Source organism: Parasphingorhabdus sp. (assembly GCF_036964675.1).
Lineage (GTDB): Bacteria > Pseudomonadota > Alphaproteobacteria > Sphingomonadales > Sphingomonadaceae > Parasphingorhabdus.
In genome coordinates, this window is record NZ_JBALTF010000002.1 from 41,039 (window position 1) to 84,860 (window position 43,822).

Here is a 43,822-nt window from a genome sequence, read left to right on the forward strand (position 1 = left end):
CGGCAATCCGACAATCATCGGTGATGACGTGCTGGTCGGCCATATGGTGATGCTCCATGGTGCGACGCTCGAAGACCGGGCCTTTGTTGGCCTGAGCAGCACGGTCATGGATGGCTGCGTGATCGAGGGCGATGCGATGCTCGCCGCCGGTGCGACCCTGACTCCGAATAAACGCATTCCCTCCGGCCAGCTCTGGGCAGGATCACCCGCAAAATTCATGCGTGATCTGCCGGAAGCCGCTATTGCCGGGATGCGCATGGGTGTTGCCCATTATGTCGAAAATGCCAAGGCCCACAAGGCGGCCATCGACGATCTGGGTTAGCCCAGCCGATTCTTCCCTAGCGCAGCCGATTCTTCATGGCTTCGATCTCGGACTGCTGCCGGTCGACTTGCGCCTTCACCCAGTCGCGCCGTTCGGCAATAATGGCGATTCCGCCGATTTGATCTGCTTCTGTCTCGCGTTCGAGCTGCTCCCGGTACAGGGCATCGATATCGGCCAGCGCCTCGACCGAAGGACTCCGCTGTATCTCAAGCGCCGCCAGTTCCATATGGGCGACGACCCATGATTCGCTCGACACCGCCGCATCGCGCGCCGCATCCACCCGCTGTTTGACGACCGGAAGCCTGGCTTGGAACTGATCATCCGCGGCCCCGCTGCTTGTCACGGCTGCGCTGAGTCTGCCTTGCAGATCAGCTGTCAGGGAGGAAATGACGGTAGCGGGGGCCGCCGCTGCGTCCATCACCGGTTCGCTTTCATAGGGACGCTTCAGAAGCGACGGAAAGTCGCCCTGCTGCATCGCACAACCGGACAGCGTAACCGTGATGATCGTCACCAAAGCGGAAAGTTTTTTCATTGCTCTGTCTTTAGGAGAGGCTTATCCGGTCTGCAACGGCGAATCTCCAAGGAAGAAGCGGAGCGTTGCCGGGTCGCCTCGAATAGCCGAAATTCGCCTTAAGCTGGTTGACAGCGCCAGTTCCATCGGTTAGCTGCCCACTCTTTCCAGCGTGAGCCGAAGGACTCGCGCCGACGGTCTTGTGCGCTGGAACCTTAAATTTGAAACGGAAACATAGCCATGTTCGCAATTGTGCGCACCGGCGGCAAACAATATCGGGTTGCCGCAGGAGATATTATCGCAGTCGAAAAACTAGCTGGTGAAGCTGGTGATTCGGTAACCCTCGACGACGTTCTGCTTGCCGGCGACGGTGGCGACATCAAGGACGTCAAGGGCCTGACCGTCTTGGCTGAGATACTCGGACAGGAAAAAGGCGAGAAGGTAATCATCTTCAAGAAACGCCGCCGGCATAATTATCGTCGTAAAAACGGCCATCGCCAGCAGCATACGGTATTGAAGATCAGCGCCATCGGCTCTGAAAAGGCACCAGCCAAGGCCGCTCCCAAGAAGGAAGCTGCTCCCGCCGAAGAAAAGCCAGCTGCGAAAGCAAAGGCTGCACCGGCTGAGAAGGCTCCGGCCGAGAAAGCACCAGCGAAAAAGGCTGCTGCGAAAACCGAAACAAAACCAGCTGCTGCCAAGAAGGCACCGGCGAAAAAGCCAGCAGCCAAGAAGCCGGCTGCGAAGAAAGAGGACTAAACCATGGCACATAAAAAAGCAGGTGGTTCATCCCGCAACGGACGCGACTCAGCAGGTCGTCGTCTGGGCGTCAAGAAATTTGGCAGCGAAGCCGTTGTCGCCGGTAATATCATCATCCGCCAGCGCGGCACGCAAACCCATGCGGGTCGTAATGTCGGCATGGGCAAGGACCACACGTTGTTCGCGCTCGTCGACGGCAAGGTGGAGTTCCACAAGGGCAAGCTCGGTCGCAAATATGTGTCTGTCGACCTGATGGCGGAAGCCGCCGAATAACCGGATAATCGATAAAGGGTTATCCACCAGAGGGATGACCCGGCCGGTTCGACAGAACCACCAATTTCAGGGAGAGGGTTATCCTCTCCCTTTTTTTGTCTCTCCCTGCTGTGACGTCACAGTCTTGTAATGGCAGCCTGCTAGCGGGCTTACCATTCAAGACAGGGGCGTCGCGCATTTGATGATGGAGAGTCCCGATGTTTGCCGTAACACCAAGATTGCTGCTGAGACCCGGCTGGCCGGAAGATGCCGGTGCATTATTCACCGCGATCAATGATGAAGCGATTATCCGCAATCTGGCGAGCCCGCACTGGCCCTATCGACTGGACCATGCCCGGCGGTTCCTGTCCTTGCCCACCGACCCTGCCACTCCCCGCTGGCTGATATTCAGCCGGACGGACGGCCCGCCGCAACTGGCAGGTTGCATCGGGATCGATTCGCAGGACCATGGCGATGTCGAACTCGGCTATTGGATCAGCCGTCAGCATTGGGGGCGCGGCTACGCCACTGAGGCTGGCCGGGCCGTGCTGCAGAACGCCCGGTCGCTCGGCCATAGCCGTCTGGTCGCAAGCCATTTTGTTGACAATCCTGCTTCGGGATCGGTTCTGCGCAAATTGGGATTCAAACCGACCGGTCAGACGGTCGGTGTTTTCAGCCGGGGCAGAAACAGGGAAGCGCAAGCGGTGGAATATTCCTGCCGGCTGGATGAAGCGCAGGACGGCCAGGTCATGCGACCACTAGCAGCATGATCAGGCTACTTTTTTAAGCCGCTCGACCTCGTGCCCGTCGGTGAGCGCGGGCAATTCGGATCCAGCCTAAACTTCGACCATGATCGCCGCTTCATACTCGCTCTCGGCAAGCCGGATGAGGGGGCGGTCGTCTATATCCCAGGGGTGGAAGCCCGGTTTGAAAAATTGCAGCAACGGCCACAAGGTCCGCCGGAAAGGCGCCTTGCCAACCAATGCATAATGGGCCAGCCCAAGCCATGCGCGCGGTCCTGAAATGCCATCCTGGCGCAGCAGGTCGAGCACGCCTTTGGCGCGGTTTTTGGTAAAGCCCAGTGCGATTTTGGCCATGAAGATGCTGCGAACACACCAGCGTTTCAGCGGATTCCAGTCCTTGGTCACATGCAGCCATGTGTCATAGGCGACACCCTTATGCTCAATTTCTTCCGAAGCATGCCATAGCCACAATTTGCGCTGCTGTTCGTCGGCATTTTCAAAATGCTTAGGGTTGGCAATCACTTCTGCCGCCAGAATCGCGGTAATATGCTCGATACACATGGTCGCCACGAGATGGGCGGTTTCCGGCTTCGCGCGAATGCCGTTCACCACATTGGAAATCGCCTGTTCCAGCCGGCTAATATCAAAATCACAATCTTTGAGATGTTCGTTGAAGCAATGATGCTCGCGGCTATGGATGGCTTCCTGCTGGATGAAGGCGCGGATTTCCTGCTGCAATTTGGTTGGCACGCGCGTGCGAAACTTTTTGATCGATTCGATGAAAAACGTCTCGCCCTTGGGAAAGGTTACGGAAAGGGCATTGAAAAAAGCCGAAGCAAAGGGATCGCCACCAACCCAGCGCCGCCGGTCGATCACGGCATCAGAAAAATGCCGGTTGCGGGGTCGAATATGAAGGTCAGCGGGTGTCGCGCTTTTATTCTGCGCATGAGATTCGGTCGCCGCATCAGCGATGCTCGGAGCAATGTCCATATCTGCCTGTGTACCTCCCAGTACTATTATAATCCTGCGCGACCGTTTTTTGGTTAAGCACTGGATAAACAAGGAAGGTTAAGGTTCAGCATCCTAGGATGCTTTACAAACATGGTTAAAAATTGGTGTATCTGGCCGAAACCCGGCGACTAGCCTGAGGTTCGAATATCAACGATTTTGATGCGCGATGGTTTATTTGCGCCGGTAGCGGAAATACCAGACATCATGACCTTGCCGACGTGCCTTGGCTTCGTAGCGCGTCTCCGGCCAGCCGCCGGGACGGATCGTCCAGTCTTTCGGGCTTTCGCACAGCCAGTCAAACTCGTCGCGCTGGTTCATGATCATGCAGGCCCATTGCAGATAGACCGGATGATCGGTGCCGAAACGAAATTCCCCGCCGGGTTTCAGCTTCGCGGCGATCAGGTCCACGGGCCCATGATTCATGAAGCGTCGTTTGGCGTGACGCGCCTTGGGCCAGGGATCGGGATGCAGCAGATAGACAAAGCTCAACGCGCCGTCCGGAATCCGTTCCAGCACGTCCAGCGCATTGTCCATATGCAGCCGGACATTCCCCAGACGCTGATTGCGGATATGCTGCAGCGCGCCGACCACACCATTGAGATAGGGCTCGCAGCCGATAAAGCCATGATCGGGAAGCATGTCGGCGCGGGCCGCCAGATGTTCGCCGGCGCCAAATCCGATTTCCAGATGCAGCGGACGGTCGCCGCCAAACAGCGACGTCGCTGTCACCGGGCCTTCCGTGGGAACGGCGATTTGCGGCAGCAGTTTTTCGACCAGCTCGACCTGCTGATCGCGCAACGCATGACCCTGACGCCGACCATATAGCTGACGAATGGTGGTAGGATCACCTTCTTTGGATGCGGTCATCGCCCGGGAACTTTTACTGGCAAGCTCGTTTTCAGAGAGCGGCTTTCAGCGCATCCACCAGATCGGTCTTCTCCCAGGTGAAGAGATCTCCCTCCGCCTTGCGGCCGAAATGGCCATAAGCGGCGGTCGGGCCATAGATCGGCTTGTTCAGGCCGAGATGGGTGCGAATGCCCTTGGGCGTCAGGCGCACCAGCTGCGGCAATAATTCTTCCAGTCTCTCTTCGGTGACCTTGCCGGTGCCGTGCAGGTCGACGTTGATCGACAGCGGTTCGGCAACACCAATTGCATAAGACAGCTGGATCGCGCAGCGCTTGGCGAGTCCCGCCGCGACGACATTCTTCGCCAGATAGCGGGTGATATAGGCGGCCGAGCGGTCAACCTTGGTCGGATCCTTGCCGGAAAAGGCACCGCCGCCATGAGGGCTGGCGCCGCCGTAGGTGTCGACGATGATCTTGCGTCCGGTCAGACCGGCGTCACCGTCCGGGCCGCCAATTTCAAACCGTCCGGTCGGGTTGACGTGAATCACCGTCTTGTCGGTGATAAAGCCTTCCGGCAGCACAGAATTGAATACGCCCATCACATAGTCGCGCAATTCCTGATAGAGCGCCGGATTGTCGCTGTCCTTGTAATAGCCGGGCGCGTGCTGCGTCGAGACCACCAGAGCAACCGCCTCGACCGGCACTTCATTGACATAGCGCAGGGTCACCTGGCTCTTGCTGTCGGGCTCGAGGAAGGGTGCCTTGCCGCTGTGGCGATCATTGGCCATCTGCTTCAATATCTCATGCGAAAATTGCAGCGTGGCCGGCATCAGTTCCGGCGTTTCGTCGCTGGCATAGCCGAACATGATGCCCTGATCACCGGCGCCTTCGTCCTTGTTGCCGCTTGCGTCCACGCCTTGCGCAATATGCGCCGATTGCGGGTGCAGATAATTTTCGAAGGTCAGATTCTGCCAGTGAAACCCGTCCTGCTCATAGCCGATCTTCCTCACCGTTTCGCGGACCGCGGTCTGGATTTCTTCCTGTGCACCAGGCGCCCAATTGCCGTCCGTGTCGATCATGCCCGCGCCGCGAACCTCGCCTGCCAGAATCACCCGGTCGGTGGTGGTCAGGGTTTCGCAAGCCACCCGGGCTTCCGGGTCTTTGGAAAGGAACAGATCGACAATGGCATCGGATATCTGGTCGGAGACCTTGTCAGGATGGCCCTCAGAGACTGATTCGGAGGTGAAGATAAATTCTGAACGCATGTTAGATTCCTGATTTTTGGTCAGAAAGAGGCTGACCGATGTGACATAAGGAAATGTTTATATGATCTTTAACGATCACGCGCACGGATGGCAATGGCAGATAGCAGCAAAATCAGCGCCAAACCGAGCGGCAGGACGTTGCCATATTGCGCGAACAGCGTAGGCGCCTTCGCCTGCGGCAGGCGGCTATTAATCCGGCCCGCTTGCCCCATCGGCACGCTGGCTCTGACCGTTCCGTTCGCGTCAATCACTGCGGAAATGCCGGTTGGGGTGGAACGGATCACCGGCAGCCCCTCTTCAATGGCCCTGAGGCGCGCCTGCGCCAGATGCTGCGGCGGTCCCCAGCTGCCGAACCAGGCGTCGTTCGACGGATTGAAAATGAAGTCCGGACGATTATCAGGGTCGACCACCTGTCCCGAGAAGATGATTTCATAGCAAACCTGAATGCCAGCCTTGCCAAATTTGCCGAGATCGATCGAACGCGCGCCGGGCCCCGGCCAGAAATCAAAATCGCCGGGGGCGAGGCGAGACAGGCCGATCGCCGACAAAAGCGGCCGCATCGGCAGATATTCGCCATAAGGCACCAGATGTGCCTTATCATAGCGCCCGAGCAATTCATGCTGTGCATCCATCGCAAAGACACTGTTGCGGGCGCCGACCGCGCGGTCGCCGGCTGCATCAAATTCCAGCTTGAGTGCACCCAGCACCAGCACATCGCCGGGCTTCATCAACGAAGCCAGCTGGCGTCTGACAAAGAACGGAGGACGACCGTAATAATAGCGCGCCGGATAGCCGGTCTCGAGATAATCGGGAATCGCGGCTTCCGGCCAGAAAATAATCCGGGGACTATCGTCTTTGCGGAGAGTCAGCTCTGCCAGTTTCTCCAGATTCTGCTCTTCATAACCGGCCTGCCATTTGTCCTGCTGGCCGATATTGGGCTGGACCACGGTGATCAGCGGCTGGTCCGCAGCAATCGGGCTTTTCTCGTGATGAGGCAATAGCGATAGGCTGCCGAAAACGAGAAACAGCGGCAATGCGGCTTGCCATTTTTTCTGAAACAGCAGCCACAGACCGCCAGCTCCGGCAAACAGGAACACCGACAGGCCATAGGATCCGATAAACATGCTGACATCCGCCAGCCGGCCAAGCGGCAGCGCAATCGTCCCCAGAGGACTCCAGATAAACCCGCTGAACACCCAGCTTCGCAGCCATTCGGTAATAATCCACATCCCGGCCAGAGCGGGAATCAGCACCATCGGCCTGTCCTTGCCGATCCACCAGCCTCCCAGGGCAGCCAGAGCGGGAAAAACGGCCAGATAGAGCGACAGCAAAACCACCGCCACATAGCCCAGCCATTCCGGCATCGCCGCCTGGAAGGTAAAGGCCTTGGCGATCCAGTTCAGGCCGATGATAAAATGGCCGACACCGAACAGCCAGCCGCTGAAAAACCCGGCTTTGCGGCTCTGCACCTGCATCAGGATCGCCATCCACAGCATCAGCATCAGCAGCGTCAGCGGCCACAGGTTCAGCGGCGCGAAGCCGGTTGCGCTCAAGCCGCCCGCAAGCAGCGAGATTCCGTAAGGATGGCGGACGATCATTTGCTGGATTTTTGACACCGGCGGCTTTTGCCGTGTTCGCGATCACCATTCAATTGTTAATTGCCCGAAGCGGCATTTGCTTGCTATTGCCGCTCCATGAATTTCATATCCCTCCTGATGCTCGCCCTGTCGCAACCGGCAGCCAGCCCACCCGCACCGCTCGACGAAATCCAGCAGCGCGACCTGTCCTGCGTTGCCGTTCTGGCAATCATCGCCTCGGAACAGGAACAGGGCGTGGCGCGCGCGCTCGACTATCCGCTGCTCACCGAACGCGGTGCGACCTATGCTGGTCTGGTTGGCCAACAGATCATGGACGATAGCGGCAGAACCAGAGAGCAGGTACGCGAAGACATATTGGCGGCGGTGGCAGCCCAGCAAGCGTTGGCGCAGGATGCCGCCGATCCGGATGAGGTGGTCAGACGCGAAATGGCGACCTGCCTACCCTTGCTCGATGCGGCGGTTCCGCCCAAGCCGAAGCCAGACCTGAACCAATGCGCCGGGATGCTGCAGCTGGCCTATGAAGAGGTCCACGACCGGGAAGGCCTGTCCAAGACCGCGCAGGATCTCAAGACGCTGGCCGCCGTGCTCGACAGCCGCGCCCGCGACAAGATGCGGGCCGAGGGGTTGAGCGGTCAGGAAAGCGACATATTATTGACGCTGAGCCGCGAAACAATGCTGGCCGACGCCAAAAAGCTCGAATCCAGGGGTCAGGGTTCCAATCTGGATTTCGACCATTGTTTTTTGCTTGCCGCTCCGGAAGATAAGGAGCCCCGCAATGAACATTGAACCCCTCGCCCCCTTGCGCCCCTTCCATCTCGCTTTCCCGGTGCATGATCTTGACGCGGCGCGCACTTTCTATGGTGACCTGCTGGGTTGCGATGAAGGCCGCAGCGACAGCCACTGGATCGACTTCAGCCTGTTCGGGCACCAGATTGTCGCGCATCTGGACGAGAATTTCGTTGCCCGGCCGCTGGCCAATCCGGTCGATGGCGAACAGGTTCCGGTGCCGCATTTCGGCGTCGTGCTGACGATGTCCGCATGGCAGGCTCTGGCAGACCGTCTATCCGCCGCCGCGATCGACTTTGTCATCGCGCCAACGATTCGCTTCGCGGGTCAGGTCGGTGAACAGGCGACGATGTTTTTCCATGATCCCAGCGGCAATGCGCTGGAGTTCAAGGCCTTTGCCAGCGATGATCAACTGTTCGCCAAGGATTGATTCGGCAAAACGTGTGGATGGCCGTTCGTCATTGCAATGAGCGAAGCGGCGCGGCAATCCAGAGTGGCATGACGGGCGCTAAACTGGTTTTCATCAGCTAGCTTCCGCTAGTGGTGAGCTTGTCGAACCACGCCTATCGACCGGGAAGCGTCCTTCGACAGGCCCAGGACTAACGGATTCCCCGATCAGCTATCGCTGTCGTCCTGCGACGCTGGCCTAAACGTCATTCTCGCTCTTCCAGCGTTCCAGAGCGTCTGCCAGTTGCCGTTCGGCCATGTCACGAGCGGAATCGCGGGGCAGGCCGAGCGAGTCGGACAGACGGTCGCCGATCAGCGCATCGCCCAGCGCCATCAGCACCAGAGCCAGCGTGTCTTCATGCTTTTCGCGGTTTTCATGGCCGCCTTCGCCAATATCATCGACCAGAGCATGAATGGAATCGACAATCGGGTCGAGCGCGTCTTCGTTGCCGGTCAGCATCATCCAGGACCAGAGCGCCGCGCCGCCCTGCTTGTCAAAGGCATCAAAAGTCAGGTCGACAATATCGCGCACACTGCCTTCCCCTGAGCGGGATTTCAGGATCGCTTGCGCGGTCTTGCCGCAGACTTCGTCGGACAGATAGGCGGCGAGCGCCTTTTGCAGGCCGGAAGCCGACCCGAAATGGTGCAGGAGATTGGCATGAGTGCGGCCAATCCGTCCAGCCACGGCCTTTAACGTAACCGACTGCGGACCCGTTTCCATCAGCAAGTCACGGGCTGCTGCCAGCGCCATGCCGCGGCTTTCTTCAGGGGAGAGACGACGCTTCGCTATTGACATTTATGTTAGTAACCTTATTATCAATCATGTCAGCTATAGGCTGCATTTCGCATAATGGAAACATCTGATGAATATGCCTAGCTCGGTCAGCACCGAACCGGAAACCATAATCACGCCGACGCCCGCTGACCATGAAATCACGCCCCGTGACCGCCGTTTCGGCCGGGAAGCAGGCTATGATCCTGTAAAATACTGGCAAAATGGCGATCCGGTCGCGACCGCCTTCTACAATTGCCTGTCGCTCACCTTTCCGCGCGGCGAGGCTTTCTTCATCGAAAGCGTGAAACAGTTTCGCGATCACACACCGCAGAAGCTGCAAAAGGAAATCCGCGCCTTCATCCAGCAGGAAGTGATTCACAGCCGCGAACATCTGGCGCTGAACCGCCGGGTCGAGGAAAATGGCTATGACACCAGCCGGATCGAGCAGCGCATCACCGAATCACTCGGCATGACCAAGGACCGGCCCAAGATCACCAATCTGGCGGCAACGATGATCCTCGAACATTTTACCGCGATCATGGCCCAGCAATTTCTCGCCAATCCCCGGCATTGGAAGGATTCCGATCCGGAAACCGCCGATCTGTGGCGCTGGCACGCATTGGAAGAGATTGAACATAAGGGCGTCGCTTACGACACATGGCTATACGCGACCCGGGACTGGAGCCGCTGGCAACGCTGGAAAGTGAAGGCGCTGATGATGCTGATCATCACCCGCAATTTCTGGGGTAACCGCTGGAATGACTCGCTCGACCTGCTGGCGCAGGACGGCATCACCGGATGGCGAGTAAAGCTCAAACTGCTGAAATTCCTGCTCATAGAGCCAGGCATTGCGCGGGCGATCATCATCCCGTGGTGCAAATTCTTCCTGCCCGGATTTCATCCGTGGAATGAAGATGACCGGCATCTGATCCAGCGGGCCGAAAGCGAATATGAAGCGGCGATGACCGGACGGCCAGCAACCGCCTAGGGTTTCTGTGCTTGGATTACAGCGGTCAATGCGCCGCTTTGCTCATGTCGACTTTTTCGACCCATTCCGGGAAAAAACTGGGTTCGCGGTTTGACCAGCCCGGCGCAGTCGCAGCGGCTTCGCTGATCGACTGCAGCAGGCCCTTGCGGGTTTTCGGGTGAAGATGCGGGAGTGCCGCCGCCGCGCAAAAGGCACCGGGCAACCAGGGCCGGGAATCCGGACCCAGCAGCCGCTCATAGAGAAAACGGAAGGCCGGAAAACTGTGGATGCGGCCCTGCCCCAGATCAAAGGCGGCCAGCGAAATCAGCGATGGCATGAACGATTCGATACTGTCGATCGCGCAATCCTGGGGAATGGCTTTGCGAATGTCGGCGAGCCGCCGGTACAAGGACATCTGGACCTTGATCCCGGCTTCTTCGACCTTGTCGCGCGACCAGGTTCCAATGGCATCGGAACGCTCGAGGCCGACATCCAGCGACCGGCGGATATAGCGCTGGGTCGCCGAACTGAAGCTCGCAAATTCCTTCATTTCAGCCAGCGTCAGGGCGCCGGGAACGGGGCGTATTTCCTTGGTCATGCTTTCGCAACTCCTCGTGGACTGATGCCACGAAGACATTTGAGCCAAACATGGTTAGCAATTGGTTAAATCGGTCCCTAATAATTGCGTGTCGCGCCTCGGAATTTGGAAAATTGCGCGTCAGACTTAGAAAGTTTCGACCAACCGCAAGCCTGTTTCGACCGGTCACGATTCCCCTAGAGACAATTGATACCATATTGTCCTAAGCTGACTCGAAATGGTGAATTGAACATATATGAGAAAATTTGAACTGGGAAATCACAAGCCGTCGGTCGGACATCAGGTCGCAATCCTGTCGATACTCGGATTCTGGCTTTTCTATGTAATCGTGCTGACACTGCGGGCGTCGATTGGCGATTGGCCGGCCCAGGGCGAAATGGCGATGCGACGCATTGTCGTAACGATTTTCGGCATCGGCATTACCTATTTGCTTTACCTGTTTCTCCGGCAGTTTGAGGACAAGGCGCTGTCCACCCGGATCATCACCGCCTTTGCTGCCGCGATTCCCTGCGCCATCATCATCGCCTGGTTCAACCATTATGTGTTCAATATATATTATCCGGAAAATCTGTGGGACGAAGCGCATGTCGAGGAAATGCGCAAATATATGGCGCAGGACAATTTCGCGCTCAAGGCGATTTCCGAAGATGCCACCTCCCGCTTTTTCTTCATCGTCAGCTGGGCCTCGCTCTATCTGACCCTGAGCTATGCCGGCGAGGTCCGCCAGGTGGAACGCAAGGCCGCTCGCTTCGCCCAGGCGGCCCAGGATGCTGAATTGCGGTCGCTGCGCTATCAGGTCAATCCGCATTTCCTGTTCAACACACTCAACAGCCTCAGCACTTTGGTGATGCGCAGCCAGCCGGAAGAAGCGGAGGAGATGATTCTCAATCTGTCGAAATTCTATCGCACCAGCCTGTCCGGCGATCCGCTGGAGGATGTGCCCTTGTCGGAAGAGGTGCATCTGCAGAATCTCTATCTCGATATCGAGGCGGTCCGTTTCCCCGAGCGACTCAGAACAAAAGTCCATATTCCCGACGAATTGCTCGGCGTGCTGGTGCCCGGCCTGATCCTGCAGCCGCTGGTCGAAAATGCGATCAAGCATAGCGTCGCCCACAGCAAACGACCAGTCACGATCACGATCAGCGCCCGGTCCGATGGTGACAATCTGATCCTGACAGTAGCCGATGACGGCGATCCGCGACCGGTGGATCTGGATGATGACCGCACGAGCAGCGGCATTGGCCTCGCCAACGTCCGCGACCGGCTCGAAACCCGCTTTGGCCGGCAAGCCAGTCTGCAGACTGTACGTCCGGCAGAAGGAGGCTATATTGCCCAGCTGACCCTACCCTTGATGCTGGACAATCCATGATCGAAGAAATCGAACTCAGACCACTGACAACGCTGATTGTCGACGATGAACCGCTGGCGATCGAACGCCTGCAACTGCTCTGCGCCCGGCAACCGGATATCGATCTGATCGGCACCGCCAGCGATGGCGAAGCGGCACTGCGCCTCACCGAACAGCTGAAACCCGACCTTTTGCTGCTCGATATCGCCATGCCCGGCAAGGACGGGCTGGATGTCGCGCGGGCTCTGTCCGGCAAGGCCGATGCCCCGGCAATCATATTTGTCACCGCCTTTGACCGCTTTGCGGTCGAGGCCTTTGATGTCGCGGCAATCGACTATGTGCTGAAACCGGTCGAGAGCCAGCGGCTCACTCTGGCCATTTCCCGGGTCCGCGAACGCACTGCGGAACCGCGCACCAATGAGGCGGACGACTCGCCCTGGGCGGAAGAATTCTGGGTGCCCTATAAATCCGAACTGCGCCGCATCGTCGCCGCCGAAATCGACCGGGTCGAGGCCGAGCGCGACTATATGCGGCTGCACGTCGGCGCCATCAGCTATCTGCTGCACCAGACCATCACCGGCCTGGAAGAACGGCTCAATCCTGAAGAATTCATCCGCCTGCACCGGTCGCATCTGGTCCGGCGCGACTGGATCGCCGGCCTGCGCCATGACGGCGGCGGCGTCTGGATGGCCTGCCTCAAATGCGGCACCGAAATCCGCATCGGCCGGACTCATCTGGCGGAAGCGAAAAAGCTGGCCGGCCGCTAGCCAGCCATAAGCCTAAAAACTGTAGCGCACGGAAGCGGTGGCGCTGGTTTCATCTTCGTCGACCACCGACACGCCGTCGCGGGCAATCTGGGCCTTGCGCGCATTGACGCCAAGATTGGTCGACAGACCGCGGGCGATGTCATAGCGGATACCAAGCGAAGCAGAGCTTTCCGACGTGCCATCCAGCTCCCCATAATGACCGGCCGCAGACAGGCTGAGCACACCGATCTTGGTTTGCGCACCGCCGGAAACATACCAGCGATCGAGATCGATCATGCCAGCTTGCAGATTCTCATAGCCGAAGCCGAGGTCGAACAGGCTGCTGCCATAGACAAATTCGCCGACCGCACCGGCGCCGATGGTGGCGAAGTCGGTCACGCCATCAGCGGCCAGATAACGGGCCCTGGCCACCCGCGTGGTCAGGCGATAATCTTTACGGCCAATCGGCCGCTGAAATTGCGCGCCGAGCTCGAAATGACCATCGTTATCGACAATGCCGGTAAGGGTCGTCGGGCCAAACCGGCCGCTATAGCCGCCGCCCCACTGGTTGGTCCGGCCATAGAAATCGTCAAATGCCAGATTGGCATTGCCGACACCGCGCCGTCGCCGGGTCGCTTCGCGCACCAGACCATTGACATTGCCGCCGATCAGACTGCCCCAGCTGGTGCGGACAAAGCCAGCGACATTGTCGACATAATCATCGCTATTTTCGTCATATTGGCCGAAATAGGCGACCCCGACATTCCATCGGTTGGCGAGCTGCATCTCGATATTGATATCCAGATTGGTGACTAGGCTGACGTCCACGTCATCGCGGAAAATGCCGTCATCCAGCGCCAGGGTAACCGGCACATCGACGACGCCGCCGACCAGCACGGTGGCTTCGCCAATTTCAAACGCCAGCGGTTCTTCAAAGGAGGAAAGATTGTCATAGTTGAGACTGACCTGCGCGCTCGCAGGATCAGCGGCCAGCGCCATTGCCCCGCAAGCCAGGGGCAGAAACAGCGCGCGAGAATATCCGTGCATCATCGTTCAGACCCTCCGCCGGAAATATTGGGCATGGGCATGATTGGCAATCGCCTTGCCCGCTTCCATCCCGACCAGATGATCGCGCATCCAGTGGACGCCACCATAGATACGGCTCATGCCATTTTCGTCAGCAGCATCGCTCAGCCGGTTCCAGTGGCGGGTGACACCGCGCAGTTGTGGCCACAGCACCTGATCGGGCGACTGGTGGGCAAAGCTGACTTCGTCACTGCCCAATATATGCCCGATCATCGCGGCACCAGCGGCACCAAAGGTCGAATGACCGGATGTATAGGACGGGAATTCCGGCGTCGGAATATAGCTGCGCCACCCCTGCTCCCGCTCGACCCGGGGATCGGGATTGGCAAATTTGGGCGCCCGGTGACGGATCGCGGTTTCCGGCCGGATCACATCATGGCTATATTTGGTGTCCCAGGCCTGGATCGAGGCGTCGCACTGGGTCATGCCGATCAGCGCCATCGCCCGCGCCCATTCGATGAACGACAGATTGCGGTCCTGCAGCACCTGTATGGCAATCAGCATATAATGACCCGGCGGGGTAATTCCCCAGGGACCATCTTCCCAGAACAGGGCGATCTCGCTCTGATCGGCGGTCCGTTCGCGGCTGTCAGCGGCGCCCAAAACCCGAACCTGATCAAATTCAGCGGCAAATTCCGGGCTGGCCGGATCATGAAAGGGCGCGGTCCGGAAATTTTCGGTGCGGCCCATCGTCCACGGCTTGATCTGGCCATGGCCCGGGAACAGCGGCCGGGAAAAACTGTCAAAGGCCGGACCGGGCTTGGCGCTGTATAGCGGCCCGGTCGGCGTCCATTGCAGCGCATCGTGGCGGCGCTGATAGCGGTTCAGATAATAGTTGACCTTGCTCGGCTGCGATCCGTCGCGGGTTCGCATCTTGACGATTTTCAGGCCGACCTGCCGGCCCCAGGCGGCACCGAGCGATTTGGCTTCGCCATCGGGAATCTGATTGGCGAAATCCATCCGCTCGCCGATAAAGGGCTGCTGGAACACTTCCGAGGCGGCGGTGGCAAAAGCCACGCCATAAGCCATTGCAGGATCGGCCCCCCGCGGCCCGACACCGATACCGAAGGGATCGTCATAGGCCTGCAATATGCCGTTCGCGGCCAGAAATCCGGCGGCGGTCGGCATCGCCAGATTATAGGCCGCGCGCGGCGGCGGCACCCGTTGATCGCGGATCTGCTGCATGATGACGTCGCACCAATGGGTGACAATATTGTGATTTTGTGGCCGCATGATCGGCGTCAGATAGGAATTTGCCGAGCCGAACTGGCCGGTACAGCCGGATAGTCCTGCGAAACCGGCAATTCCGGCACTCGCCATGAAATGGCGTCGTGAAAAGATCATTGTCCCCCCTGAACAATTGCGTCCTCAGCCTGGTCAGCCAAAGACGACATATATCAGGCTCGCCCTATTGGTAAATTACCAATAAATCATTAAAAGCAGCCCGGCACCCACGGGTCTCGTAGCGGAAAAACGAGCTCTGACGCACCATAATCAGACAGCGCGCTCCGCCCGCTAGCGCGATAGGGCCGCGACCTTCTGTTTTTCGTGCAAACAGGGAAATGGGATATAGAGACAGATATGTCGGGGCGGGCAAAGCGATTGTGCGACTGGCTTGCAGCGCCTGATTGGGAGGGAGGCATAACCTGATTATTTGCCCTGCAAAAGGAAGCGGGCTATTGCAGCACGAAAAGATCGGAAGGGGAGGGGATTTTGACCAACCGACTGTTCCCGGAACAATGTGACGAAGCGGCCATGGAATATATCAATGGCTACCCGGTGCCACCGGTGGCGCGCATGCAACCGCTGCGGGCGGCCATGAGCATGATACGGATCTTCAGGGATATTGAAGAAACTAGCCATGTCTATGATCTGTTTCAGGCGGTGTCCGGCAAGGCCTACCGCCGCGGCTTTGAACAGCTTTCGCAAACAGACTACGGCCGCAGGATACTGGACGGCGAGGTGCGCATCGAAGCGTTGTTGAGCCGGCGAGACTGGCTGGCCGGCTTGCCGGAAGGCACCGTCGGCCATTGCTATTACAAGATGGTGGAAGCAAAGGGTTTTGCCGTTGATGGGCTGCTTGATGCTGCCAAACATGCCGGCATTGATGTCGATGCACCGACCATGTTTGCGGCCTATCGCCGTTATTTCATCCATTTTGAAGTGTCACATGATCTCTGGCATGTGCTGAGCGGCTATGACACGGATGCGCTTGGGGAAATCTGCTTGCTCGAAGTCTATCGCGGACAGTGGCCCGACATAGGATTGCGCCTGCTGATGCTCATGGGCACGATCGGCGCAATGGCGGAACGGTTCGATCACTCCAGAAATATCCGGCGGGCTATCCACGAGGGCTACCGGCACGGGCAGCAGGCGGAATTCATTCTGGCCGCCGATATCGAAAGGCTGCTGGAATTGCCGCTGAAGCAGGCGCGGGCTGAGCTCAATATCAAGGAACCGAAAATCTACCGCTCGATTCCTTATACCGTGCGAAGAGATTTGCAGGGCGGCGGCCAGACCGTTCAGGACCAGCCGGAACCGGTTTTCGAGGTTGGCTGGACCTGATTCTTCTGATTCTCGCGCTGCTGCTCTTGGTGCGCCGTTTTCAAGGCATCGAACGGTCAAGAGTGGCAAGATGAATGAAGCACCCCCCCTTTCCTGGAAACTACCAAATGAGACATGGCGACGGGCATTTCCGGCACGGCTAAACCGGCGGCGAAATAATATGGGCGCAGCAGCAGGCATTAGACAGACGCTCATTGATCGGCAAAAAACGGCCCTATTGTCGGCATAGCCGTCATGGCGATTCCATTGTCGGGATTGTGCCGGACCGGACCATGATCAATCTACTTTGCGCTATGGAGCCAATGCTGTGACGCCATCAGCTGATCAATGAGCGGGTCATGACGGAGTTTTAACGTGCAATTTGGATGCCGCCTGCTGCGACTTTGAACCTGCCCGCCAACCAGCAAAGCTGACAGCAATACCCAACAGGAGACTTGTCCCACCGATCAGAAATGGATTGATTTGGGCGAAAACGGCAAAAAACTGCTTCCAGACAGACCAGACGCCGATGGTTTCCCACACCAGCAGCTGCAACCCTATGAATAGCACCGCATCCCGCATCGGCCGGGTGTCACCCGCTGCAAAATGCCTCATGGTGAGCAAGCAGCAGATCACTAGGACATTGGCAGCCCTTACCGCCATCGATGAGGGGAAATCGACGTCACTGCCTGCCAGTAGATTGAGAATATCGCCCAGCGAACGGTTCAAGAGCGTGCCGACAAGGAACACGATCGTCATGATCATATAGCCCGAATGAAGCCTGACATTTTTACGCTCACGCAGCGCCATGAAGTAAAAATAGGCCATTCCTGTTTGGGCAACGACATCCGTCGCGCCAAAGCGTGCGCCATAGTCAATATACCAGATCAATCCTGCAGCAAATCTTTGGGCCATACCGACATCCAGAAAGCCCATGCCTGCAAGGACAATCGGAAAAAGCGCAAAGCTGGCATAACCCAGCACGCGATGGGCGTTTCTGTGCCGGTTCTGAATCGTCCAGGACTGAGCGGCCAGCAGCAGCAGCCAGACAAAGGCGGACACCCCATGGACATGCATTTCTGTCGTCGCTGCAGGCAATTGCGAAACATAGGAAGGCCAGAACGCATATCCTGCCCAGAGCAACAGAATAAGCACAAACCAGTGAGTGTGACGATATGGCATCAAGATCCCCCTTTGACGGCCTTGGCCTTGGAATAGGTCACAGCGCCTATGTTGTCACGGCCCTTGTCTGGCAGGAGCAGTCTGCCCAGGACCTTTGACCAGAGGGGATGAGATCCGCACCACCGCGACAACGGAAGCACATCAACGCCTGTCTGCCATCCAGCCGTTACCATCCGACAAAGTCAAAAACTTGAGTCCGCGTTCCGAATGAAGCGGGCAAAAACCCCTCTTTCCTACAAAACACCATATAGGTTATACAGAACATTCCAACTAACCAAAAACGGAATGAATGCTATGACAACCCAATATTCCCCCACCGACCAGCCACAAAATCCCGCCCCCAGCTGGACCCCCGAAAAACAGCGCGAATTTCTTGAAGCGCTGGCCCGCTGCGGGTCGGTCAAGGCGTCTGCCGCCTATGTCGGGATGAGCCGAGAGGGCGCCTATCGGCTGCGCCGGCGACAGGAAGGACGCGCCTTTGACCGGGCGTGGGATGCTGCATTGATCCACGCCCGCGATCTTTATGCCGAGACCTTGCTCGAAACCGGGCTGCACGGCTGGACCGAGACGGTCTGGTATCATGGCGAGGAAGTGGGTGAGCGGACGCGTTTTTCGCCCGGATTGCTGCTCGCGGCGCTAGCCCGGCTCGATGCCAAGGCCGATGGCCTGGATCTGGCCGGCGAGGCCGTGCGCGAAGCCGCGGCGGATTTTGATGAAATGGTCGCAGCGATCGGCGAAGGCGAGGATTGCACCGCCATGCTCGAGGCGCAGGATCGGGCGGCGCAGGCGCGCCGCGCGCCGCCGCCGAACGCCTATATGGCCGAATTGACCGACGATGAGCTATTCAGCCGGCTCGAGATGTTTCAGGAACGCGAACGGATCGCCGCAACGGCGCCGGAAGATGTCGATACGTCCGATCTGGACCCCCATGAAGCGGACGGCTGGGATGACCTGCAATGGGCGCGGGCCGAGCGCAGCGGCATGATGGACGAGCCGGGTTTTTGGGAGAAGGCGAATCCCGACGGCTATGATGATGACTGGGACGTCCCGGGAGAGGATGGCCCGGACAAGACTGGCCCGTCTTTTCACTAAAGGGGGTGTGACCCGTGTGACCCTGGAAGTTGCTGGCAGCCGGCGTCGCGCTTTCCGCGAGAAACCCTTCGACAAAAGGTTGGCGAAAGGCCTATTCGATCCCGACACCATCCGCAGTCATCGGACCTTGCCGTGCTATTGAATATTTTCATCATCCTGTCGGTGATCGCCACCGGCTTGCTGCTGCTCGCGCCGCGCCTGTCAAAGTCGCTGGTCTGGCGCGCGACGGTGACGCCGCTGGCCTCGATCATCGGCAGCGGATTCCTCGTGCTCGCACCGATCCTGGTGTCGGATTATGGCTATATGGCACCGGCGATCATGGCCGGACTATGTCTCGGCGCTTTTCTGTTCGGATCTGCGATCCGGTTCAATATCTTTCACCGCAATGTCCGCGAACCGGTCCAGAATGACGGGATCGACCGGCTGGAAATTGCCGCTTCCTGGGCGCTGGTTTTCGCCTTCACCATCTCGGTGGGCTATTATCTCAACCTGTTCGGTGCTTTTGGCGTCAGTCTGACCGGCTACGACAGCCCGGCCAATGCCAAGCTGCTGACCTCGGCCATCTATATCCTGATCCTGATCGTCGGCTGGACCCGCGGGTTCAAGGCGCTGGAAAAGATGGAATATAGCGCGGTGACGCTGAAACTGGCGATCATAGTCGGTCTGCTGGTCGGCCTGACCTGGTATTTTTATCAAAAGGCCAGCGCCGCGACGCTGTTTGTCCATCCGCCGCTGCTCTCCGGCTGGCCCGCGCTCACACTCGCCTTCGGCCTGATCATCACCGTGCAGGGCTTTGAAACCTCGCGCTATCTCGGTCGCAATTATGATGCCGCCACAAGGATCAAGTCGATGCGCCTGGCGCAGATCGTCAGCGCCGTGATCTACATGATCTATATCGGGCTATTTGCCTATAGTTTCGAGCGCGAGCAATTTGCCCTCACCGAAACCGCGATTATCGACATGATGGGGATTATCACACCAATCCTGCCGCTGCTGCTGGTGGCCGCTGCGCTGGCGGCGCAGTTCAGCGCCGCGATCGCCGACACCAGCGGCTCGGGCGGGCTGGTCGAGGAACTGACCAAGGGTCATGTCAAGGCGCGTACAGGCTATGCGATATTGGTCGGGATCGGCCTGCTGATGACCTGGAGCGTCAATATTTTCCAGATCATCGCTTATGCCAGCCGTGCCTTTGCGCTTTATTACACGCTGCAATCGGTGATTGCCGCACGGCGGGCGTTCCTGATTCCCGGCAACCGGCTCAAGGGCATCGGTTTCGTCCTGCTGGCGATGCTCGGGGTGATGATCGTGTTGTTCGGCAATGATGTCGAATCGTCAAACGGCTGAAAAGAGGCTAGTCCCAGAGGCTATTCAATGACCCCGCGCGGCCGCGCTTGTCGATAGGTGCCCAATATGCGCACGCTGTTGCAGTGGAAACCGAGTTCGGCAATCGCCCGATCAATCGCCGGATCGCCGGGTGCGCCCTCGATATCGGCGTAAAACCGGGTCGCGGCAAAGCTGCTGCCCTGCTGGTAGCTTTCCAGCTTGGTCATGTTGACGCCATTGGTCGCAAAGCCGCCAAGCGCCTTATACAGGGCGGCGGGAATATTTTTGACCTCGAAAATGAAGGTCGTCATCACCGGGCCATTGGCTTCCGGGATCGCCGCATCCTGGGCCAGCACGACGAACCGGGTGATATTGTCCGGCGAATCCTCGATCGCGTCCTCGATCGGTTGCAGGCCGTAAATTTGCGCGGCAAGCCGGGGCGCGATGGCGGCGGCATGCGGATCATCCTGCTGGGCGACAAAGGCGGCCGCAGCGGCGGTATCGGCATAAGCCACCGGGATGATCCCGCGGTTGCGGAGATAGTGGCGGCACTGGCCGAGCGCCTGCGGATGGCTCATCGCCGTGTGGATCTCGGCATCGGCCGATCGCGCCATCAGGCAATGCCGGATCGGCATGAAATATTCGTCGACGATATGCAGACCCGATTCGGGGAGCAGGAAATGAATGTCGGCAACCCGGCCGTGCAGCGAATTTTCGATCGGAATAATCGCGCTGCCCGCCGTGCCCAGCTTCACCGCATCGATCGCATCCTCGAAAGCGAAACAGGGAACCGGCAGCCCTTCCGGCGCATAATCGAGCGCGGCGAGATGCGAATTGGCACCGGGCGCGCCTTGAAAGGCAATCGCCCTTTCCGGCTGTTCAGCCCCTTTTTCAGTCATTTTCCTGACCATACCCAGCGCGTTTTTTGGATAGCTGTCCATCTCGTCCCTCTTTTGCGCTGTTGCGATAGTCGAACGGGACACAGCGGGGCAAGAGGGAAGTGGCCTGCCGATCGCGGCGCTGCGCATTTCGCATGGGACCAAGCGCAAATTACGGCAATTGAGGCCTTGCGTTGCTTCGTCGCCCTCTTTACAGAAAGCACAAATTTGGCAGGCTATGGCCGCCGCTCACTCAGGGGTTTGAGACAATTTATGAGCAACAATAACACCATTGCAGGTTGGGTACTGGCTGGCGGCATCGCTGCCCTTGGTTTTTCCATTGTCAGCGGCAAATATTTTCACGCCGGCAAGCACGAACGCCCGGAAGTCATGGGCTATGTGATTGAAGGGGTAGAAGCCTCCGGTGGCGCTGCTGATGCAGGACCGTCAATCGAGACCCTGTTGCAAACGGCCGATGCCGCTGCTGGTGAAAAAGTATTTGGCAAATGCGCCGCCTGCCACACGATCAATCAGGGCGGTGCCAATGGCATCGGACCGAATCTCTGGGCAGCCATGGGCAAGCCGCATGGCCATGTCGCCGGCTTTGCCTATAGCGACGCGCTGAAAAGCGTTCCGGGCAATTGGGACTGGACGAGCATGAACGCATGGCTGACCTCGCCGCGCAAATATGCCGATGGCACGAAAATGACCTTTGCCGGTCTTGGCAAGGCGGAAGACCGCGCCAATCTGATGGTCTATCTCAACGCGCAGGGTTCGAATCTGCCGTTGCCAGCCGCACCGGTGGCGGAAGAAACCCCGGTTGAGGGTGACGAAGCTGCTGTTGCTGGCGACGAAGCGGCGGCAGAAGCTGCGACACCGGCCGCTGCAGAAGCTGCACCAGCCGAATAATTGGCTGGTCGACTGCTTCTCAGGGGCAGCTGAGTCCGTAAAAGCGCTGGATGATATCCCAGGCCTCGTCGGCGGTTTCGACGAACTGGAACAGGTTGAGGTCCTCGCGGCTGATCGTGCCTTCTTCGGCGAGCGCGTCGAAATTGATCACCCGGTTCCAGAAGGATTTGCCGAACAGCAATATCGGCAGCTTTTCCATCTTGCCGGTCTGCACCAAAGTGACCAGCTCGAGAAATTCGTCCAGCGTGCCGAAGCCACCGGGAAATACCGCCACCGCTCTCGCTCGCAGCAGGAAGTGCATCTTGCGCAGGGCGAAATAGTGGAACTGGAAGCTCAGCGACGGCGTGACATATTCATTGGGCGCCTGTTCATGCGGTAAGACGATATTGAGGCCGATCGACTCCTTGCCGGCATCGGCAGCGCCGCGATTGGCCGCCTCCATGATCGAAGGCCCACCGCCGGAGCAGACAACGAAATCGCGCTTGCCGTTGGCTGACATGCCGCATTCGCCCGCCAGCCGCGCCAGTTTACGGGCTTCGTCATAATATTTGGCTTTGTCTTTCAGACGCTCGGCAATTTTGCGCGATTCGTCGTCAACCGCCGCCTCGATCAGGGCATCGGCCTTGCTCGGTTCCGGGATGCGGGCCGAGCCATACATGACCAATGTTGAGCCAATACCGGCTTCATCAAGCAGCATTTCCGGCTTGAGCAGCTCAAGCTGAAAGCGGACGGGGCGCAATTCATCACGGAGCAGGAAATCGGTATCCTGAAAAGCAAGCCGATAGGCTGGGTCCCGGGTCTGGTCCGTCCCTGCCCGCGCCTTTTCGGCAAATTCGGCTTCCTGCTTGGCGTGATAAAAGCGTCGGTCGTGGAGATCTTTATTGGTCATGGCGTAGCCCTAACGCAAAGATTTATGGCTGACCAGTGACCTTGTTCGGCTATCGGCAATATCCGTTGCCGCTCATATCGAGATGAAAATGGTCGTGGTGGTCTGCATTGTAATCGGGGCTCAGAACGGTTCCAAAACGCTTGCAGGCGCTGTCGTGGATAGCGGTCAGGAATTGCATTTCCCGGCGCCCGCTTTTCCAATTATTCTGCACGGTTATCCGGCGACCATCGGTGAGCACAAAGGCCGACACGTCAATCGCATTGGCATGGGCGTGTTGTGACAATTTTCCGGATCCAGCGATATTGCGACAACTGTAGCTCCCCATGGTTTCGATACGCTTGAGATCGCTGCCGAGATATTTGCGCGCTGCCCGTTTCACGGCATATTCGGTCCAGGCGGCAAATTTGCCTGCCAGTTCGCATTTGACCGGGCCCAGATTGGTCACATCGGTGCCCACATCGAGCAGCGTGATGCTGTCGATCTGGCTGCACCCGCCGCCGAACTGGCGGTTGGGCAAGGGAGAGAAGCGAACATTGGCCTTGCCAAGGTCGCTGAAACATTGGCGAGTTGCAGGTGTGGGATCAAAGGAACCGAGGCCTGCGGAGGCCCGCGGCCGTTGCGATTGGTCGCTATAGCCTGCGGGTATCGCCCCACAAGCGCCGAGTAACAACGAAGCCAAGCCGACCAGCCCTGCGGACCGCCCACGGCGTCCAATCTGCAATTTCATTTCCATAAGGCGCTTTATGGCAGAAGATGGTTAAATCCAGGCTAAAGCTAATGATTAAAAAATCTTGCCCGCGCCGTGGAACGATCTGCCGGACAAATTGCGACAAATTTATACTGGACCATCGGGACAGCAAAATCCATGACAATGCCATGAACTTTTTGCGTAATCTGAACAGCCTGCCGGTCTTCTGGCTAGTGCTGACTATACCCGCCATTCTATTGGTTCAAAGATATTTGGCGGGCGATATCATCGCCATGGACATGCTGCACCCTACCGGTGAATTTTCGGCCCGGTTCATGATCATTGCGCTTATGATCACGCCGCTTTCGGTGATATTCGGCAATCGCCGGTGGGTGGGGTGGATGATGAAACGCCGCCGGTCCTTCGGGCTAGCCGCCTTTGGTTATGGCGTTTTGCATCTGCTGTTTTATCTCATAGATATGGAGGCTCTCAAACCGATTCTGGCGGAATTCTGGGCGCCCGGCATCTGGACCGGCTGGGCTGCATTGATAGTTTTCGTGCCGCTGGCCATTACCAGCAACAACGCAGCGATGCGTCGCATGAAGCAGGGCTGGAAGCGATTGCAGCGGCTGGTATATATAGCTGCCGTGCTGACGCTGGCCCATTGGCTGTTGATACATGATGGCATCGGCGGCGCTCTAGCGCATTTTATTCCATTATTATCATTGGAGCTATTGCGAGGCATTATCATATATGTCAGAAGAGCTGATAAAGCGAAGCCGGCCGAATCGCTGCAAACCGAGTAGACTTGGAGATAATGAAGATGAAATATCCCGCAATTGCCGCCGCGACAGCCGCGATATTGGCCATTACTGGCCTATCCGCCCCTGCCCTTGCTACCGGCAAGATGACCTGTGAAGCAGGCCCGCAATCCGGTTGGAAAACGCGAACGGCACTGGAAGCCAGTCTGGTTGCACAAGGCTGGACGATCAAAAAATCGAAGGTCGATGGTGGTTGCTATGAAGTCTATGGCACTACCCCTGATGGAGACCGGGTAGAGGCTTATTTTCATCCGGTATCGCTGGAAAAACTTTTGGTCCTGCGCCGCGGACAAGAGCTCTACCGAAAAAAATAGCCGGTTTCATTCGCAACCAGAAACGCGCTTGACTTGCTGCGCTGCACCATACAAAGCGGCGCCGGGCCACGCGGTCCCAACGCCGCGCGAGCTCTCTGTAAGGAGAAGCGTTAAAATGACCGATACAAATATACCGATGCCAGAATTGCGTCCTGACTGCCCGAATTTTTCTTCGGGTCCGACAGCCAAATTTCCCGGCTGGTCCCTCGACAAAATCAACACCATAGCAATGGGCCGCTCACACCGCAGCGCCACCGGCAAAGCCAGGCTGAAATATGCCATTGATCTGAGCCGTGAATTGCTTGGTATTCCCGACGACTATCTGATCGGCATTGTGCCGGCCTCCGACACCGGGGCCGTAGAACTGGCGATGTGGAATATGCTGGGCGCACGCCCGGTGACGGTCGCCGCTTGGGAAAGCTTTGGCAATGTCTGGATCCAGGACGCTGTAAAGCAGCTCAAGCCTGCCAATCTGACCGTCCTTGAGGCCGACTATGGCGAAATTCCTGACCTGACCACGATCGACAAGGGTGACGATATTGTCTTCACCTGGAATGGTACAACCTCAGGCGCAAAAATTCCCGATACCGACTGGATTGCCGACGACCGTGAAGGTGTCACCATCAACGACGCCACCAGCGCCGTCTTTGCCCAGCCGATGGACTGGGCCAAGCTCGATGCCACCACCTATAGCTGGCAAAAGGTTATGGGATCGGAAGCCGCCCATGGCATGCTGATCCTCAGCCCGCGCGCCGTCGAGCGGATTGAAAGCTACACCCCGTCCTGGCCGCTGCCGAAAATTTTTCGGGTGAAGAAGGGCGACAAACTCAACACCGCGATTTTTGAAGGTGCGACGATCAATACGCCGTCAATGCTGGCAACCGAAGATTATATCGCTTCGCTGGAATGGGCCAAGTCGATCGGTGGCTTGCCGGAACTGCATGCCCGCGCTGACCGCAATGCCAAAATCGTTCACGACTGGATTGCGGCCACACCGTGGATGCGCAATATGGTCAGCGATCCGGCGAAATGGACCAACACCGGCGTCTGCATGGTGTTTCAGGGCGACTGGTATGATGGTCTGGATGATGATGCCAAAGCATCCGTGCCCAAGAAGATCGCCGCTATGCTCGAAAAAATGGACGTTGCCTATGATTTCAACGGCTATCGCGACGCGCCGCCGTCGCTGCGCATCTGGTGCGGATCGACCGTCGAGCAAGAAGATATTCGCCGGCTGTTGAGCTGGATCGAATGGGCCTTTGCTCAGGTAAAATCCGAACTTTCTTAAATTTTGTGCCGCCCCGGCCGAGGCCGGGGCCCAAACCAATGACCAAAATATGCCGACATTGGTTTGGAGGCCGGCCTGTGCTGGCCTGACGATCCCAACAAGGAATCCAAAAAATGCCAAAAGTACTCATATCCGACAAAATGGACCCGAAAGCCGCACAGATTTTCCGGGAACGGGGATGCGAAGTCGACGAAATCACCGGACAGACACCGGAAGAGCTGATGAAGATCATCGGCGAATATGATGGCCTCGCCATTCGTTCTTCGACCACAGTTACACCCGAAATATTGGCCGCCGCGACCAATCTTAAAGTGGTTGGCCGTGCCGGCATCGGTGTCGACAATGTCGATATCCCGGCCGCTTCTGCCAAGGGTGTCGTGGTCATGAACACGCCGTTCGGCAACAGCATCACCACGGCGGAACATGCCATCGCCCTGATGTTCGCCCTCGCTCGCCAGCTACCCTCGGCCGACGCTTCGACCCAGGCCGGCAAATGGGAAAAATCCAAATTCATGGGCGTGGAACTGACCAGCAAGACACTCGGCCTGATCGGCGCTGGCAATATCGGTTCGATTGTTGCCGAACGCGCCATCGGTTTGCGGATGAAGGTTGTCGCCTATGATCCGTTCCTCACCGAAGAGCGTGCGGTTGAAATGGGTGTTGAAAAAGTCTCCTTGGACGATCTTCTTGCCCGTGCAGACTTTATCACCATGCACACGCCGCTGACCGACCAGACGCGCAATATTCTGTCGGCTGATGCGCTTGCAAAAACCAAGCCTGGCGTCCGGATCATCAACTGCGCACGCGGCGGCTTGATCGATGAGGTAGCATTGAAGGAAGCGCTGGAATCTGGTCATGTCGCGGGTGCAGCCCTCGACGTTTTTGCCCAGGAGCCGGCGAAGGAAAACCCCTTGTTCGGCGCTCCGAACCTGATTTGTACGCCGCATCTGGGCGCCTCTACCAGCGAGGCACAGGTCAATGTCGCAATCCAGGTAGCCGAGCAAATGGCCGACTATCTGGTCAATGGCGGTGTCGAAAATGCGCTCAACATGCCCAGCCTTTCGGCAGAACAGGCACCGAAGCTGAAACCCTATATGGCGCTAGCCACGCAATTGGGGTCTCTCGTCGGCCAGCTCGCGGCTGACCAGATCAAGGGCGTCGCCGTGGAAGTAGAAGGCGCGGCAGCTGAACTGGACCAGAAGCCGATTACGGCAGCGGTGCTGGCCGGATTGATGCGGGCCTATAGCGACACCGTGAACATGGTCAATGCGCCCTATCTGGCGAAGGAGCGCGGCCTCGATGTCCGCGAAATCCGCCATGAGCGCGAAGGCGATTATCACACGCTGGTCCGGGTTTCGGTGACCACCGACGAAGGCGAGAAATCGGTTGCCGGCACCCTGTTCGGATCATCCGGTCCGCGCCTCGTCGAAATGTTCGGAATCAAGGTTGAGGCCGATCTGGAGGGCAATATGCTCTACATCGTCAATCAGGACCAGCCCGGCTTTATCGGCAGCGTCGGTTCGACGCTTGGCGCAGCGGGCGTCAATATCGGCACCTTCCACTTGGGCCGTCGTAGCGATGCACCCGGAGGAGAGGCCGTTCTGCTGCTCTCGATCGATTCTCCAGTGGAAGAGACCGTACTCTGGTCGATTTGCCAGCTGGAAGGCGTGAAGACGGTCAAGGCCCTGAAGTTTTGATTCGATAGCAACAGACCCAAGAAAAAAGATGGCCTGAGCGGTTGCTTGGGCTATGGAGCAGGGCCATGCAAAAGCCATCCAATCTCTTGCCCGAAGGGTTCCATGACGCGCTGCCGCCATTTGCCGAGGCGGCATCGCGACTGGAACGCGATGTGCTCGATACACTGGCCAGCCATGGCTATGCCCGGGTAACACCGCCGCTGGCCGAATATGAAGATGGCCTGACCGATAGGATGCAGGGCGCATCCAGCAGCGACCTGATGCGCTTTGTCGATCCGATTTCCCAGCGTACTTTGGCGCTGCGCCCGGATATGACCATGCAGATTGGCCGGATTGCATCGACAAGTCTGGCTGACCGGCCACGCCCCCTCCGACTCAGCTATTCGGGGCAGGTCCTGAAACTGCGTTCGGGGCAATTGCAGCCCGAACGCAGCCGCCTGCAAATCGGCGCTGAACTGATTGGCAATGACAGCGTCATCGCTGCCATCGAGATTGTCTCGGTCGCGATCGAGGCGCTGGAACGAGCCGGCGTCTCCGGTATCACCGTGGATTTCACCATGCCCGACCTGATCGACATTTTGGCGGCGGGGCCATTGCCTTTGAATGAGGCCCAGCTTGCCGAAGTGCGCGGAGAACTGGATATGAAGGATGCGGGAGGTCTGAACGCCATGGGCGCAACCGGCTATCTGCCCCTGATCGAGGCAACCGGACCGTTTGACGAGGCGATGGCAAAGCTGCGCGCATTTGATGGTGACGGGTTGCTCAGCTCGCGTCTCGATGGCGTTGCCCAGATTGCTGAAAGCATCAGGGGAAAAGCCAGCCTGACTCTGGACCCGACCGAACGGCATGGCTTTGAATATCAGAACTGGTTTGGTTTCACCCTCTATGCCGACACTTTCGTCGGTGCGCTGGGACGCGGTGGCAGCTATGAAATTGGTCATCCCGATGGTCAGTCCGAATCCGCGGTTGGCTTTTCACTCTATCCCAATCCGCTAATCGATGCCGGTTTTGGCGCAAAGACCAGCGACCAGATATTCTTGCCTCTCGGTCATGACCGATCTGCGGCAACGCGGCTTAGAGAAGCGGGCTGGCGTACCGTGGCGGCCCTGTCAGACAAGGACCAGGCCAAGGCGCTTGGTTGTTCCCATATTTTAAACGGCGATCAGCCGGAACCAGTATAAGAAAGTGAATCAATGGCCAATGTAACGGTAATCGGCGCGCAATGGGGTGATGAGGGCAAAGGCAAGATTGTCGACTGGCTGTCCGAACGCGCCGATGTCGTGGTCCGCTTTCAGGGCGGCCATAATGCCGGGCATACGCTGGTTGTCGATGGCGCGGTCTACAAGCTTTCCCTGCTGCCCTCTGGCATCGTGCGGGGCGCATTGTCGATCATCGGCAATGGCGTGGTGCTCGATCCCTGGCATTTGCGCGACGAAATCAAAAAACTCGAAAGCCAGGGCGTTACCATCAACACCGACAATTTCGGCATTGCCGAAACCTGCCCGCTGATTCTGCCGATCCATCGTGATCTCGACGCGATGCGCGAAGATGCCAGCGGCAAGGGCAAGATCGGCACGACCCGCCGCGGCATTGGTCCGGCCTATGAAGACAAGGTCGGGCGCCGTGCGATCCGGGTCTGTGACCTCGCCCATCTCGACGATCTCGGCCCGCAACTCGACCGGCTGTGCGCCCATCATGACGCGCTCCGTGCCGGTTTTGGCGAACCGCCGGTCGACCGCGAGCGGCTGCTCAATGACCTGAAGGAAATCGCCGACAGTGTGCTGCAATATGCCCAGCCGGTCTGGAAGCGCCTCAACGAAGCGCGCCGCGACGGCAAACGCATATTGTTCGAAGGCGCGCAGGGCGTGCTGCTTGATGTCGATCACGGCACTTATCCCTTCGTCACAAGCTCCAATACGATTTCGGGTACCGCAGCGGGCGGGTCCGGCATCGGCCCGTCGGGTACCGGCTATGTGCTCGGGATCACCAAGGCTTATACGACGCGGGTTGGGTCGGGGCCCTTCCCGACGGAACTGGACGATGAAGTCGGCCAACGGCTCGGCGAACGCGGCCATGAATTTGGCACGGTGACCGGTCGCCAGCGGCGCTGCGGCTGGTTTGATGCCGTGCTGGTCCGGCAGGCTCTGGCCGTGTCGGGCGTCGCCGGCATTGCGCTGACCAAGCTCGACGTGCTGGATGGTTTCGAGGAGTTGAAAATCTGCGTTGGCTATGATCTCAATGGCGTGACCTATGACTATCTGCCGCCGCATCATCAGGATCAGGCCGCGGTCAAACCCATTTACGAGACGATGGCAGGCTGGAACGAAACCACTGCCGGCGCGCGCAGCTGGGCTGATTTGCCGGCGCAAGCGATCAAATATATCCGCCGGGTCGAGGAACTAATCCAGTGTCCGGTGGCTTTGGTCAGCACTTCACCGGAGCGGGAAGATACGATTTTGGTGACCGATCCTTTTGCCGACTGACAGATTGTTTGATAGGCGTTGAAATTGACAACTCGATGAGCAGTGAACCAATTCATGGCGTCAAGAGCTTTTGGCTTAGCGTTGCAATAGGTGCTTACACCGGTATTACCCTGCAATTTTTACTGGCGTCTTGGTACGAGCCGATAGATTTTTCTGACCTCTGGGCGATACCTCTGATTTTGATCATTTACGGCTTATTTGCCGTGCCATTTGTCGCACTAGGCTTGGCAATATTTGGATTGCCTGTGACGCATTTACTTTATCGAAGTGCACGCAAATCGTGGGTTGGCGTAATTGCGATTCTCTGGAGTGCCGTTGCAGGTAAGCTTCTGTTTTTTGCCGTCGATCATCTGATGTTCTTTGGCCAATATGAGATTGCCAAGATTCAATTGCTGGACATGGGCATAATCTATGGCCTGCCGACTGGAGTCGCTTGGTGGCTGTTGCACCGTCGAGAATTGATAGCAATTTAAAAGAAGCTGAGGGGCCGTTTTAACAGTCCCTGATTGTACACTCTGAGCGGACTGCTAACGGTGATTTTTCCTAAAGCTGTTATTACCAATCTCAAACATCGTCCGCCGAAATCATTTCTTCGCGATCAATCTCACCCGTCATCGCTGCCACCGTCACCGCAACGGCGGCATCGCCCGAGACATTGGTAGTCGTACGCATCATGTCCATGATCCGGTCCACGCCGGCGACAAAGGCGATGGTTTCGAGCGGGACGCCGACGCTGCCGAAGACCAAAGCCATCATGATCAGGCCTGCGCCGGGGATGCCCGCTGCGCCGATGGCCCCGAGGGTCGAGGTGATAGAGATCAGCACATAGTCACCAAAGGTCAGATCAACGCCGAATATCTGCGCGCCAAACAAGGTGGCGAGGCCCAGATACATGGCGGTGCCATTCATGTTGATCGTTGCGCCGAGCGAGACCACGAAGCTGGCAACCGAATTGCTGACACCGAGGTTGCGTTCGACGCAGCGCAACGTCACCGGCAGGGTCGCGTTGGACGAAGCAGTAGAATAGCTGACCGCGATGGCGTCGATGATCCCACGAAAGAAATCGATTACCGGCAATTTCGCAATGAACTTGATCATCCCTGAATAGACTATCCCGATAATCAGCAGGCAGCCAAGATAGTTGAGCCCGACCAGCTGCGCGAGCGATATCAGGGCATCGGTGCCCAGCGTACCTGCTACCCATGCCATCAGCGCGAACACGCCGAACGGGGTCAGTTCCATCACGATCATCGTGACTTTCTGCATGACGATCGCGCCGCTATCGAAAATCTTCGCCAGCGGTTTGCCGTCTTCCTTGGCCATCAATATGCCGATACCGATGAGCAGCGCAAAGACGATCAGCGGCAATACGTTGACATCGGCCATGACCTGCACCGGACTGTCGGGCACAATCGACAGGATCATGTCCACGGCGGTGGTTTGATTGGGTTCGGGCGTAGCGCCCATCTCGATGGCACTGGTATCGACGCCCTTGCCGGGCTGGAAAAACGTGCCGAGCGCAAGGCCCAGCCAGGCCGCAATCTGGCCGGTGATGACAAACAGGACCATCGCCCGTCCGCCGACACTGCCCAGCTTCTTGAGGTCACCCAGCGCGGCAACACCGGCGACAAGCGAGAAGAAGATCAGCGGTACGACGAGCATCTTGATCGACTTGATGAAGAAATCGCCGATCCATTTGATGGCTTCGGATTCGGGGCCCCATATCAGGCCGGTGATCACACCGAGGATCAGGGCAGCGATCACCCGCTGCCAAAGCGGAATCTTGAACCAGAATGCCAGCATGCGATTTTCCCCGATATTGTTGTCAGGCCCATGCCTATCGTCAGCAGGAGAGCGCGGCAAGCCTTTAGGGCTGAACTACATCCAGAAGCTGATCGCCAGACAGGTCGACAGACCGACACCGAAGGTCAGCGGAATGCCGGCCTTGAAGAAATCGGTGAACCGGTAATTGCCCGCTGCGTAAACCAGCGTGTTGGTCTGATAACCGATCGGGGTCGCGAAGCTGGCGGAAGCCGCAAACATTACCGCGATGACGAGTGGCCGGGGGTCGACCCCCAGATCATTGCCCAGCGCTATGGCGATCGGCGTGATGATGATGGCGACCGCATTGTTGGTCACAATCTCGGTCATGATCACCGACAAGACATAAATTGCAAACACCAGCCCCCAGGGCGGAACCTCCCGCAAAAAGGGAGTCAATTCGGCAACGATCAGGTCAACGCTGCCCGCTTGCTGCAGGCCAAGGCCCACCGCGAGCATGCCGAATATCAGCACCAGCACATTGCCGTCGATCGAACCCCACGCTTCTTCTGCGTCGATACAGCGCGCCAGCAAGATTGCGCCGACCGCCAGAATCGCAGCCACGGCCAGCGGGATTATGTTGAGCGCGGCCAGAACCACCACCGCAACCAATGCACCAATGGCAATTGGCGCGCGATCCCGGCGAAAGGCGCGGATTTTGGTTTGTCCGACCCCAAACAAATTGGGGTTTTGATACATGCGGCGAATGTCTTCGCTAGAACCGGTCACCAGCAATCGGTCCGCTGCGTGAATCCGCGCATTGGTGAGATCAGAGCGAGGCAGATTGCGATAGCGGGTCATGCCCAATATGCGGACATCCAGCTGCGACAGGAAGGGAATGTCAAACAGCCGGTTGCCGATGCTGGGGTGGTTTGGCGCCACCGTGGCCTCAACCAGTTCCTCGCCCATCGGCCCAGCATCGCCCTTGTGGACAATGCCGACCTTGAAATCTTCCGATTCGCGCAGGGAAATCAACTCGGCGAGATCCAGTTGCACGACAATCCGGTCACCTGCCCGCAATTCGTGGAAATCCAGGTCGTGGCGGATATAGCTACTCAACCGCTTGACCGCCGTGACCTCCAGGCCTGCCCGCCGCAATTCGGGAATGGCAGAGAGTTTCTTGTCGATCACCGACGCCTTGCGGCGGACCGTCAGTTCGGTGAGGAAATCGCTCTCGTCGCTGCTGTCAAACTGACCTTTGACATCGCCGCTGGGAAGCAGCCAGCTGCTGAACAATACCATCATGATCGTGCCCGCGACGGCAGCGATCAGACCGTAGGGCGTGATTTCGAATATCCCGAAACCGGCCATACCCTGATCCCGAGCAACCGCATCGACGATGAGGTTGGTCGAGGTGCCAATCAGCGTGGTCGTGCCGCCCAATATGCAAATGAAGCTAAGCGGGATCAGCAGTTTCTTGGAAGAGAAGCCGGTGGCCCGCGAGAGGCGAAGGATGATCGGAATCAGAACGATCACGACCGGCGTGTTGTTCATGAAGGCGGAAGCGACAAAGGCGCCAAGAAACATCTCGGCGACCGCCAGCTTGGGGTGGCGCTTGGCGCGCTTGATGATGAATCCGGCGATCGCGTCAATTGTCCCGGTTCGCAGCAACGCGCCCGACAGGATGAACATCGCCGCGATCGTGATCGGAGCGGTGTTCGAGAAGACCGAAAACAGGCCATCGGAATCGATGATGCCTAGAAACAGGAACATGCAGGCCCCGAGCACCGCGACCACGGCAGCGGGGAAGCGCTCCATGATGAAACCGGCGAATAGAAAACCAAGGATGACGATACCGATAATCGCCTTGTGCGCCTGAATATATTCATCGATGATATGAAGAATCAGGTCAATCATGGATCAGGAACAGCCTTCAATATAGCTCACGGCCTCTGCCAGGCCCGCTCGAAAATCGGTGACTCGTTTTTTGGCATCGGGGCTTTTGAGCCGCACAGAAGAAGATTGCTCGCCGCTTCCATCCGGGGTCGCCGTCTCGAATATCATCTGATAACGTCCATCGCTGGACGCAAGAATCAGATAAGATCCTGCATCGCCGAGATACGGATGATAGTCAATTTTCATCCAGTTTCCATAAATGGACGCGACTTCTGTTTCGGTCATTCCGATAGTCGCGCCGGATAGTGTCTGCCATTTGACACCAGCGTCATTGGGACCGATGCCAATGCGTACGAGCATATCTTCATTGATCATGAATCGCACGCCAGGATAGCCTGCCTCTTTTGTAAGAAAGTGGCAGGCTGCATAATCTTCGTCGGTTTGCCAATCTGCCGGTCTGTACGGATCACTAAATCCCAGTTGTTTGAGTTCGGCTTCACTCATGCCGATCTGCGCGGGCCCCAGTCCTTTGAAGGTCAGGCGGGGTTGTTCACCCACAGCCCCCACCAAACAGACAAGAACAAGCGGGAGGATAGCCATTTTCAGCATATTCTTCATCCACATTGCGCCCGGTGCAGCAATTTCTGGTCGGCGAGTACCAGCGCCATCATCGCCTCGACGACCGGAACACCGCGAATGCCGACACACGGATCATGGCGGCCCTTGGTCGATATTTCGGTCGCAGCCCCTTCGGGAGTGATGGTTGCCACCGGCGTCAGAATCGAACTGGTTGGCTTGAACGCTACCCGGCAGAAAATCGGCTGGCCGGTGGATATCCCGCCAGCCGTGCCACCACTGTGGTTGGCGAGAAATTCGGGACCATTGTCTCCCGGCCGCATCGCATCGGCATTTTCTTCACCGCGCAGACGGGCGGCGGCAAAGCCATCACCGATTTCAATGCCCTTGGTCGCATTGATGGTCATCATCGCTGCGGCAATCTCGCTATCCATCTTGGCATAAACCGGCGCGCCCCAACCGGCTGGCACTCCGACCGCCTCGCAGGCGATAATCGCGCCAAGACTGCTGCCGTCCTTGCGGGCACCGTCGACCAGCGCTTCCCATCGTTTGGCGGCCTGTACATCTGGGCAGAAAAACGGATTATTACCGATTTCATTGGCATCAAAATGCGCCGGATCGATTGCGTCGCCGCCGATTTCGGCAACCCAAGCCCTTATCGTCACTTCCGGAATCACCAGCCGCGCTACCGCACCCGCAGCAACGCGTGCCGCGGTCTCGCGAGCGCTGGATCGACCGCCGCCGCGATAGTCACGGAAGCCATATTTTTGATCATAGGCATAATCGGCATGACCGGGGCGATAGGCTTTGGCGACGTCGCTATAGTCCTTGCTGCGCTGATCGACATTTTCGATCATCAGCGAAATTGGTGTACCGGTCGTTTTGCCGTCAAAAATGCCGGACAGGATTTTGACCTGGTCCGGTTCCTGCCGCTGGGTCGTATATTTCGACTGGCCTGGACGCCGTGCATCTAGAAATGGCTGGATATCGGCTTCGCTCAGTTCAAGTCCAGGCGGGCAACCATCGACCACCGCGCCAAGCGCAGGCCCGTGACTTTCTCCCCAAGTGGAAAAGCGAAAGACGTGACCGAATGTGTTGAAACTCAAAACTCTCTCTCCGCGTTTATAAACTCAATTCTGTTGCCGAAAGGATCATTCACAAAAAAACGGGCGTGGTGATCGATCGCATCGGCTGATTGTATCAAATAACCAGCATTTTTCAGCTTTTTCATCAAGTCGTGAAAATCGCTTGTCTGAAAAGCGGGATGTGCTTTTTTTGCTGACCGAAAATCGCTTTCGATCCCAAGATGCACGCGGACATTCTCCCTCTCAAACCAGCAACCCCCATTGCCCTGCAATTTCGCAGGCTTCGTGCGTTCGGGGATATCCAGAATTTCAGCATAGAAACCCCTCGCCTGATCTTCTCCTGCTTCGGGCATGGCCAGCTGGACATGATGCAAAGCCGTGATCATTAATCCAGCGCGATATCGGGCGCGTCTTCCTGCTTCATGCCAACGGTATGATAACCTGCGTCGACATGATGGGTTTCGCCAGTGACACCAGCGGACAGATCGCACAGAAAATAGAGAGCAGAAGCGCCCACGTCATCAATTGTCACGTTGCGGCGCAGCGGCGCATTAAGCTCGTTCCATTTCAATATATAGCGGAAGTCGCCAATTCCGGAGGCCGCCAATGTTTTAATCGGTCCAGCGGAGATGGCGTTCACCCGAATTCCATCGGGGCCAACATCATTGGCGAGATATTTGACCGAGGTTTCAAGTGCCGCTTTGGCTACACCCATAACATTATAGTGCGGGATGACCTTTTCGGCACCATAATAGGATAATGTCAGCATGGATCCACCGGCGCTCATCAGCGCAGCAGCGCGCTTGGCAACAGCGGTAAAGCTGTAGACGCTGATATTCATGGTCATCAGGAAATCGTCCAGGGTAACATCAAAATATTTACCGCGCAGCGCTTCCTTGTTGGTGAATCCGATCGCATGAACGACAAAATCCAGCTTGCCCCAGCGTTTTTCAATCTCGGCAAATGTTGCGTCGAGCTGGTCCATGTCGCTGACGTCACAGTCGAGCAGGAATTCACAGCCCAATTGTTCAGCAAGCGGTCTAACGCGCTTGGCCATCACCTCGCCCTGATAGCTGATCGCCAGTTCGGCGCCCTCTGAAGCCAGGCGCTGGGCGATCCCCCAAGCCAGCGACTTGTTGTTGGCAAGCCCCATGATCAAGCCGCGCTTGCCCTTCATTAAATCACTCATCGCCGCTATCTCCTGAAATCCGATTTTCGCTGCTGATAAACCGTATCCAGATGATTTTCCAGCGGATCATTCGCCAATCCCGTTTCTCGGCGGCCGCTCAGCCAGAGCGGCATTGATCTCTGCACCGATTATCATGCCAAGACCGACCAGATAGAAAAAGATGAGCGTGATGATAACCCCGGCAAGGCTGCCATAAGTGAGCTGGTAATTTGCCGCATATTTGAGAAAAATCGGCAATAGTCCGGTGATCAACAGCCACCAGCCGCTGATGAACACCGCTCCGGGCCATTTGGGATATTGGCGCGGTCGATATTGGCGTGGCGTCAGCAGGCGGAACAATAGATAAAGCGTCGCAAAAAGAACAAGAAACGGTATGATATTGGAAAGCGAGACCCAAAGGGCACCGCTCTCGGCAGCCGGGAAATAGGTGTCCAGAAAACCGCTGATACCGGCCAGCACAAATTGGGCGCTGAGCGCCAGCATAGCGAAAAAGACCGACAAGAGAATGAGCACGGTTGATGTCAGACGATATTCCCAGAACGCTCTCTGCGCCTGTACGCCATAGGCCCGGTGGAGAATTTCCCGGATTGTCTCAATCAGGCTGGTTGTGGTCCACAGCCCGACGATCGCGCTGAACCAGAGCAAAGGTCCGGTCCGTGCGGTCATCGCATCTCTGATCGGATCATGCAGCGCGCTGGCAACCGAGGGCGGAACGGTCACCAGAAAAGCCTCGACAAAATCCGTGCCGACGGCGGTCTGGCCAAATCCCCCGACAATGGCGGCGGCGACAATGAAAAAGGAAAATACGGCAAGCAGCGACAGATAAGCGAAATTTCCGGCAAAAGTGAAGCCGTCATAATAGACACCCACGGCGGTGCGCTTGATAATGATGAAGGCTCGACCAACCAGACCCTCATCAGCCAGATTTTCGGCGGCTCTTTTGCCGACGGCTCCTGGCTCTCCCTGGACTTTACGCCGGGCTTCGGGGGAGAGTTCAGACATTAAGCTTCCGGGCCAAATCTAAACACCCATGCTGGCGCGCGGATTGTCTTGCGGATTCCAGTCTTTTACAAATTCTGCGAGCTTCTCATCTTTTTCCGGCAAGACGATCATCAAAGTGACCAGTTGATTCCCGCGGACCCCAGATTTGCCATGAAAGCCTTTGTTTTTCAGGCGCAGCGTCTTGCCCGAATCCGATCCGGCGGGAATGGACAGCATGACCGGACCGTCCACGGTCGGGACCTTGATCTTGGCTCCTTCCACCGCCTCTTTCAGACTGATCGGCAGTTCCAGGGAGATATTGTCGCCATCGCGTTCGTAAAAGGGATGGGGGTTGATATGAATGGTGACAATGGCATCGCCATTGCCGCCCGGGCCTGGACGGCCCTTGCCGCTGAGGCGCATTTGCGTGCCTTCCTCGACACCCTTGGGCAGGCTGAGATCAATGGTTTTGCCATCTTCCAGCGTGATGCGTTGTTTCTGCAAGGTTGCAGCAGCACTAAATTCGACCTTCAGCCGATAAGCGACATTGGCGCCCTTGGCAGGTGGCGCACTGCGCTGGCGGTTACCGAAAGGAGAACCACCACCGCCCCCACCGCCGAATAGACCTTCAAAAATATCGCCAAAATCTGCGCCCGCATTACCGAAATCATGCTGTTGGCCAGCCGGACCGCGTTGATAGCCGCCCCCGCCGCCAAAGCCGAACGGCGCAGTAGGATTGCCTTCCGCATCAATCTCTCCGCGATCAAATTGCGCGCGCTTATCCTTGTCCAGCAACAAGTCATAAGCCTTGGTGACGTCGGAAAAACGCTCCGTCGCCTTGGGATTATCCTTGTTCTTATCTGGGTGTAGTTCCTTGGCCAGCTTACGATAGGCAGACTTAATCTCCTTGTCGTTTGCGCCCTTGGCAACACCCAATGCTTGATAGGGATCGATCATTATTGGCCCTTTTTCAAATCCTTACCATGCAGAGATTGGCATTTTTCGCCAATTTTCAACTCCGCTGTCTTATTCGGGCATAACGGCGTCTGCAACCTTGTTGTGCCGTGTGAAGCGCAGCAGCAGATAGAGAACCAATCCCAATGGCCCCAACATCAGGACAAATAGCAGGATAGGTATCTGCAGCCAGCGTGCAAACCCGTATTTATCCGCATTGCGCGCCACCCATAGGCCGACAAACAGGTCAAAGGCGAGAAAATGAATCCATCCGACGGTCGCCCCGCCGGGGCTGGAGAGCAGTTGTTGAACGCCTGTCAGGGTTGAAAAATCCGGTGATTCGCCGCTACCCCCGTCGATCATGCCAGTCATCATCGGGATGATGATCACCGCATAGGCACAGGCCAGAAGGCCGATACCGCCGTAGAACAGCCCGGTAAGTATCGCTTCGCGACGTGGTGCAAATGCTAAAATCAGCCACATCAACAAGGCATAATTATTGGTGATCGTAAAAATCAGGTCCCAGTTCATGATGCCCCCTCGTTCCGAGCTTTTAGCAGAAAACTGCGCTTTGTCGCCGAGCAAAATTTTGTTTGTTTGCCGGGCGTCGGCAGGATGATAGAGAAAGAGTCATGACCGATCCCTTTTCGCTGTTCAACAGCTGGTTCGCCGAAGCGCGGACAACCGAAATCAATGATAGCAATGCGATGACCATTGCCACTGCAAATGCCGGCGGGCAGCCTTCGGCGCGGATGGTCCTGCTAAAGGGTCATGGCCCTGATGGCTTTGTCTTCTACACCAACCAGCAGAGCCGCAAGGCGGGTGACATAGCCGAAAATTCGCAGGCCGCGATATTGTTCCACTGGAAAAGCCTGCGCCGGCAAATCCGGATCGAAGGCCATCTCTCGACCGTAGCAGATGCGACGGCAGACGCATATTTTGCCACGCGCAGCCGGGATTCGCAACTGGGTGCCTGGGCGTCTGACCAGTCCCGCCCGCTCGATAACCGTGCAACTTTCGAAGCCCGGTTCAAGGAAATGACGGAGCGGTTTGCGGGCGACGATGTCTCGCGCCCGCCACACTGGTCAGGCTATTGCCTGGTGCCAGCGCGATTTGAATTCTGGCAGGACCAGGCACACCGGCTGCACGAACGGCGTGCCTTTGTTCGCAACGGCGAAGACTGGAAGGAAGGACTACTCTACCCATGACAAATCTGCCATATTTTCACGTCGATGCTTTTGCCGACCGGCCCTTTACCGGCAATCAGGCAGCAGTGATGCCGCTGACTCGCTGGCCGGATGATATGGTCCTGCAAGCGATTGGCGAGGAAAATAATTTTGCCGAAACCGCCTTTTATCTGCCCGATGACAGCGGCGATGCGGATTACGAGTTGCGCTGGTTCACCCCGACACTGGAAATAGCGCTCTGCGGTCATGCGACGCTGGCGAGCGGACATATCATATTGTCGCAGGACCCCGATCGGCAGCAAGTGACGTTCCGGACGCGTAAAGCCGGGATTTTGACCGTGAAACGCGACGGCGACGGCTATGCACTGGATCTCCCGGCACACCCCCCTGCGCCGAGCGCCATGCCGGAGATTGTCGCGCTGATCGGAGGCAGTCCTGTCGAAACCCAGTTTCACGAAGGGCGCTATCATGTGCTTCGCTATGACAATGCCGATGACGTTCTGGCGCTCCGGCCCGACCTGAAGGCGCTCGCCGCGCTCGGCAATGCACAATTTATCTGCACCGCGCCGGGCAAGGATACCGATATACTCAGCCGGGTATTTGTGCCTGGCGGCGGGGTCGACGAGGATAGCGTGACCGGTTCGGCTCATGCCGTCCTGACGCCTTATTGGGCGAGGCAATTGGGCCGCGACAGCTTTACCGCCTATCAGGCGAGCCGGCGCGGCGGCTATGTCAATTGTCGTCTCGATGGCGGCCGGGCATGGCTGGGCGGGAAATGCGTGACTGTGGTGGAAGGCACCTTTTGCCTTTAATCTGGCAGTGCCGGCCGGGGATTTAGCTGCCGATAGGGAACAGCGCCATGATCCGGCCGATCTGCGCGCTCATTGGTTCCAGCACATCGTCCTGCGTCTTGCCGAGCCGGACCACGGTCAGCTGCTGTTCGGGTGAAACCACGATTTGCTGGCCCAGATGGCCCAGTGCCGCAAATATCGTCTCTGGCCCATTGTCCGGAAACAAAACCTGGTTGCGACCTTCCGGGCGTCTCTTGTTCAGCCAGAGGTGGCCACCATAGGCCGGGTCGTTTTTCGACGATGCCTTCATAAATCGCATCCAGCTGACCGGCAAATGCTGTGCGCCTTTGCGGGCGCCATTGTGCCGAAGAAATTCTCCGAATTTGCCATAGTCCCGCGCGGTTGCCTGAATGAAACTGCCGCCCAGAAATGTGCCATTCGGATCAAATTCCGGATAAGTGCCATCCATTCCCAATGGTTCCAGCAATCGCCCGCGGATGAAGCGCGAGGTGACGTGGTGCCGGACTTCCGGATCAATGCTCTTGGTCAGGGTACGGGTGATAATGTCTGAAAGAATGATACTGGTGGCGGTGCTATATTCGAACTTCTCACCCGGCTTGGCCTCCATCGGGCGGGCTTCGGCATAGGCGGCCGTATCCTGCGCGCCATCCAGAAACAGCATGAGGTTGGTGTCGGCCTCGAATATGGTTTTGCCGCCTGGCTCGGGCACTTCGGTATGATCAAGTCCTGACGACATCTGGAGCAAATGTCGAAGGGTGACGTTCCCGCGCGGATCGCCAGGTCTTTGCCACGCGGGCACAGGAGCGGGGTCATCGAGCACCAGCCGGCCATCGGCTACCAGAAATCCGATCAAAACTCCGGTGAAGCTTTTTGCCATCGACCAGCTGATGAATCGCGTATCCTCGTCATAGCCCTCGCCATAACGTTCAGCGATGATTTTTCCCCGGTACATGATCAGCAGCGCCCGCGTTTCCGCCATTGCTGGATCCTCGAACAACGGTGCAATTGCCGCATCCAGCCGCCCCTTGGCGATCGGGCTGGAGTCCGAGATATAGGCCAGTTCCGCCGCACTTTTCTGCGGTGCCAGGGCTGGATCCCGAGTCCCGCCGCACCCGCAAAGGGCAACCGTCAGGACCGAAATCAAAGCGAGTTTAATCTTGCGCATATTGTGTCGTTGCACCAATAGAAGCGGCCATGGCAACCGTAAAAACAACATCCAGGGCTCCGCTGAGCAAAAGGCGCATCCTATTATATATCGGGGCACTTTTCCTGCTCATCCTGATCGCCGTGCTGACGTATAATTATGCGTTCATCAAAGGACAGCTGAATGTTGGCACGGCTTATGGCGCCCGGGTCGCCTGTTCCTGCCACTATATCGGCGGGCGAGATATCGAGGATTGCCGGAAAGATTTTGAACCCGGCATGGAATTGATCGGTTTGACCGTCGATGAGGAACAGAAAAGGGTGACGGCTTCGGCCCTGTTAATCGAATCGGCTACGGCTGAATTTCGGGAAGGCTGGGGCTGTGTGATGCTCACGGACGCCCAGTTGGACGCCGAATAAACTAGACTTCCACACCCGCCAGCCATTGTTGTTCAACCGCAGCGGTGCTGTCGATCCAGCCGCCGCCCAATACCCGTTCCTTGTGATAAAAGACCGCTGCCTGGCCCGGAGCCACGCCAAATTCCGGATTGTGGAATTGCAGCTCTTGGCCTTCCAGCCGGGCGGAGGTCGGTTTGGCCATTGAGCGGACCTTGACCTCGACCGGGCCGACATAGTCGCCGCCGATCCAGTTGATGTCCCGCAGCGATGCCGAGGCAACCGCCAAGGCAGCCTTCGGTCCAACGACAACGCGCTTCGCTTCCGGTTCCAGCCGAATAACATAAAGCGGTTCAGCCTGGCCGCCAATTTCCAGCCCTTTGCGCTGCCCCACGGTATAATGAATGAGCCCCTTGTGCCGCCCCATTGTCGTGCCGTCGATATGGACAATCTCGCCATCATCGTCCGCTTCCGGCCGCAATTTGCGCACGACGCTGGCATAGTCGCCATCAGGAACGAAGCAGATATCCTGACTATCCGGCTTGAAGGCCACCGCCAGTCCCATCTCCTCGGCGATTTCGCGCACCTGTGTCTTGGGCATATCACCCAGCGGGAAGCGCAGATAGTCGAGCTGATCCTGAGTGGTTGCAAACAGGAAATAACTCTGGTCCCGCGCGGGGTCGAGCGCTCGGTGCAATTCTGCGCCGCCCGGAGCCGCAACGCGGCGCACATAATGACCGGTCGCCAGACAGTCGGCACCCAGTTCGCGGGACAATTGCAGCAGATCGGTAAATTTAACTCCCATATTGCACTGCACGCAGGGAATTGGTGTCCGGCCGGCCATATATTCGTCGGCGAAGACATCCATGACCGAATCCTTGAACCGGCTGGCATGATCGAAAACATAATGGGCAATGCCAAGCCGGTCGGCCACGGCGCGAGCGTCGCGAATATCCTGTCCGGCACAACAGCTGCCGACGCGCCCGACAGCTTCACCATGGTCATAAAGTTGCAAGGTAATGCCTATGGTTTCCGCACCAGTTCGCGCCGCCAGGGCCGCCACAACGCTCGAATCCACACCACCCGACATGGCCACCACGATGCGCTTGCCCGTCAGGTCGTCACCCAGTTGAAAATTTCCGTTGATTCTATCCATCATATCAATTGCAGTCCTTAAAGAAATCCCGCTGCTAGCGCCAGCGCAGCGAACATTTCCTTCTGTGCGCCCCGATGTGATCCATTTTGGTACGAATTAGTTGGATACAAGGAAGAATTGCTTAACCTGTCCTAAGGTGGTGTAAACGTCCCTTTCACACTAGCTTATATCTTCGCTGCTAGACCAGCGGCTATGGATATGAACTTTCCTCACAAAAACCCGCAAAGGATAGCGCGCGATGCTGGCGCTGATATACCCGTTCAACTTGCGGATCATCAGGCCTTGCTCACTCGCGCCATTGCCCGACAGGCATCCAGCCAGTCGGCACAGGATTTTGTCGCGGCCAGGCAAGGCTTGCAAGGCACCAAGAAGGCAGTCCGCTCATCCTTCATGGATGAACGAATGGCTTTTTTTTGCAGGCAGGTCTCGTTCAGACTTCCCCGGTCACAGGGAACCAATATTGTTCAGAACCGGTTGTTTTCGACCGGATTTGGCGCAACGGGAAAGCAATAAAATGCATAG

Annotated in this window: 47 protein-coding genes; 23 read left to right on the forward strand and 24 right to left on the reverse strand. The window is 57.5% G+C overall.

The features are described 5' to 3' along the window. A partial coding sequence (locus V7665_RS00845; protein WP_335662644.1) for a gamma carbonic anhydrase family protein occupies positions 1-322 on the forward strand: 322 nt, incomplete at its 5' end. A gap of 16 nt (positions 323-338) precedes the next feature. On the opposite strand, the gene V7665_RS00850 is transcribed toward V7665_RS00845, so the two are convergent. Beyond that, the gene (locus tag V7665_RS00850) at positions 339-854 is read right to left on the reverse strand and encodes a hypothetical protein (protein WP_335662645.1); all 516 of its coding nucleotides are present in this window, start codon (positions 852-854) and stop codon (positions 339-341) included. Positions 855-1,073: 219 nt separating this feature from the next. On the opposite strand from V7665_RS00850, the gene rplU reads away from it, so the two are divergent. From rplU to V7665_RS00865, 3 genes are all read left to right on the forward strand, one after another. Further along, positions 1,074-1,589, forward strand: a complete 516-nt coding sequence (gene rplU, locus V7665_RS00855; protein ID WP_335662646.1) for a 50S ribosomal protein L21 — start codon at positions 1,074-1,076, stop codon at positions 1,587-1,589. 3 nt (positions 1,590-1,592) lie between these two features. After that, a complete protein-coding gene (rpmA, locus tag V7665_RS00860) occupies positions 1,593-1,862 on the forward strand; it encodes a 50S ribosomal protein L27 (protein WP_067197476.1) in 270 nt (89 codons plus the stop codon). Positions 1,863-2,059: 197 nt separating this feature from the next. Beyond that, positions 2,060-2,611 carry a GNAT family N-acetyltransferase gene (locus tag V7665_RS00865; protein WP_335662647.1) on the forward strand — a complete coding sequence of 184 codons (552 nt, stop codon included), beginning with the start codon at positions 2,060-2,062 and terminating at the stop codon, positions 2,609-2,611. A 66-nt stretch (positions 2,612-2,677) separates the two neighbouring features. Here V7665_RS00865 and V7665_RS00870 read toward each other — a convergent pair whose 3' ends face one another. The 4 genes from V7665_RS00870 to lnt all read right to left on the reverse strand — a co-directional run bounded on the left by V7665_RS00870 (position 2,678) and on the right by lnt (position 7,303). Then, entirely contained in the window at positions 2,678-3,574 is an 897-nt protein-coding gene (locus V7665_RS00870; protein WP_335662648.1) for a metal-dependent hydrolase, read from the reverse strand. A 192-nt stretch (positions 3,575-3,766) separates the two neighbouring features. After that, complete coding sequence (gene trmB / locus V7665_RS00875) at positions 3,767-4,462, reverse strand: tRNA (guanine(46)-N(7))-methyltransferase TrmB (protein ID WP_335662649.1); 696 nt, start codon at positions 4,460-4,462, stop codon at positions 3,767-3,769. A 31-nt stretch (positions 4,463-4,493) separates the two neighbouring features. Beyond that, on the reverse strand, positions 4,494-5,705 hold the full coding sequence (gene metK, locus V7665_RS00880; RefSeq protein ID WP_335662650.1) for a methionine adenosyltransferase: 1,212 nt from the start codon (positions 5,703-5,705) through the stop codon (positions 4,494-4,496). A gap of 68 nt (positions 5,706-5,773) precedes the next feature. Continuing rightward, positions 5,774-7,303, reverse strand: a complete 1,530-nt coding sequence (gene lnt, locus V7665_RS00885) for an apolipoprotein N-acyltransferase (RefSeq protein WP_442955146.1) — start codon at positions 7,301-7,303, stop codon at positions 5,774-5,776. A 96-nt stretch (positions 7,304-7,399) separates the two neighbouring features. Between lnt and V7665_RS00890 the strand changes: the two genes are divergently transcribed. Further along, positions 7,400-8,089, forward strand: a complete 690-nt coding sequence (locus tag V7665_RS00890) for a hypothetical protein (RefSeq protein ID WP_335662652.1) — start codon at positions 7,400-7,402, stop codon at positions 8,087-8,089. Then, entirely contained in the window at positions 8,079-8,519 is a 441-nt protein-coding gene (locus V7665_RS00895) for a VOC family protein (protein ID WP_335662653.1), read from the forward strand. The genes V7665_RS00890 and V7665_RS00895 overlap by 11 nt, the downstream gene beginning before the upstream one ends. 216 nt (positions 8,520-8,735) lie before the next feature. Here V7665_RS00895 and V7665_RS00900 read toward each other — a convergent pair whose 3' ends face one another. Next, positions 8,736-9,332 carry a TetR/AcrR family transcriptional regulator gene (locus V7665_RS00900; RefSeq protein ID WP_335662654.1) on the reverse strand — a complete coding sequence of 199 codons (597 nt, stop codon included), beginning with the start codon at positions 9,330-9,332 and terminating at the stop codon, positions 8,736-8,738. A 67-nt stretch (positions 9,333-9,399) separates the two neighbouring features. Between V7665_RS00900 and V7665_RS00905 the strand changes: the two genes are divergently transcribed. Beyond that, positions 9,400-10,299 (forward strand): metal-dependent hydrolase, encoded by a 900-nt coding sequence (locus V7665_RS00905; protein ID WP_335662655.1) that lies wholly within the window; start codon positions 9,400-9,402, stop codon positions 10,297-10,299. A 25-nt stretch (positions 10,300-10,324) separates the two neighbouring features. Here the strand turns inward: V7665_RS00905 and V7665_RS00910 are convergent, their stop codons facing one another. Continuing rightward, positions 10,325-10,876: a hypothetical protein gene (locus tag V7665_RS00910; protein ID WP_335662656.1), complete on the reverse strand. Its 552-nt coding sequence runs from the start codon at positions 10,874-10,876 to the stop codon at positions 10,325-10,327. Positions 10,877-11,111: 235 nt separating this feature from the next. Between V7665_RS00910 and V7665_RS00915 the strand changes: the two genes are divergently transcribed. After that, entirely contained in the window at positions 11,112-12,245 is a 1,134-nt protein-coding gene (locus tag V7665_RS00915; RefSeq protein WP_335662657.1) for a sensor histidine kinase, read from the forward strand. After that, positions 12,242-12,991 (forward strand): LytR/AlgR family response regulator transcription factor, encoded by a 750-nt coding sequence (locus V7665_RS00920; RefSeq protein ID WP_335662658.1) that lies wholly within the window; start codon positions 12,242-12,244, stop codon positions 12,989-12,991. Before V7665_RS00915 ends, V7665_RS00920 begins: the two co-directional genes overlap by 4 nt. A gap of 12 nt (positions 12,992-13,003) precedes the next feature. Here V7665_RS00920 and V7665_RS00925 read toward each other — a convergent pair whose 3' ends face one another. Beyond that, positions 13,004-14,020, reverse strand: a complete 1,017-nt coding sequence (locus V7665_RS00925) for a hypothetical protein (protein WP_335662659.1) — start codon at positions 14,018-14,020, stop codon at positions 13,004-13,006. 3 nt (positions 14,021-14,023) lie between these two features. Continuing rightward, complete coding sequence (locus V7665_RS00930) at positions 14,024-15,400, reverse strand: vanadium-dependent haloperoxidase (RefSeq protein WP_335662660.1); 1,377 nt, start codon at positions 15,398-15,400, stop codon at positions 14,024-14,026. 369 nt (positions 15,401-15,769) lie between these two features. Between V7665_RS00930 and V7665_RS00935 the strand changes: the two genes are divergently transcribed. After that, the gene (locus V7665_RS00935) at positions 15,770-16,621 is read left to right on the forward strand and encodes a Coq4 family protein (protein WP_335662661.1); all 852 of its coding nucleotides are present in this window, start codon (positions 15,770-15,772) and stop codon (positions 16,619-16,621) included. Positions 16,622-16,957: 336 nt separating this feature from the next. Here V7665_RS00935 and V7665_RS00940 read toward each other — a convergent pair whose 3' ends face one another. Continuing rightward, entirely contained in the window at positions 16,958-17,662 is a 705-nt protein-coding gene (locus V7665_RS00940) for a hypothetical protein (protein WP_335662662.1), read from the reverse strand. Between the two features lie 414 nt (positions 17,663-18,076). Between V7665_RS00940 and V7665_RS00945 the strand changes: the two genes are divergently transcribed. Together V7665_RS00945 and V7665_RS00950 are read left to right on the forward strand one after the other, a co-directional pair. Further along, positions 18,077-18,874, forward strand: coding sequence for a hypothetical protein (locus tag V7665_RS00945; RefSeq protein WP_335662663.1), 798 nt, complete (start codon positions 18,077-18,079; stop codon positions 18,872-18,874). Between the two features lie 132 nt (positions 18,875-19,006). Next, complete coding sequence (locus tag V7665_RS00950) at positions 19,007-20,218, forward strand: hypothetical protein (protein WP_335662664.1); 1,212 nt, start codon at positions 19,007-19,009, stop codon at positions 20,216-20,218. A gap of 20 nt (positions 20,219-20,238) precedes the next feature. Here the strand turns inward: V7665_RS00950 and V7665_RS00955 are convergent, their stop codons facing one another. Continuing rightward, positions 20,239-21,138 carry a prephenate dehydratase gene (locus V7665_RS00955; protein ID WP_335662665.1) on the reverse strand — a complete coding sequence of 300 codons (900 nt, stop codon included), beginning with the start codon at positions 21,136-21,138 and terminating at the stop codon, positions 20,239-20,241. A 210-nt stretch (positions 21,139-21,348) separates the two neighbouring features. Between V7665_RS00955 and V7665_RS00960 the strand changes: the two genes are divergently transcribed. Beyond that, positions 21,349-21,984, forward strand: coding sequence for a c-type cytochrome (locus tag V7665_RS00960; RefSeq protein WP_335662666.1), 636 nt, complete (start codon positions 21,349-21,351; stop codon positions 21,982-21,984). 19 nt (positions 21,985-22,003) lie between these two features. Here V7665_RS00960 and V7665_RS00965 read toward each other — a convergent pair whose 3' ends face one another. Both V7665_RS00965 and V7665_RS00970 read right to left on the reverse strand, forming a co-directional pair. Further along, the gene (locus V7665_RS00965) at positions 22,004-22,873 is read right to left on the reverse strand and encodes a TIGR00730 family Rossman fold protein (protein WP_335662667.1); all 870 of its coding nucleotides are present in this window, start codon (positions 22,871-22,873) and stop codon (positions 22,004-22,006) included. A 49-nt stretch (positions 22,874-22,922) separates the two neighbouring features. Further along, positions 22,923-23,600 (reverse strand): extensin-like domain-containing protein, encoded by a 678-nt coding sequence (locus tag V7665_RS00970; RefSeq protein ID WP_335662668.1) that lies wholly within the window; start codon positions 23,598-23,600, stop codon positions 22,923-22,925. A gap of 26 nt (positions 23,601-23,626) precedes the next feature. Between V7665_RS00970 and V7665_RS00975 the strand changes: the two genes are divergently transcribed. The 7 genes from V7665_RS00975 to V7665_RS01005 all read left to right on the forward strand — a co-directional run bounded on the left by V7665_RS00975 (position 23,627) and on the right by V7665_RS01005 (position 30,637). After that, positions 23,627-24,367: a sulfite oxidase heme-binding subunit YedZ gene (locus tag V7665_RS00975; RefSeq protein WP_335662669.1), complete on the forward strand. Its 741-nt coding sequence runs from the start codon at positions 23,627-23,629 to the stop codon at positions 24,365-24,367. A gap of 17 nt (positions 24,368-24,384) precedes the next feature. Continuing rightward, a complete protein-coding gene (locus V7665_RS00980) occupies positions 24,385-24,696 on the forward strand; it encodes a PepSY domain-containing protein (protein WP_335662670.1) in 312 nt (103 codons plus the stop codon). Positions 24,697-24,811: 115 nt separating this feature from the next. Next, the gene (locus V7665_RS00985) at positions 24,812-25,984 is read left to right on the forward strand and encodes a phosphoserine transaminase (RefSeq protein ID WP_335662671.1); all 1,173 of its coding nucleotides are present in this window, start codon (positions 24,812-24,814) and stop codon (positions 25,982-25,984) included. 113 nt (positions 25,985-26,097) lie between these two features. Continuing rightward, the gene (gene serA, locus V7665_RS00990) at positions 26,098-27,681 is read left to right on the forward strand and encodes a phosphoglycerate dehydrogenase (protein WP_335662672.1); all 1,584 of its coding nucleotides are present in this window, start codon (positions 26,098-26,100) and stop codon (positions 27,679-27,681) included. A 65-nt stretch (positions 27,682-27,746) separates the two neighbouring features. After that, complete coding sequence (locus V7665_RS00995) at positions 27,747-28,862, forward strand: ATP phosphoribosyltransferase regulatory subunit (protein ID WP_335662673.1); 1,116 nt, start codon at positions 27,747-27,749, stop codon at positions 28,860-28,862. 12 nt (positions 28,863-28,874) lie between these two features. Beyond that, the gene (locus V7665_RS01000) at positions 28,875-30,164 is read left to right on the forward strand and encodes an adenylosuccinate synthase (RefSeq protein ID WP_335662674.1); all 1,290 of its coding nucleotides are present in this window, start codon (positions 28,875-28,877) and stop codon (positions 30,162-30,164) included. Between the two features lie 35 nt (positions 30,165-30,199). Continuing rightward, a complete protein-coding gene (locus V7665_RS01005) occupies positions 30,200-30,637 on the forward strand; it encodes a hypothetical protein (RefSeq protein ID WP_335662675.1) in 438 nt (145 codons plus the stop codon). Between the two features lie 91 nt (positions 30,638-30,728). Here the strand turns inward: V7665_RS01005 and V7665_RS01010 are convergent, their stop codons facing one another. From V7665_RS01010 to V7665_RS01050, 9 genes are all read right to left on the reverse strand, one after another. Then, positions 30,729-31,967, reverse strand: coding sequence for a dicarboxylate/amino acid:cation symporter (locus V7665_RS01010; RefSeq protein WP_335662676.1), 1,239 nt, complete (start codon positions 31,965-31,967; stop codon positions 30,729-30,731). 75 nt (positions 31,968-32,042) lie between these two features. After that, positions 32,043-33,842, reverse strand: coding sequence for an SLC13 family permease (locus V7665_RS01015; protein WP_335662677.1), 1,800 nt, complete (start codon positions 33,840-33,842; stop codon positions 32,043-32,045). A gap of 3 nt (positions 33,843-33,845) precedes the next feature. Further along, positions 33,846-34,439, reverse strand: a complete 594-nt coding sequence (locus V7665_RS01020) for a hypothetical protein (RefSeq protein WP_335662678.1) — start codon at positions 34,437-34,439, stop codon at positions 33,846-33,848. Further along, complete coding sequence (aroC, locus tag V7665_RS01025; RefSeq protein WP_335662679.1) at positions 34,436-35,503, reverse strand: chorismate synthase; 1,068 nt, start codon at positions 35,501-35,503, stop codon at positions 34,436-34,438. The genes V7665_RS01020 and aroC overlap by 4 nt, the downstream gene beginning before the upstream one ends. Further along, positions 35,500-35,868, reverse strand: coding sequence for a VOC family protein (locus V7665_RS01030; protein WP_335662680.1), 369 nt, complete (start codon positions 35,866-35,868; stop codon positions 35,500-35,502). The genes aroC and V7665_RS01030 overlap by 4 nt, the downstream gene beginning before the upstream one ends. Further along, the gene (fabI, locus tag V7665_RS01035; protein ID WP_335662681.1) at positions 35,868-36,671 is read right to left on the reverse strand and encodes an enoyl-ACP reductase FabI; all 804 of its coding nucleotides are present in this window, start codon (positions 36,669-36,671) and stop codon (positions 35,868-35,870) included. The genes V7665_RS01030 and fabI overlap by 1 nt, the downstream gene beginning before the upstream one ends. Before the next feature lie 66 nt (positions 36,672-36,737). Further along, entirely contained in the window at positions 36,738-37,673 is a 936-nt protein-coding gene (locus tag V7665_RS01040; protein WP_335662682.1) for a YihY/virulence factor BrkB family protein, read from the reverse strand. Positions 37,674-37,691: 18 nt separating this feature from the next. Next, positions 37,692-38,609: a DnaJ C-terminal domain-containing protein gene (locus V7665_RS01045; RefSeq protein ID WP_335662683.1), complete on the reverse strand. Its 918-nt coding sequence runs from the start codon at positions 38,607-38,609 to the stop codon at positions 37,692-37,694. A gap of 69 nt (positions 38,610-38,678) precedes the next feature. Continuing rightward, positions 38,679-39,191: an ABA4-like family protein gene (locus tag V7665_RS01050; protein ID WP_335662684.1), complete on the reverse strand. Its 513-nt coding sequence runs from the start codon at positions 39,189-39,191 to the stop codon at positions 38,679-38,681. Between the two features lie 47 nt (positions 39,192-39,238). Here V7665_RS01050 and pdxH point away from each other — a divergent pair, with 47 nt between their 5' ends. Beyond that, complete coding sequence (pdxH, locus tag V7665_RS01055) at positions 39,239-39,814, forward strand: pyridoxamine 5'-phosphate oxidase (RefSeq protein WP_335662685.1); 576 nt, start codon at positions 39,239-39,241, stop codon at positions 39,812-39,814. Next, positions 39,811-40,605, forward strand: a complete 795-nt coding sequence (locus V7665_RS01060; protein ID WP_335662686.1) for a PhzF family phenazine biosynthesis protein — start codon at positions 39,811-39,813, stop codon at positions 40,603-40,605. Before pdxH ends, V7665_RS01060 begins: the two co-directional genes overlap by 4 nt. Before the next feature lie 22 nt (positions 40,606-40,627). Here V7665_RS01060 and V7665_RS01065 read toward each other — a convergent pair whose 3' ends face one another. Beyond that, positions 40,628-41,770, reverse strand: a complete 1,143-nt coding sequence (locus V7665_RS01065) for a serine hydrolase domain-containing protein (RefSeq protein ID WP_335662687.1) — start codon at positions 41,768-41,770, stop codon at positions 40,628-40,630. A 29-nt stretch (positions 41,771-41,799) separates the two neighbouring features. Between V7665_RS01065 and V7665_RS01070 the strand changes: the two genes are divergently transcribed. Further along, on the forward strand, positions 41,800-42,168 hold the full coding sequence (locus tag V7665_RS01070; protein ID WP_335662688.1) for a hypothetical protein: 369 nt from the start codon (positions 41,800-41,802) through the stop codon (positions 42,166-42,168). Position 42,169: 1 nt separating this feature from the next. Here V7665_RS01070 and mnmA read toward each other — a convergent pair whose 3' ends face one another. After that, entirely contained in the window at positions 42,170-43,303 is a 1,134-nt protein-coding gene (mnmA, locus tag V7665_RS01075) for a tRNA 2-thiouridine(34) synthase MnmA (RefSeq protein ID WP_335662689.1), read from the reverse strand. Positions 43,304-43,822 lie beyond the last annotated feature (519 nt).

Bases quoted from the DNA above. Each gene is read 5' to 3' on its own strand.
- V7665_RS00850 (WP_335662645.1), bottom strand. From the start codon at position 854: ATGAAAAAACTTTCCGCTTTGGTGACGATCATCACGGTTACGCTGTCC.
- rplU (WP_335662646.1), top strand. From the start codon at position 1,074: ATGTTCGCAATTGTGCGCACCGGCGGCAAACAATATCGGGTTGCCGCA.
- rpmA (WP_067197476.1), top strand. From the start codon at position 1,593: ATGGCACATAAAAAAGCAGGTGGTTCATCCCGCAACGGACGCGACTCA.
- V7665_RS00865 (WP_335662647.1), top strand. From the start codon at position 2,060: ATGTTTGCCGTAACACCAAGATTGCTGCTGAGACCCGGCTGGCCGGAA.
- V7665_RS00870 (WP_335662648.1), bottom strand. From the start codon at position 3,574: ATGGACATTGCTCCGAGCATCGCTGATGCGGCGACCGAATCTCATGCG.
- trmB (WP_335662649.1), bottom strand. From the start codon at position 4,462: ATGACCGCATCCAAAGAAGGTGATCCTACCACCATTCGTCAGCTATAT.
- metK (WP_335662650.1), bottom strand. From the start codon at position 5,705: ATGCGTTCAGAATTTATCTTCACCTCCGAATCAGTCTCTGAGGGCCAT.
- lnt (WP_442955146.1), bottom strand. From the start codon at position 7,303: ATGATCGTCCGCCATCCTTACGGAATCTCGCTGCTTGCGGGCGGCTTG.
- V7665_RS00890 (WP_335662652.1), top strand. From the start codon at position 7,400: ATGAATTTCATATCCCTCCTGATGCTCGCCCTGTCGCAACCGGCAGCC.
- V7665_RS00895 (WP_335662653.1), top strand. From the start codon at position 8,079: ATGAACATTGAACCCCTCGCCCCCTTGCGCCCCTTCCATCTCGCTTTC.
- V7665_RS00900 (WP_335662654.1), bottom strand. From the start codon at position 9,332: ATGTCAATAGCGAAGCGTCGTCTCTCCCCTGAAGAAAGCCGCGGCATG.
- V7665_RS00905 (WP_335662655.1), top strand. From the start codon at position 9,400: ATGAATATGCCTAGCTCGGTCAGCACCGAACCGGAAACCATAATCACG.
- V7665_RS00910 (WP_335662656.1), bottom strand. From the start codon at position 10,876: ATGACCAAGGAAATACGCCCCGTTCCCGGCGCCCTGACGCTGGCTGAA.
- V7665_RS00915 (WP_335662657.1), top strand. From the start codon at position 11,112: ATGAGAAAATTTGAACTGGGAAATCACAAGCCGTCGGTCGGACATCAG.
- V7665_RS00920 (WP_335662658.1), top strand. From the start codon at position 12,242: ATGATCGAAGAAATCGAACTCAGACCACTGACAACGCTGATTGTCGAC.
- V7665_RS00925 (WP_335662659.1), bottom strand. From the start codon at position 14,020: ATGATGCACGGATATTCTCGCGCGCTGTTTCTGCCCCTGGCTTGCGGG.
- V7665_RS00930 (WP_335662660.1), bottom strand. From the start codon at position 15,400: ATGATCTTTTCACGACGCCATTTCATGGCGAGTGCCGGAATTGCCGGT.
- V7665_RS00945 (WP_335662663.1), top strand. From the start codon at position 18,077: ATGACAACCCAATATTCCCCCACCGACCAGCCACAAAATCCCGCCCCC.
- V7665_RS00955 (WP_335662665.1), bottom strand. From the start codon at position 21,138: ATGGACAGCTATCCAAAAAACGCGCTGGGTATGGTCAGGAAAATGACT.
- V7665_RS00960 (WP_335662666.1), top strand. From the start codon at position 21,349: ATGAGCAACAATAACACCATTGCAGGTTGGGTACTGGCTGGCGGCATC.
- V7665_RS00965 (WP_335662667.1), bottom strand. From the start codon at position 22,873: ATGACCAATAAAGATCTCCACGACCGACGCTTTTATCACGCCAAGCAG.
- V7665_RS00970 (WP_335662668.1), bottom strand. From the start codon at position 23,600: ATGAAATTGCAGATTGGACGCCGTGGGCGGTCCGCAGGGCTGGTCGGC.
- V7665_RS00975 (WP_335662669.1), top strand. From the start codon at position 23,627: ATGGTTAAATCCAGGCTAAAGCTAATGATTAAAAAATCTTGCCCGCGC.
- V7665_RS00980 (WP_335662670.1), top strand. From the start codon at position 24,385: ATGAAATATCCCGCAATTGCCGCCGCGACAGCCGCGATATTGGCCATT.
- V7665_RS00985 (WP_335662671.1), top strand. From the start codon at position 24,812: ATGACCGATACAAATATACCGATGCCAGAATTGCGTCCTGACTGCCCG.
- serA (WP_335662672.1), top strand. From the start codon at position 26,098: ATGCCAAAAGTACTCATATCCGACAAAATGGACCCGAAAGCCGCACAG.
- V7665_RS00995 (WP_335662673.1), top strand. From the start codon at position 27,747: ATGCAAAAGCCATCCAATCTCTTGCCCGAAGGGTTCCATGACGCGCTG.
- V7665_RS01000 (WP_335662674.1), top strand. From the start codon at position 28,875: ATGGCCAATGTAACGGTAATCGGCGCGCAATGGGGTGATGAGGGCAAA.
- V7665_RS01005 (WP_335662675.1), top strand. From the start codon at position 30,200: ATGAGCAGTGAACCAATTCATGGCGTCAAGAGCTTTTGGCTTAGCGTT.
- V7665_RS01010 (WP_335662676.1), bottom strand. From the start codon at position 31,967: ATGCTGGCATTCTGGTTCAAGATTCCGCTTTGGCAGCGGGTGATCGCT.
- V7665_RS01015 (WP_335662677.1), bottom strand. From the start codon at position 33,842: ATGATTGACCTGATTCTTCATATCATCGATGAATATATTCAGGCGCAC.
- V7665_RS01020 (WP_335662678.1), bottom strand. From the start codon at position 34,439: ATGAAGAATATGCTGAAAATGGCTATCCTCCCGCTTGTTCTTGTCTGT.
- V7665_RS01030 (WP_335662680.1), bottom strand. From the start codon at position 35,868: ATGATCACGGCTTTGCATCATGTCCAGCTGGCCATGCCCGAAGCAGGA.
- fabI (WP_335662681.1), bottom strand. From the start codon at position 36,671: ATGAGTGATTTAATGAAGGGCAAGCGCGGCTTGATCATGGGGCTTGCC.
- V7665_RS01040 (WP_335662682.1), bottom strand. From the start codon at position 37,673: ATGTCTGAACTCTCCCCCGAAGCCCGGCGTAAAGTCCAGGGAGAGCCA.
- V7665_RS01045 (WP_335662683.1), bottom strand. From the start codon at position 38,609: ATGATCGATCCCTATCAAGCATTGGGTGTTGCCAAGGGCGCAAACGAC.
- pdxH (WP_335662685.1), top strand. From the start codon at position 39,239: ATGACCGATCCCTTTTCGCTGTTCAACAGCTGGTTCGCCGAAGCGCGG.
- V7665_RS01060 (WP_335662686.1), top strand. From the start codon at position 39,811: ATGACAAATCTGCCATATTTTCACGTCGATGCTTTTGCCGACCGGCCC.
- V7665_RS01065 (WP_335662687.1), bottom strand. From the start codon at position 41,770: ATGCGCAAGATTAAACTCGCTTTGATTTCGGTCCTGACGGTTGCCCTT.
- V7665_RS01070 (WP_335662688.1), top strand. From the start codon at position 41,800: ATGGCAACCGTAAAAACAACATCCAGGGCTCCGCTGAGCAAAAGGCGC.
- mnmA (WP_335662689.1), bottom strand. From the start codon at position 43,303: ATGATGGATAGAATCAACGGAAATTTTCAACTGGGTGACGACCTGACG.